Consider the following 56,587-nt stretch of genomic DNA (forward strand, 5'->3'; position numbering starts at 1 on the left):
GGTGGGGGCGGGGGGGCCTGGGCTGCCACCCGGGGTTTTGGACCCCCCGGGGGGGCCCCTCGTGGGGTGGCCCGCCGGGGGGGGCCCCGGGCCCCCCCCCCCCCCCGGGGGGGGGGGGGGGGGCGGCGCCGTCGTCGTGGGGACCGCGGAGGGTGCGGCGCCCGGGCCTCACAGGGAGCGCGGGTGGTGTGACGCCCGGGCCTCACACCACCGCGGGGGCGTCCTCCTCCGCACGGCCCCCGGCGGAATCCTCGGAACGGGCGGCGAACTGAGTGCGGTACAGCTCCGCGTACCGTCCGCCCGCCTCCAGCAGCTCGTCGTGCGTGCCGCGCTCCACGATCCGGCCGGCCTCCAGCACCAGGATCAGGTCGGCCGCCCGGACGGTGGACAGCCGGTGCGCGATCACGATCGCCGTCCGGTCGGCCAGGGCCTCGGTGAGCGCCTCCTGGACGGCCGCCTCGGAGGTGTTGTCCAGGTGGGCGGTGGCCTCGTCGAGCACGACGACGCGCTGGCGGGCCAGCAGCAGCCGGGCGATCGTCATGCGCTGGCGTTCCCCGCCGGACAGGCGGTAGCCGCGTTCCCCGACGACCGTGTCCAGGCCGTCGGGCAGGGACCGGACCAGGTCCTCCAGGCGGGCCCGGCGCAGGGCGTCGAAGAGGTCGGTCTCGGACGCGCCGGGCCGGGCGAGCAGCAGGTTGGCGCGCACCGTGTCGTGGAAGAGGTGGCCGTCCTGGGTGACCATGCCGACGGTGGCGCGCAGCGAGGCCGCGGTCAGGTCCCGGACGTCGACCCCGCCGACGCGGACGGCGCCCGCGTCGGCGTCGTACAGGCGGGGCAGCAGCTGCGCGACGGTGGACTTGCCCGCGCCGGAGGAGCCGACGAGGGCGACGGTCCGGCCGGGCTCCGCGCGGAAGGAGACGCCGTGCAGCACCTCGGCGCCCCCGCGCGTGTCCAGGGCGGCGACCTCTTCCAGGGAGGCCAGGGAGACCTTGTCGGCGGACGGGTAGCCGAACCGGACGTCGTCGAACTCGACGGACACCGGACCGTCGGGCACCTCACGCGCCGTGGGCTTCTCCTCGATGAGCGGGCTCAGGTCCAGCACCTCGAAGACGCGCTCGAAGCTGACCAGCGCGCTCATCACCTCGACCCGCGCCCCGGCCAGTGAGGTCAGCGGCGCGTACAGCCGGGTCAGCAGCAGTGCCAGGGCGACGACCGCCCCGGGCTCCAGGGCGCCGCGCAGCGCGAACCAGCCGCCGAGGCCGTAGACCAGGGCCAGGGCGAGGGCGGAGACGAGGGTGAGGGCGGTGATGAACACCGTCTGGGCGGTGGCGGTGCGCACGCCGATGTCCCGTACCCGGCGGGCCCGTTCGGCGAACTGGGCCGACTCCTCCTCCGGGCGTCCGAAGAGCTTGACCAGGGTGGCTCCGGGGGCGGAGAAGCGCTCCGTCATCCGGGTGCCCATGGCCGCGTTGAGCGCGGCGGCCTCGCGCTGCATCCGGGCCATCCGGCTGCCCATCCGGCGGGCCGGGACCACGAACACCGGCAGCAGCACCAGAGCGAGCAGCGTGATCTGCCAGGACAGGGTGAGCATCACCGCGAGCGCCAGCACCAGGGTGACGACGTTGCCGACCACGGTGGACAGGGTGTTGCTGAAGGCCCGTTGGGCGCCGATGACGTCGTTGTTGAGACGGGAGACGAGGGCACCCGTACGCGTGCGTGTGAAGAACGCCACCGGCATCCGCTGCACATGGTCGAAGACGGCGGTGCGCAGGTCGAGGATGAGGCCCTCGCCCAGCGTCGCCGACAGCCGCCGGCCGAGGATGCCGAGGGCCGCCTCGGCCAGCGCGATCAGCGCGATCAGCAGGGCCAGCCGGACGACGGTGCTCTCGTCGCCGCCGGACACGATGGTGTCCACGACCCGGCCCGCCAGGACCGGGGTCGCCACGGCCAGCAGCGCCGTGGCCGTGCCCAGCAGGACGAAGAGGGTCATGCGGCGGCGGTGCGGGCGGGCGAACGCGCCGATGCGCCGCAGCGTCACCCGGGCGAAGGGGCGCCGTTCCTCCTGGGCGGTCATGACGCTGTGCAACTGTGTCCAGGCCGTTGTCTCCATGCTCATGGAAGGCACCGTAGGACCTCAAGCATCATTGAGGTCAACGCCCGTCCGCCGCCGCCCCGTCCGCCGGTTCCCCCGCCGCGCACGAACCTCCCCGTCCCGCTCCCCCTCCCCCGCGGTCCCTCTCCCCCGCTCCGCCGCTCGTCGCTCCCGTCCCCCTCCCCCGCGATCCCCCCTTCTCCGCCGCTCGCCGCTCCCGTCCCCCTCCCCCGCGATCCCTCCTTCTCCGCCGACTCGCCGCTCCCGTCCCCCTCCCCCGCGTCGCCGTGCTCCGCCCGCTCCGGCCGGCGCCGCCTCCCCGCGTGAAGCGAAGGTCCGTATGACGCTCTCCCAGCAGCTCCCCGCCCGTCAGCCGCCGTCCGGCCCGCCGCAACCCCCCGTTGGTGTGCGGCGGTCAGGCTCCCGGGACGTGACACGGACGATCCGCCGGGTGCTGTGTGTGCTGCCGCTGCTGCTCGTGACCGTGGTCGCGGTGCGGCACCGGTCCGTCCTCGCCGAGGGGTTCGCCCATCTGGGCCAGGCCCGCTGGCCGTGGCTGCTGGCGGCCGTCGGGGCGACCTGTCTGACCTGGCCGGCCGCCGCCTGCACCCGGCAGGGCGCCGTGCTCGAACGGCTGCCCGGACGGCGGCTGGTGGCCACCCAGTTCGCGGCCGGCGCGGCGAACCACCTGCTGCCGACCGGGCTGGGGGCGAGCGCGGTCAACCTGCGGTTCATGACGGTGTGCGGGCTGTCCGCGGCCCGCTCCTCGGCCGCCCTCGCGCTGTACCTGCTGGCCGAGTCGGCCGGCCGGGTGGCCCTGCTCGGCGTCCTGCTGCTCGCCTGCCCCGGCGCACTGCGCCTCGGCGAGCTGCTGCCCGACGGGGCGTTCGGCCCGCTGCTGTGGGCGGGCGCCGGGGTGCTGGTGCTCGCGGCGGGCGCGCTGGTGTGCGTACGGCGGCTGCGGACGGCCGCGTCGTCGTTCCTGCGGACGGCGCTGGGCGAGGCCCGGTCGGTGCACACCCGGCCCGCCCGGGCGCTGGCGCTGTGGGGCGGGGCGCTGGCCTTCCCCGCACTGCAGACGGCGGCGCTGGTGCTGGTGGCGCGGGCGCTGGCGCTGGACGTGCCGGTCGCGCACCTGGCGCTGGCGTATCTGGCGGCGACGGTCGCGGTCGCGCTGGTCCCCACGCCGGGCGGACTGGGGTCGGTGGAGGCGGCGCTCGTGGTGGCCCTGGTGGCGGTGGGCGGGCCCGCCGCGGTGGCAACGGCGGTGGTGCTGACCTTCCGGGTGATCACCGTGTGGCTGCCGCTGCTGCCGGGCGCGTTGACGCTCGGCGTGCTGGTGCGGTCGAAGGTGATCTGAGCCGCACGGGGTGGTCCCGGCCGGGTGGCACCGGCTGGGGCGGTCCCGGGCGGGCGGTCCCGGGCGGGCGGGGCGGCTGGGCAGTCCGACCGGAGGGGCCGGCCGGGCGCTCCCGGCCGAGGCGGTCCCGACCGGGCGGTCCAGGGCGGGCGGTCCCGGGCGGGGCGGCTGGGCAGTCCGACCGGAGGGGCCGGCCGGGCGGTCCGACCGGAGGGGCCGGGCGGGCGGTCCGGCCGGACGGGCCGGGCGGGCGGTCCGGCCGGACGGGCCGACCGGGTGGTCCGGCCGGGGCGGCTCGATCGCGCCGGGTTCGGTGCGAACTCCCCTTGCGGATACGGCAGGATGAGCGATCGTGCCGGTCGCGGGCCAGCCGTCCCGCACACCGCCACTCCCCACCGGACTCTCCGGGACCTCCCGGAATCCCGAACAGGTGAACAACGTGACACATCTTCATATACCGCCGTCGGCCCACGCGTTCGCCGGAGCGGTGCGGTGACCCGCGCCCTCACCGTCGACGACCTGCTGTACGCGGGCATCGCCCTGGCGGGCGGTCTGCTGGCGGCCTTCCTGCTGCGGCTGCTGCTGCGCCGGCTGGCGCGGCTCGCGGAGCGCACCACCTGGCGCGGGGACGACGTCCTCGTGGACGCGCTGCACATGATCGCGCCGTGGGCGGCCATCGCGGGCGGCGCCGCCTCCGCGGCGGCGGCCCTGCCGCTGACCCGCACCGTGCAGCACAGCGTCAACCAGGTGCTGACCCTGCTGGTGATCTTCGCCGCGACGGTGTCGGCCGCCCGCGTGGTGGCCGGGCTGGTGCGGTCGGTCACCCAGTCCCGCTCCGGGGTCGCCGGGTCGGCCACGATCTTCATGAACATCACCCGGATCCTGGTCCTGGCGATCGGCTTCCTGGTGGCCCTGCAGACCCTGGGCATCTCGATCGCGCCCCTGCTCACCGCCCTCGGCGTCGGCGGTCTGGCGGTCGCCCTCGCCCTGCAGGACACGCTCGCCAACCTGTTCGCGGGCATCCACATCCTCGCCTCCAAAACCGTGCAGCCCGGCGACTACATCCGGCTGAGCAGCGGTGAGGAGGGCTACGTGGAGGACATCAACTGGCGGCAGACGACCGTGCGGGAGCTGTCCAACAACCTGGTGGTCATCCCGAACGGTCAGCTCGCGAAGACGAACATGACCAACTACATGCGGCCCGAGCAGAAGCTGACCATCCTGGTGCAGGCCGGGGTGTCCTACGACAGCGACCTCGAACACGTCGAGCGGGTGACCAAGGAGGTCGTCGCCGAGGTGATGACCGAGATCACCGGCGCGGTGCCCGAGCACGACCCGGCGGTGCGCTTCCACACCTTCGGCGACTCACGGATCGGCTTCACGATCATCCTGGGCGTCGGCGAGTTCAGCGACCAGTACCGGATCAAGCACGAGTTCATCAAGCGCCTGCACCGGCGCTACCGCGAGGAGGGCATCCGCATCCCGTCCCCGGCGCGGACCGTGGCGATCCAGCAGGGCACGGTCATGATCCCGCAGCAGCGCGAGCCGGAGCACGCCCCCGACGACATGACGCTGACCAGGCCGGTCTGAGGCCCCGCCCGGACGGTCCCCGCCACGTCGGCCACGCCGCGTGGCGGGCGGTCGCCCGGGACGCGGCGCGGACCCCTGTCGAGTCCTGGGCGCTCACAAGATATCTTGATGTCGAGCAATGTTGCAGACGTGGAGCGGAGCACCCGGTGACTGACTCGACCATCATCTATACGCACACTGACGAGGCCCCGGCCCTCGCGACGTATTCCTTCCTGCCGGTGGTCCGGGCGTACGCCTCTCAGGCGGGTGTCGCCGTGGAGACGCGCGACATCTCGTTGGCCGGCCGCATCATCGCCGTCTTCCCGGAGTACCTGACCGAGGACCAGCGCATCCCGGACGCCCTGGCCGAGCTCGGTGAGCTGGCCAGGACGCCCGCCGCCAACATCATCAAGCTGCCCAACATCTCGGCGTCGATCCCGCAGCTCAAGGCCGCGATCGCCGAGCTGCAGGGCCAGGGCTACGCGCTGCCGGACTACCCGGACGACCCGAAGACGGACGAGGAGCGCGAGATCCGCGCCCGTTACGACAAGATCAAGGGTTCGGCCGTGAACCCGGTGCTGCGCGAGGGCAACTCCGACCGTCGCGCCCCGGCCTCGGTGAAGAACTACGCCAAGTCGCACCCGCACCGCATGGGCGCCTGGAGCTCCGACTCCAAGACCAATGTGGCGACCATGGGTGAGAACGACTTCCGCTCCACCGAGAAGTCGGCCGTCATCGCCGAGGACGGCGCCCTGCGCATCGAACTGGTCGGTGACGACGGCACGACCACCGTGCTGCGCGAGTCCGTGCCCGTCCTGAAGGACGAGGTCGTGGACGCCTCCGTGATGCGCGTCGCCGCGCTGCGCGAGTTCCTGACCGCGCAGGTCGCCCGCGCCAAGCAGGAGGGTGTGCTGTTCTCCGTGCACCTGAAGGCCACGATGATGAAGGTCTCCGACCCGATCGTCTTCGGCCACGTGGTGCGCGCCTTCTTCCCGAAGACGTTCGCGCAGTACGGCGAGAAGCTGGCCGCCGCGGGCCTCAGCCCGAACGACGGCCTCGGCGGCATCTACAAGGGCCTGGACGCCCTGCCGGAGGGCGCCGAGATCAAGGCGTCCTTCGACGCCGAGCTCGCCGAGGGCCCGGACCTGGCCATGGTCGACTCCGACAAGGGCATCACCAACCTGCACGTCCCCTCCGACGTGATCGTGGACGCCTCCATGCCGGCCATGATCCGCACCTCCGGCCACATGTGGGGCCCCGACGGCCAGGAGGCCGACACGCTGGCGGTCCTGCCGGACTCCAGCTACTCGGGCGTCTACCAGGTCGTGATCGACGACTGCCGCGCCAACGGCGCCTTCGACCCGTCCACGATGGGTTCCGTGCCCAACGTGGGTCTGATGGCGCAGAAGGCCGAGGAGTACGGCAGCCACGACAAGACGTTCGAGATCCCCACCACGGGCACCGTCCGCCTCGTCGACCGGGCCGGCAACGTGGTCCTGGAGCAGGCCGTCTCCACCGGTGACATCTTCCGTGCCTGCCAGACCAAGGACGCCCCGATCCGCGACTGGGTGAAGCTGGCCGTGACCCGCGCCCGCGCCACCGGTGACCCGGCGGTGTTCTGGCTGGACGAGGACCGCGCGCACGACGCCAACCTGATCGCCAAGGTCGAGCAGTACCTGACCGAGCACGACACCGAGGGCCTGGACCTCCGCATCCTGCCCCCCGTCGAGGCGACGAAGCTGTCGGTGGAGCGCATCCGCCGCGGCGAGAACACCATCTCCGTCACCGGCAACGTGCTGCGCGACTACCTGACCGACCTGTTCCCGATCCTGGAGCTGGGCACCAGCGCCAAGATGCTGTCGATCGTCCCGCTGATGGCGGGCGGCGGCCTGTTCGAGACCGGCGCGGGCGGCTCCGCCCCGAAGCACGTGCAGCAGCTGGTCAAGGAGAACTACCTGCGCTGGGACTCCCTCGGTGAGTTCTTCGCGCTGGTGCCGTCGCTGGAGCAGTACGCCACGACCACCGGCAACACCCGGGCCAAGGTCCTCGCCGACACCCTCGACCGCGCCACGGCGACCTTCCTCAACGAGGACAAGTCCCCGACCCGTCGCGTCGGCGGCATCGACAACCGCGGCAGCCACTTCTACCTGTCCCTGTACTGGGCGCAGGAGCTGGCCGCGCAGACCGACGACGCCGACCTGGCGAAGGCGTTCGCGCCGGTCGCCGAGACGCTCGCGGCGAACGAGCAGAAGATCGTCGACGAGCTGATCGCCGTCCAGGGCAAGCCGGCCGACATCGGCGGCTACTACCAGCCCGACCCGGTCAAGGCCGCCGCGGTGATGCGGCCGTCCGCCACCTGGAACGAGGTGCTGGCCTCCCTGAGCAGCTGACGCGGCCGGCTCCCCGCGAGCCCCGCGCACTCCGCCCCGGCCGGGCTTCCGGCCGGGGCGGAGCCGTGTCCGGGCACGGGCCGAGGACCGCAAGCCGCGAGCCGCGAGCCGCGAGCCGCCGCGGACAGCGGGCACGGGCCCCGGGTCACCCCGCACACGGGCCGCCACGGACACCAGGCACGGGCCACCCGGGAGACCGGGCGCGAGCCACCCCGGACACCGGGCACCAGCCGCCCCGGACAGCGGGACGGGCCGTCCGGAGGCCGGGCGCGCCGGGTCCGTGAACAGCTCATGAAGAGACCGCTCACCTAGTGAGATGGCGTCTCATTTTCGCTGCGCTCCTGCCTATCATCGGGCTCGTGACCTGCTGGCAACCCAGCCAGACACGTGTCACTCCACCGGCATGTCGCACCGGAAGCCGACAGCCGCGTCGGCACGTCGTCCCCCGGCACCCGGCCCGGGGAACACCCGGTGCGCCTCCGCACCGTTGGAACGTCCGCGGACCCCCGAGGCCACGCGTGGCCACTTCGCAGGAGGAGCACCATGAGCCAGTCCACCGAACCCGTCGGCACCGGTCACACCCCCGAGGCGACCGCCCCCGCCACCCCGGCCTGGTCCTTCGAGACCAAGCAGGTCCACTCGGGTGCGGAACCCGATCCCACGACCGGCGCCCGGGCCACACCGATCTACCAGACGTCCTCGTTCGCCTTCCGGGACACCCAGCACGCGGCCGACCTGTTCTCGCTGGCCGAGCCGGGCAACATCTACACCCGCATCCACAACCCCACCCAGGACGTCTTCGAGCAGCGCGTCGCCGCCCTGGAGGGCGGGGTGGCGGCGGTGGCGCTGGCCTCCGGGCAGGCCGCCCAGACGCTGGCGCTCCTGACCCTCGCCGGCACCGGCGACCACATCGTCTCGTCCGCCTCCCTCTACGGCGGCACCTACAACCTGTTCCGGCACACCCTGCCGAAGTTCGGCATCGAGGTCTCCTTCGTGGAGAACCCCGAGGACACCGAGGCCTGGCGGGCCGCGATCCGGCCGAACACCAAGGCGCTGTTTGCCGAGACGCTGGGCAACCCCCGGGGCAACGTCCTCGACGTGCGCGCCGTCGCCGACGTGGCGCACGCCGCCGGTGTGCCGCTGATCGCGGACAACACGGTGCCCACCCCCTACCTGCTGCGGCCGCTGGAGCACGGCGCGGACGTCGTGGTGCACTCGGCGACCAAGTTCCTCGGCGGGCACGGCACCACCATCGGCGGCGTCGTCGTGGACGGCGGCACCTTCGACTTCGGCGCGCACGCCGAGCGCTTCCCGGACTTCACAGAGCCCGACCCCAGCTACCACGGCCTGCGGTACTGGCCCGCGCTCGGGCCGGGCGCGTTCGCCGTGAAGCTGCGGGTGCAGCTGCTGCGCGACCTCGGGCCCGCGATCGCCCCGCACTCGGCGTTCCTGCTGCTCCAGGGCGTGGAGACGCTGAGCCTGCGCCTGGAGCGGCACTCGTCCAACGCGCTGGCGCTCGCTCAGTGGCTTGAGCAGCGCGACGAGGTCTCCGTCGTCCACTATCCGGGCCTGCCGTCCAGCCCCTGGTACGAGGCGGCGCAGAAGTACCTTCCGAACGGTGCGGGCGCCATCGTCTCCTTCGAGCTGCGGGACGGCGTCGAGGCGGGCAAGCGGTTCGTCGACGGGGTGGAGCTGTTCAGCCACCTCGCCAACATCGGCGACGTGCGCAGCCTGATCATCCACCCGGCGTCCACCACCCACAGCCAGCTCGACGAGGAGCAGCTGGAGGCGACCGGGACGAAGCCCGGCCTGGTGCGGCTGTCGGTCGGCATCGAGAACCTCGCCGACCTCAAGGCCGACCTGGAGGCCGGGTTCCGCGCGGCCAAGGAGGCCTCCTGAACACCCTCCTCCCCTCCGGGACCCAGGTCCCCCTCCCGCCACCGGCCACCGGGGCCTGGCAGGAGGGGGACCCGCCCGGCCGGCGCCAGTGGCATGCGCAGGACGAGGCGCTGCCGCTGGAGGCCGGCGGTGAACTGCCCGGCGTGCGGCTGGCGTTCGAGACGTGGGGCCGGCCGGCCCCGGACGGCTCCAACGCCGTGCTGGTGCTGCACGCGCTCACCGGCGACAGCCACGCGGCGGGACCCGCCGAGCCCGGCCATCCCACGGCGGGCTGGTGGGACGGCCTGATCGGACCCGGGCGGGCCCTCGACACCGACCGCTGGTTCGTCGTCGTCCCGAACGTCCTCGGCGGCTGCCAGGGCAGCACCGGGCCGGCCTCGCTGCGTCCCGGCGGCCGCCGCCGCTGGGGCGGGGCGTTCCCGTACCTGACGGTCCGAGACCAGGTCGATGCCGAGGCCCGGCTCGCCGACGCCCTCGGCATCGACCGGTGGGCGTTGGTGGTCGGCGGTTCCATGGGCGGCATGCGGGCCGTGGAGTGGGCGGCCTCGTACCCGGAGCGGGTGGAGTCACTGCTGCTGCTCGCCACGTCGGCGGCGGCGAGTGCCGAGCAGATCGCCTGGGCCTCGCTCCAGTTGCACGCCATCCGCAACGACCCGCACTGGCGTGGCGGCGACTACCACGACGCCGGTCCCGGCCGCGGCCCGCACGCCGGGCTGGGGCTCGCCCGCCGCATCGCGCACGTCACCTACCGCAGCGAGCCCGAGCTGGCCGCCCGGTTCGGCCGGGAGCCGCAGGGCACGGAGGACCCCCGGAAGGGCGGCCGCTACCAGGTCGAGTCGTATCTCGACCACCACGCCGCCAAGCTGGTCCGCCGGTTCGACGCGGGGAGCTACGCGGTGCTGACGGAGGCGATGAACGGCCACGACGTGGGCCGCGGCCGGGGCGGCGTCCGCGCCGCCCTGGGCCGGGTGACCGCGCGCACGCTGGTCGCGGGCCTCGACTCCGACCGCCTCTACCCGCCGGCCCAGCAGGCCGAGCTGGCGGCGCACATACCCGGTGCCGACCGCCTGAGGCTGCTGGAGTCGCCGTACGGGCACGACGGTTTCCTGCTGGAGACCGAGCAGGTCGGCGCGCTGGTGCGGGAGTTGCTGCCGTAGGCACTGCGGCGGCGGTCCGCGACGGGGGCGTTGTCGGTGGCGTGTGGCACCGTGGTCGTGCCGTGCAGAGCCGACGACGCCCCCTGGAGCAGCCCCATGACCGCCGACGTCCCGCCGCCGTTCGCGTTCCTCCCCGGCGACGCGGACTCCCCCGTGATCCTCCATGTGCCGCACTCCTCGCGGGAGATACCGGCCGACGTGCGCGCCGGGATCGTGCTGGACGACGCCGGCCTGGAGCGGGAGCTGGACCACATCACCGACGCCCACACGGCCGCGCTGGCCGAGGCGGCGGCCGGCCTCGCCGGGCGGAGGCCGTGGCGGTTCGTGAACGGGCTGTCCCGGCTGGTGGTCGACCCCGAGCGGTTCCCGGACGACCGGGAGGAGATGCTCGCCGTCGGCATGGGCGCCGTGTACACCCGGACCACGCACCGCGAGGCCCTCCGCCCCGACGGCTTCGACCCGGCCCCGCTGATCGAGCGGTACTTCCACCCCTACGCGCGGGCTATGACGGACGCTGTCGCGGACCGCCTCGCCGCGACCGGCCGCGCCGTCGTCATCGACGTGCACTCCTACCCCAGCGCACCGCTCCCCTACGAACTGCACGGCGACGGCCCGCGGCCGCCGGTCTGCCTGGGCACCGACCCCTTCCACACCCCGCCCGCCCTGCTCGCCGCGGCCCGTGAGGCATTCGCCCCGTGCGGGGAGACGGGCCTGGACAGCCCGTTCGCCGGGACATACGTGCCGCTGGAGTTCTTCGGGAAGCGGCCGGAGGTGTCGGCCCTGATGGTCGAGATCCGCCGCGACACCTACATGACGGAACCGGGCGGCCCCGCGGGCCCGGGCCTGCCCACCCTGGCGTCGGCCCTGGCCGCGCTGGTCGACGCGGTGTCCGGCTGACGGGTGGGGCGGCCGGCGGCCTCACTCGGCCCCGCGGCGAACGGCGCGCCGCTCCGCCGGGGCAGGCCGACTGGTGCCCCGGCCGTGCCGCCACGCTCGCACGGCATGACCCACGAGCAGCACGACGGCCACGGCCGAGAGCGCGCGGACCGAGGCGCAGACCGTCCCGACGATCCCGTCCTGCGCGTCGTCCACCCCCGCTGCGGGCCGCAGGGAGGCCTCGGTGAAGGCGATCAACGGGACGGTCAGGCGGAGCCCGAGCCCGCCCAGGCCGGGCCTGCGCGCGAGACTCCCGAGGAGCCCGACGGGCCCACCGAGCACGAAGGCCGCCGTGCCCCAGAACAGGGCCCGGGAGAGGAGACCGTCACCCGCGCCGGAGACGACCTGTCCGCCGGCCGGGACGACGGGGTTCAGGAACTTGGCCGTGTAGTACACGGCCACGCCCACGGCCAGTGCCGAGGACGCCAGCAGCGACGCCTCGATGCGTGACCGGCGTGAGAAGCCGGCCAGGAAGGCGAAGCACGCCCACGACCAGCCGACCGAGAAGACGACGCCCACGGTCCGGCAGACCGCGCTGTCGAAGGTGCTCGCGACGGGGCCGACGGCGCCCATGAGTGCGCCCGCCAGGAGAATCGCCGCGACAGGGGCGACACGGGAGCGCGGTAAGGGTGCGATGTCCATGACCTGATCATCGGCCCCCGCCGGTCCCGGACATGCCGGAGGGCCGGTTTCGGGGGTTCGAAACCGGCCCTCGGCCACGACTCCGACGAGTCGGGACGACAGGATGAGAACCTGCGACCCCTGGACGCCCAGTGGACGAAACACGCTCCAGCGGGGTCCGTGAGATCCAGGGCGAGCGGAAACGGCCAGGTCAGCGCCACAAATTCCAGGTCAGTCCGTGCAGTTCGTGAGACCTGTGTGAGACGGCCGTGAGACTACGAAGCCCCGGCTCGGTGGAGTTCACCGGCCGGGGCTTCGCCCCGCCTTGGGGCGGTCAGTTCTGCTCGTCGTCCTCGGCCTCTCCACCGACGGCGGGCGGCCCCGGTTCAGCGGGGCCGTACTGATCCGCAGGCATCCGTCCATGCCGAACAGCTCGATCAACTGCGACAGTTGGGCGCGCGCCGCGCTGCGGCCGGGGGTCTCTCCCGGGGTCACCCGCGCCCCTCCAGATCCGCCCACACGATCTTGCCCCAGCGGCGCTCGTCCGTGCCCCAGTCGGCGGCCAGCGCCGGCACAAGGCGCAGACCGCGCCCGCCCTCTTCGTTGTCGTGCGCTTCGCGCTCCACCGGCCGCGCCCGAGCGAGCTCCGCAACGCCGACACGTACCCGCTCGGCGCCGGGGCGGTCAATGGCGACCCGGATGCACTCCCGCCGAGCGTGCCGCACAGCGTTGGCCACCAGCTCGGAAACGATCAGCGCCCCGTCCTCGGCCAATGCGTCCAGCCCCCAGACGGCACAGGCGGTACGAAGCAGGCGCCGCGCGGTGGCTGCGCTCTCGGGTTGCCTCGGCAGGGTCTCGCTGTACCCGGGGGGCCCGGTCCGGCGGGCCCGGGTTGCAGGTTGCGGCATGTCGGTCTGCTTCCTTCAGATCGGCCAAGCCCCGAGGCCGGTCGCACGGCCGCCGGGGCGCTGTCCGCTCAGTAAGCGACATGCCTGGAACGCTGACAGGGGCGCAACGTCCCACTTTCACCACGCTATTCGCAGACCCCCAGGAACTCCGCCAACGACCGCAGGCCCGGAGGGTGATTGGGGAGCGCCCACACGTCGCGCACGATCGCCACGGCCAAGGTGTGGTGCTGCATCCACGTCGGCGCCACACGGCGCAGGGACTCCAGGGTCTTCACCGCTCCGGCCGCATCCCCGGTGTCCGTGTGCGCTCGGGCCACATCCAGCAGCAGCCACGTACGCCACGACGGAGGCGTGTCCTTACTCAGCCGCATCCCCTTGGCGAGTGCCAAGGCGTCATCCGCACGGCTACGTGCCCGGCGAGTTGAAGTGCTTTCCCCAGAGCCGCGAAACCGGCCCTGCGCGTGTCGTCGCTGCCCGATACGGTGGCGGAGCGCGCATCCGAGATCAGGTCCGGCAGCGCCTTCATCACCGTGTCGAATTCGGCAGAGTGGTACTGCGTCCAGCTGTCCGCGATCCGCTCACGCAGCCTGTTCATAGAGAAGTCCGGCCTGGGCGGCTCGGGCGCCGGTCCCCAGAGCGCGGGCATGGTACGCCCGCCGTGCGCCTGCCTGTCGTGGATGGCGAACAACGGGGTGCCGGACACGGTGGTCTCCGCGTGGGCAGGGCACTCGGACCTCGGGTTCACGATGCGGACCTACGTGCACCCCGACCCGCACTCGTTGAAGGCGGGTTCGGAGAAGCTGGCCGGACTGCTCGGCTAACCTTGATCAACAGCGTTCGTGAGATTTTGTGAGACGGCGGCCCTGAAAATGATCAAGGGCCCTGTCGAACAGGGCCCTGATCTTGTACTTCACCGTCGGGACGACAGGATTTGAACCTGCGACCCCTTGACCCCCAGTCAAGTGCGCTACCAAGCTGCGCCACGTCCCGATGCGCTTCGCGCGGTGAACCGCGTGATCACGCAGGTCAACCCTACCCCATGCGCGGGGTGCGTCCGTCCCGCGACGGAGTGTCGGGGGACGGGCCGGAAGACGGACATACTGTCGCTCCTCCCGGCACCGGGGCCGCGACTACGGTCGGCGCATGAACGACAGCAGCTTCGCCCTCCGTGTCGCCGATGCCGATCTCGTGCCCGAGCCGCTCGACCCGGAGCAGATCGTGTCCGGGACGCCCGAGGTGACCGGCAAGGTGGTGTGGGAGTCGCCGGACGGGCGGCGGGTGCGCGGGATATGGCAGATCACCCCGGGCGTCGTCACCGACACGGAGGCGGACGAGATGTTCGTCGTCGTCAGCGGGTCGGCGACCGTGGAGGTGGAGGGCGGGCCGACGCTGCGTGTCGGGCCGGGTGACATGGCCGTCCTGCGCGAGGGCGACCGGACGACGTGGACGGTGCACGAGACGCTGCGCAAGGTGTACGCCCTCACGCTTCCGGAGTGATCCCGCCGGGTCCGCCGGGTCAGCCCGGTGGGCCGCTGGTTCCCCGGATCTCCAGGGCGGGTGCCGCGAGCCGCAGCTCACCGGGCCCGCCCGGGTGTTCCAGCCGGTCGAGGAGGCAGCGGGCGGCGCGGCGGCCCACCTCGTGGCTCGCGTTGTCGACGGTGGTCAGCCACAGGTGGCGCAGCCGGGAGATGCCGGTGTTGTCGTAGCCGGTCACGGACACGTCGTGGGGGACGCGCAGGCCCAGTTCCTCGGCCGCCGACAGGGCTCCCACGCCGGTGATGTCGTTGACGGCGAGGATCGCGGTGGGACGGTCGGGGCGGCTGAGCAGGCGGACGGTGGCGCGGTAGCCGCCCTCCTCGGTCATGTCGCCGGGTTCGACGCGGGCCTCGCCGGTGAGGCCGTGGTCGCGCATCGTCTCCTCGAAGCTGGACCGGCGCAGGGCGCCCACGGCGCCGTATCCCGCGAGGTGCGCGATGCGCCGGTGGCCGAGGCCGATGAGGTGCTCGGTGACCAGCCGGGTGCCGCGCTCGTCGTCGCCGGCCACGACGTCCACGCCGGGCGGCACCGCCTCCCGGGCGCCCGCCAGCACCACCGGGATCCGCTCGGCGACCGTCTCCAGCGCCGCCGGGTCCGGCAGGGTGCCCACCACGACGAGGCCGTCGACGCCCAGGTCCAGGAACGGGCCCGCCTGGTCCTGCCCGGTGCGGCGGTTGAGGCGGGCGTCGGCGAGCAGCATCCGCAGTCCGCTCGCGTGGAGGAGGGAGTCGAGCCCTTCCAGCAGGTCGACGAACCAGGGATTGCGCAGGTCGTTGAGGAGGACGCCGACCAGGGGGGCGCCGCTGTCCGCCGGGGCGGGCGCGGGGGGACGGGCCCGGCGCTCGCCGAGGTGGCGGGCAGCGGTGTTGGGCCGGTAGCCGAGTTCGCGGGCGGCCCGCAGGACGGCGTCCCGCTTCTCCGGCCGCACCGGTCCGGAACCGCGCAGCACCAGGGACACCAGGGACTTGGACACCCCGGCCCGTTCGGCCACGTCGCGGATCGTCGGTGGTCTCATGAAGGGGACCTCATGAATTGGACCGTTCCATACACAACCGGCGGCCGTCAATGCCTTGACACTGCCGTGACGTGGGATTCAGGGTGACCGGGACACGTTCTGGATCGGTCCAAAGAAGAGGCTCTCATGGTGGATGCGCTCGGCGTCGCCGTCGTCGGATTCGGCTGGATGGGACGGGTGCACACCCAGGCGTACGCGCGCGTGGCGCACCACTATCCGCAGCTCGGCCTGCGCCCGGAACTGGTGGCCGTCGCGGAAGAGGTGCCGGGCCGCGCCGAGGAGGCCGCCGAACGGTTCGGGTTCGCGTCGGCGACCCGCGACTGGCGTGAGGTGGCCGCCGACCCGCGGGTGCGGGCCGTCAGCATCACGGCGCCCAACTTCCTGCACCGGGAGATCGGCGTCGCGATGGCGGAGGCCGGCAAGCACCTCTGGATCGAGAAGCCCGTCGGCCTCAGCTCCGCGGACGCCCGGGCGGTGGCCGACGCGGTCGCGAAGGCGGGCGTGCAGGGCGCGGTCGGCTTCAACTACCGCAACGCGCCGGCCGTGGAGGCCGCCCGTGAGCTGATCGCCTCCGGCGGCATCGGCACGGTCACGCATGCCCGCATCCGGCTGTTCAGCGACTACGCCGCCCATCCCGAGGGCGCTCTGACCTGGCGTTACGAGCGGGAGCGGGGCGGCAGCGGGGTACTGGGTGACCTGGCCTCGCACGGTGCCGACCTGGCCCGCTTCCTGCTCGGGGACATCGCCTCCCTCACGGCGGACACGGCCGTCTTCGTGCCGGAGCGTGCCCGCCCGACGGGGGCGACGGCCGGTCACTCCCGGGCCGCGGGCGGTGAGCTGGGGCCGGTGGAGAACGAGGACTACGTCAGCTGCCTGCTGCGCTTCGCCTCCGGTGCCCGGGGCGTCCTGGAGGCCTGCCGGGTCTCCGTCGGCGAACAGAACAACTACGGCTTCGAGGTGCACGGCACCCGGGGCGCCGTGTTCTGGGACTTCCGCCGGATGAACGAGCTGGGCGTCAGCCGCGGCACCTCCTACCAGGACCAGCCGGTCAGCACCGTCCATGTGGGCCCAGGCGACGGCGAGTTCGCCGCGTTCCAGCCGGGCGCGGCGAACGCCATGGGCTACGACGATCTCAAGGTGATCGAGGCGTACCGCTTCCTGCGCTCCGTCGCCGAGGGCGTGCCGCACGGCGCCACCCTGGCGGACGCCGTGCACAGCGCGAGCGTCCTGGACGCGATGGCCCGCTCGGCCGAGCAGGGGGCGTGGGTACCGGTCACCGTGTAGGGCGGCCCCGCGCCGGGGGCGCCGCCCGCGGGCCGGACAGCGCTAGACGGCAGGCGCAGGCCGGACAGCGGGCGCGGGCCGGACAGCGGGCGCGGGCCGGACAGCGGGCGCAGGCCAGACAGCAGGCGCAGGCCAGACAGCAGGCGCGAGCCGGACGGTGTCCCCGGCCCCGGCGTCACCCGGTCGCGCCCTCCCTGCTGCCGGTCCAGACCTTGACCGGGACGAGCACCAGCCACCACCACATCGCGGCGGCCCCGATCAGCAGGGCCAGCGGGATGGTCACCAGGAACACCGTCACCGTGGCGCCCAGGTCGATGGCGGAGATCCGCTCGTCGCGCACCGGGCCCGCGTCGCCGCGCAGCCAGGGGCGCCGGGACAGGACGGTGGCGAGGGCCAGGTGGACGAGGCCGAGGGCGGCGACCACCGCGGAGTAGACGACGACCGAGACGGTCTCGTCGCCGTACTCCGAGATCAGCGCGGTGGGGAACGGCAGGAGGGCGGCGAGGCCCAGTCCGAGCACGGTCAGCGAGATCACCTGGGCGTCCACCTGCCGGACCGTGCGGAACATCGTCCGGTGGTCGCGCCAGAAGCCGGCCAGCACCAGCAGACTGATCGCGTAGGCGCCCAGGTTGGGCAGCTGGTCGCGCAGCGCCTGGTGGTAGTCGCCCTCGCTGAGGCCCTGCGGTACGGAGAGGTCCAGCACGAGCAGGGTGATGGCGATGGCGAACACGCCGTCGGCGAGGGTCAGCAGCCGCTCGGGGTCGCCCTCCGGGTTCGGATTCTTCATGCGCCCGACGGTAGGCAGCGCCGTCGCGCGGGCCCGGCGTACACGCCCGGGCCGCCGCGCGTTCACCCGGTCCGGTCCCCCTGGCCCGGTCCGGTCCCCCTGGCCCGACCCGGGGCGGCGGCGTCGCGCCGTCAGGTGAGGGCGCCGGGCGGCATGTTGTAGGGCGTGACCACCTGGATCGCGGACGGCAGGGTGGGGCCGGCGGGCGGCAGCGCGCCGTGCGCGCGCATCACGATGTGGCAGGCCTCGCGGAGGTCCTGGCGCAGGTCGTGGTGGAGGACGGCGGACAGCCGGTGCTCGCGCAGCAGCCGGGTGTTGTCCTGGTCGAGGTCGTGCGCGACGAACACCGCGCACTCCCGTCCTGCGTCCTCGAAGGCGCGCAGGGTGGCGATGTTGCCGCCGCCGATCGAGTAGACCGCACGGATCTCCGGGTCGCGGTCCAGGGCGGCGCGGACGAGGTCGTACTGGGTGGCGTCGAGGCCCTGGCCCTCGGCTATCTCGACGAGGGTGCGTCCGGGCCACCGAGCGCGCATGGCGCTGCGGAAGCCCATCTCGCGCTCCTCCTCGTTGCGGAAGAAACCGCTGCTGAGGCTGGTGAGGACGTTGCCGGGGCGGTCGCCGAGCCACTGTCCCATCAGGTAGGCGGCGGTGGCGCCGGCGGCGCGGTTGTCGCTGCCGACGTACCCGACCCGGGCGCTCGCCGGGAGGTCGGTCACCAGGGTCACCACCGGGACGCCGGCCGCCGCCAGCCGGCCCACGGCGGCGGTGATCTCGGGGACGTCGGGGGCCTTGAGGATCACGCCCTGCGAGCCGCGCCGGCCGATCCGGTCGAGCACGGCGACCAGTTCCGTGACCGGGCCGGTCTCCCGGAAGTGGAACCGGGAGCGGACCACGGCCGGGTGCAGGGAGGGCAGTTCGGCCTCCAGGGCGGCGCGCACGGCGGTGGAGAACCGCTCCGGCGACTGCATGACGATGTCCAGCATGAAGGTCCGTCCGACGAGCCGGACCTGGGTGCGCTGGCGGTCCAGGTCGGCTATCGCCCGGTGCACCTCCTGCGCGGTGCTCTCCCGCACGCCGCCGCGGCCGTTGAGGACCCGGTCGACGGTGGCCTCGCTCAAACCTGCCTGACGTGCGATTTCCCGGATCGGGAAGGGGTGGCCCATGCGTCCGCTCCTCCAGGCCGCTGAGGGGTTTTTGATGGCTCGCTGCTGGTTGTTCGAAGGCTTTGTACTGACAAGAATGGCAGAACCGAGTCGCCCCGTGACCCGAAGGGACGAAGATGTCCGTCTCCACCGCTTCCACCCCGGCCCCGGACACCCCCGCACCCGCCTCGTGGCTCTCCGAGCGGGACTGCGAGCTGGACGCCTTCCGCGCGCTGGTCGAGCAGACCACCGACGCCGCCGCCTATCCGCACGCCTCGGGCACCGAGCGGAACGTGCTGCTCTACGACGCCGCCCGGCTGGCCCTCGCGGACCGCCGCACGGTGCAGGCCGAGCTGGTCCGCGCGCTCGCCGACGGCCCCGGCATCGTGGTGATCCGCGGCGCCTTCACCGACCCCGGGGTCGTCGACCGGGCCACCGCGGTCTTCGACGCGCTGATCGCGGCGCAGCGCGCCACGGGCGCCGCCGCCGGTGACCACTTCGCCAAGCCGGGCGCCAACGACCGGGTCTGGAACGCCCTGGAGAAGGCGGCCCTGCACGACCCGGAGGTGTTCGCCGACTACTACGCCAACGATGTGATCGCGCTGGTCTCCGGCGCCTGGCTGGGACCGGGCTACCAGGTCACCTCGCAGGTCAACGTGGTCAACCCGGGCGGCGCCGCGCAGACCGTGCACCGCGACTACCACCTCGGGTTCCTGTCGAACGAGGCCGCCGCCGGCTACCCGGCGCACGTGCACCGCCTGTCCCCCGTGCTCACCCTCCAGGGCGCGGTCGCGCACTGCGACATGCCCGTGGAGTCCGGGCCCACCCTCTACCTGCCGCACTCGCAGAAGTTCGAGCCCGGCTACCTCGCCTGGCGGCTGCCCGCGTTCCAGGCGTACTTCGACGAGCACCACGTGCAGCTGCCGCTCGCCAAGGGCGACGCGGTGTTCTTCAACCCGGCACTGTTCCACGCCGCCGGCGCCAACCACTCGGCGGACATCCGCCGCATGGCGAACCTGCTCCAGGTGTCGTCCGCGTTCGGCCGGGCGATGGAGTCCGTCGACCGCGAGGCGGTGACCGGCGCGGTCTACCCGGTGCTGCTGCGGCGCCGCGAGGAGGGCGCCGGGGAACAGTGGCTGGAGAACGTGATCGCCGCGAGCGCCGAGGGCTACCCCTTCCCCACCAACCTCGACAACGACCCGCCGGTCGAGGGTCTGGCCCCGCCCTCGCAGGCGGACGTCGTACGGCGGGCGCTGCGCGAAGGCTGGACCCCGCGCACCCTGCGGGACGAGCTGCGGGCCGGTGCCCGGCGGCGCGCGAGCTGAAAGGAACCGGAACATCCATGGGACTTCTCGACGACAAGGTCGTCCTCGTCAACGGCGGCAGCCAGGGCGTCGGCGCCGCCATCGCACGGGCCGCCGTCCGCGAGGGGGCGGTCGTGGCCGTCACCGGGCGGCGCCCCGGGCCCGGTGAGGCCCTGGTGGCCGAGCTCGCCGCGGCGGGCGGCAAGGCACTGTTCGTGCGCGCCGACCTGGCCGACGCCGAACAGGCCAAGGACGCCGTCGCGCAGGTGGTGGCGGCCTTCGGCCGGGTCGACTGCCTGGTGAACTCGGCCGGGCTGACCTCGCGCGGCACCCTGCTGGACACCACGCCCGAGCTGTTCGACCAGCACATCGCGATCAACCTGAAGGCACCGTTCTTCGCCATGCAGGCCGCGGTCGCGGACATGGTGCGGCGCGAGGCACCGGGCACGATCGTCAACATCATCACCTCGTCCGCGCACGGCGGGCAGCCCTTCCTCGCCCCGTACGTCGCGGCGAAGGCGGGGCTGGCCGGGCTGACCCGGAACGCGGCGCACGCCCACCGGTGGGACCGGATCCGGATCAACGGCCTGAACATCGGCTGGACCGCCACCGAGGGCGAGGACGCCACCCAGCGTGCCTTCCACGGGGCCGGGGACGACTGGCGGGGCCGGGCCGCGGAGCGGCTGCCGATGGGCAAGCTGGGCCAGCCGGACGAGATCGCCGACTTCGTGGTCCTGTTGCTGTCCGACCGCTCCGGGGTCGTCACCGGTTCCGTCATCGACTGGGACCAGAACGTCCTCGGCGGCCTCGACTGACCGCGCCCCGCCCCGCTCGCCCTCCCCGCCCCCTCTCCCCCGCCTTCCCTGCCTTCCCTGCCTTCCCCGCACCAAGGAGCACCGTCCCCATGCGTATCGGAATCCTCGGCCTCGGCCGGATCGGCGCCTTCCACGCCGAGACCCTCTCCGCACTCGACACGGTCGACTCGCTCGTCGTCTCCGACCCCTACGCGGACGCGGCGAAGGCCGCCGCCGAGCGCTTCGGCGCCCAGGTCGCCGACTCCCCGGAGGCCGTGCTCGCGGCCGGGGTGGACGGCGTGGTGGTGGCCGCCGCGACCGACGCCCACCCGGGGCTGATCCTCGCCTGTGTGGAGGCCGGCGTCCCGGTCTTCTGCGAGAAGCCGGTGGCCCGCACCATGGCCGAGGGCGTGAAGGTCCTCGAACAGGCCGCGGGCAGCGACGTGCCGGTGCAGATCGGCTACAACCGCCGCTTCGACGCCGGGTTCGTCGCCGCCCGGGAGGCCGTGCGCGGCGGGGAGCTGGGCCGGCTGCACACGGTGCGGTCGACGACGCTGGACCCGGCGCCGCCGCCGGCCGCGTACATCGCCGCCTCCGGCGGCATCTTCCGCGACTGCTCCGTGCACGACTTCGACATCATCCGCTGGGTGACCGGCCGGGAGGTGACCGAGGTCTACGCGGCCGGTGCCAACCGGGGCGCCGACTACATCCAGGAGGCGGGCGACGCCGACACCACCGGCGCGATCCTCACCCTGGACGACGGCACCCTCGCGGTCGTCTCCAACAGCCGCCACAACGCCCGGGGTTACGACGTGCGCATGGAGATCCACGGCTTCGAGGACTCCATCGCGGTCGGCCTGGAGGACAAGCTGCCGCTGCGGTCGGTGGAGCCGGGCGTCACCTTCCCTTCCGGCACCCCGCACGACTTCTTCATGGACCGCTTCACCGCCGCCTACCGGGCCGAACTGACCGCGTTCACCGAGGTGGTGGCCGGCTCCCGGACCTCGCCGTGCACCATCGAGGACGCGCTGGAGGCCGGCTGGATCGCCGAGGCGTGCACGCTGTCGCTGCACGAGCACCGGCCCGTCACCCTGGAGGAGGTGCGCCGGGCATGAGCGCACCGGGGCCCGCCGGCGAGCAGGCGTCGCAGCCCCTGCGCGTCGGCGTGCTGGGAGCGGCGCGGATCACCGAGCGCGCCCTGGCCGGCCCGGCCCGGGCGGGCGGCCACCGTCTCGTGGCGGTGGCCGCCCGCGACCGCGGCCGCGCGGAGGCGTTCGCCGCCGCGCACGGCGTGGAACGGGTGCTCGGCTCCTACGCGGAGCTGCTGGCCGACCCGGAGGTCGAGGTGGTCTACAACCCCCTCGCCAACGGCCTGCACGGCCCGTACAACCTGGCCGCGCTCGCCGCCGGCAAGCACGTGCTGACGGAGAAGCCGTCGGCGAGCAACGCCGCGGAGGCGCGGGAGGTGCGGGAGGCGGCCGCGCGGGCGGGGACGGTGTTCATGGAGGGGTTCCACTACCTCTTCCACCCGGTCACCCGGCGCCTGCACGAGCTGCTGGCATCCGGCGCCCTCGGCACGCTGCGCCACGCGGAGGCCCTGGTGGCGATCCCCGCGCCGGACGCCGGTGACCCGCGCTGGTCGCTGTCGCTGGCCGGGGGCGCCCTGATGGACCTGGGCTGCTACGGCCTGCACGCGCTGCGCGGGCTCGCCCCGTGGGCGGGCGGCGCTCCCCTCCTGGTGTCGGCCCGGGCCGGTGAACGGGCGGGCGCGCCGGGCGTGGACGAGTGGCTGGACGCCGATCTGGAGTACCCCGGCGGCGCCACCGGCACGGTCCGCTGTCACATGGCGTACGGCGGGCTGGAGATGAGCCTGCGGGTCGTCGGCACCCGGGGCGAGGCGCGGGCGGCGAACTTCGTCCTGCCGCACCTGGACGACCGGGTCGTGGTCCGCACCGGCGGGGAGTCCCGGACGGAGCACCTGGGAACGCGTTCGTCGTACGCGTACCAACTGGCGGCGTTCGCCGGGGCGGTGCGCCGGGGCGACCGGCTGCCGCTGGACGCGGACGACGCGGTGGCGACGATGACGCTTGTCGACGCCTGCTACCGCGCCGCCGGTCTGCCCGTCCGGCCGCGCACCGCGACCGGGCACTGAACAGCCGGACGGCGACGACGTGTGGGACGGCTTCCCCGGAGGGAGCCGTCCCACACGTCGTGAGTCACCGGTACAGGGCCGGCCGGTCCACCAGGTCGACCTCGACCCGGCCGCCGCCCTCCAGGGCGCGCACCCCGGCCTCGCACACGGCTGCCGCCGCGTAGCCGTCCCAGGCGCTGGGGCCGGTGACCTCGCCGCTCCACACGCTGTCGACCCAGGCCCGGACCTCGTCGTCGTAGGCCTGGGCGAAGCGTTCGCTCCAGTCCTGGGTGATGGTGCCGCCCCAGCGGCCGGCCATGTTGGTCACCAGTGAGTGGCCGTCGCCGATGCGGGCGGTGCCGCGTTCGCAGACCGCCTCGGCCTGGACCTGGTAGCCGAAGCCGCAGTTGACGAAGATCTCCACGTCGGAGAGGGCGCCGCCGTCGGTCTCCAGGACGACGAACTGCGGGTCGCGCAGTCCCTGAGGGGCGCCGGCCGACGCGGCGGGCCGCAGCACGGTCACGGCCCGGATCTCGTGGCCGAGGAGCCAGCGGGTGGCGTCGACCTCGTGGGCCACGGAGTCGGTGATGAGCAGGGAACTTGTGAAGTAGGGCGGACTGGCCACGTTGCGGTGCCGGTTGTGCAGCATCAGGGGGCGGCCGAGCTGTCCGCTGTCCAGGAGGGCCTTCAGGCGGACGTACTCCGCGTCGTAGCGGCGCATGAAGCCGACCTGGACCCGGCGGTGGCCGAGGGCCTGTTCAGCCTTCATGACGCGCAGGGCGGAGGCCGCGTCGGGGGTGAGGGGCTTCTCGCACAGGACGGGCAGGTCGTGCGCGAACGCGGCGAGGAGGGCGTCCTCGTGGGCGGGGCCGGGTGAGGCGATGAGCACGGCGTCGACGCCGGGGGCGGCCATCGCGGCGGCCGGTTCGGTGTGGACGGTGCAGCCCTCGATGTCCGCGGCGACGGCCTCGGCCCGCGCCGCGTCCACGTCGGCCACGGCGGCGACCCGGGCACCGCCGACGGTCCGGTCGATGCGGCGCACGTGGTCGGCGCCCATCCGGCCGGCCCCGATGACGGCGATGCCCAGGGGTTCGCGCCGGTTCATGGCGTACCGCCTTCCTGTCGGTTCGTCAGGCACCGCAGGAGCGGAGGAACTTGCGGGTGCGGACCGCGATCGGCAGCGGCTTGTCGGGTTCGCAGGGGTACATGTCCTGCTCGACGATGGCGAACAGGTCCACGCCCAGCTTCTGCGCGGCCACCAGGACGGGCTCCAGCTCGGGCACGCCGCCGGGCGGTTCGCACATGACGCCGCGCTGCACCGCCGGCCCGAAGGGGATCTCGTTCTTGACGACGTCGGCGAGGATGTCCGGGTCGACCTGCTTGAGGTGCAGGTAGCCGATGCGTTCGCCGTAGGTCTCGATCAGCTTGACGCTGTCGCCGCCGCAGTAGGCGTAGTGCCCGGTGTCGAGGCAGAGGTTGACCACGTCGGAGTCGGTCGAGTCGAGGAACCGCTCGACGTGCTCCTCGGTGTCGATGTGGGTGTCGGCGTGCGGGTGGACCACGATGTCGAGGCCGTAGGTGTCGCGGACCTCGCGGCCCAGGCGTTCCATGCCGGTGCTCAGGTGGCGCCACTGCTCGGTGGTGAGTTCGGGGGCCTCCAGGATCTCGGCGGTCTTGTCGTCACGCCAGAAGGAGGGGATGACGACGAGGTGCTCGGCGCCCATGTCGCGGGTGAGGGCGGCCACCCGGCTGACCTGCTCCCAGGTGGCGTCCCACTCGGACGGCCCGCGGTGCAGTCCGCAGAAGATGGTGCCGGCGGAGACCTTCAGGCCGCGGCGCTGCACCTCGTCGTTGAGGCGGGCGGGGTCGGTGGGGAGGTAGCCGTAGGGGCCGAGTTCGATCCAGGAGTAGCCGGCCTCGGCGACCTCGTCGAGGAAGCGCTGCCAGGGCACCTGCTGCGGGTCGTCGGGGAACCAGACGCCCCAGGAGTCGGGGGCGGAGCCCACCCTGATGCGGTCGAGCGCGACTGCCATGTCAGGACTTTCCTTCCGGTGTGGCGGCGGCGGGGGCCGGGGCGTCGCCGTCCCCGGGCAGTTCCTCGGTGTCGACGCCGCGGACCTGCGCCAGCTCGTGCTTGAGGGCGGCCAGTTCGGCGCCGCCCGCCATGTGGTTGGTGAGTTCCTCCAGGCCGACCTCGCCGCGGGACGCGGAGAGTTCCAGGGTGCCCAGGCGCAGCACGTTGAAGTGGTCGCCCACCATGTAGGCGTGGTGCGGGTTGTGGGTGATGAAGATGACGCCGAGGCCGCGGTCGCGGGCCATGGCGATGTACTTCAGGACGACGCCGGACTGCTTGACGCCGAGGGCGGCGGTGGGCTCGTCCAGGATGAGGACGCGGGCGCCGAAGTAGACGGCGCGGGCGATGGCGACGCACTGCCGCTGTCCGCCGGAGAGCGTGCCGATGGGCTGCTCCAGGTCGTCCAGGACGATGCCCATGTTGCGCAGTTCCTCGTCGGCGGTCTTCTTCATCCGCTCGATGTCGAGGCGGCGCACGGGCCAGGGGCCCTTGGTCATCTCGGAGCCGAGGAAGAAGTTCCGCCAGACCGGCATCAGCGGGACGACCGCGAGGTCCTGGTAGACGGTGGCGATGCCGCGGTCGAGGGCCTCGCGGGGGGTGGAGAAGCGCACCGGCTCGCCGTCGACGAGGAACTCGCCCTCGGTGTGCTGGTGCAGGCCGGAGATGATCTTGATGAGGGTGGACTTGCCGGCGCCGTTGTCGCCGAGGACGCAGGTCACCTTGCCGGGGTGGACGCTGAGGTCGACGCCGTGCAGGGCGCGGATGTTGCCGTAGGACTTGCCGGCGCCGCGAAGCTCCACCAGGGGGTGGTCGCCGGCGGGCGGGGTGTCCTTCAGGGCGGCACCGTGGGTGCCGGTGGTCTTGTCGGTCATTGCGGTCACCTCCGGGTCGCCGTGCGCTGGACGTACAGGTTGATGAGGACGGCGCCGAGGAGCATCACGCCGAGGAAGGCCTTGAACCAGTCGGGGTTCCACCCGGCGAAGACGATGCCCTGCTGCACCATGCCGAACATGAAGGCGCCGAACACCGGGCCGATCGCGGAGCCGTAGCCGCCCGTCATCAGACAGCCGCCGATGACCGCCGCGGCGATGTAGATGAGCTCCTGGCCCACGCCCTCGCCGGACTGCACGGTGTTGAAGGAGAACAGGTTGTGCATGCCGACGAACCAGGCGCCGAAGCCGACCAGCATGAACAGCGAGATCTTGGTGAAGGTGACGGGGACGCCCACCGCGCGGGCGCTCTCCTTGTTGCCGCCGACGGCGAAGATCCAGTTGCCGTACTTGGTGCGCAGCAGGACCCAGGTGGCGAGCGCGGCGAAGACCAGCCACCACACCACCGTGATCTTGACCTGGACGCCGCCGACGTCGAAGGAGGACGCGAACAGGGCCTTGGCCTGGTCGAAGCCGTCCATGTCACTGATGTCGTCGGTGGCGACGTTGGTGGTGACGAGTTTGGTCACCGCGAGGTTGAGTCCCTGGAGCATCAGGAAGGTGCCCAGGGTGATCAGGAAGCTGGGCAGACCGGTCTTGACCAGCATCCAGCCGTTGAACATGCCGACCGCCAGGGACACCACGAGGGCGACGATCACACCGACCCACACGTTCATGGTCAGCTGGTAGCTGAGCATGCTCGCGGTGAGCGCCGAGGTGACGACGGCGACGCCGGCGGAGAGGTCGAACTCGCCGCCGATCATCAGCAGCGCCACGGGCAGCGCCATGATCCCGATGGTGGACGACTGGTAGAGGACCGTCGACATCGAACTGCCCTGACGCAGGGTCGGCGCCATGATCAGGAAGAAGACCAGGATGGCCAGGGCCCCGAGGAAGACGCCCACCTCGGGACGGGCGAGGAGGCGCAGCGCCAGCGGGCGCCGCACGGTACGTCCGTCGCTCTCCTTGGGGCCGGGGGCCGGCGGTGGGGTCACCGCCGGCTCAGCCTGCTGCGCCATGGTCATCACCGAGTGCCCTTCGCGGCGAAGCCGTCGATGACGTCGACGTTGGACTCGTCGACGAAGGCCGGGCCGGTGAGGACCGGCTGCTCGCCGCCGCCGCTGTAGTTGCCGTTGTTCTTGTACAGCCACAGGCCGTCCACCGCGAGGTAGCCCTGGAGGTAGGGCTGCTGGTCGACGGCGAACTGGATGTCGCCGGCCTTGATGGCCTTGGTCAGGTCCTTGTTGAGGTCGAAGGTGGCGACCTTCGCCTTGCTGCCGGCGTCGGCGACCGACTGCACCGCGGTCGCGGCGAAGGGGGCGCCGAGGGTGGCGACGTAGTCGATCGAGGAGTCCTGCTTCAGCTTGGCGGTGATCGTCGACTTCACCGACGGCATGTCGGTGCCGTTGACGTTCAGGACCTGGGTCTTGCCCTCGAAGGTCTTCTCCAGGCCGGCGCACCGCTGGGTGAGTCCGACGTTGCCCTGTTCCTGGATGACGCAGACGGCGTTCTTGGCGCCGACCTCGTTGAGCTTCTTGCCGAAGGCCTCACCGGCGACGGACTCGTCCTGGCCGAAGAACTCCAGCAGGCCGAGCTCCTTCCAGTCGCTGAGACCCGAGTTCAGGCCGACGACCGGGATGCCGGCCGCCTCCGCCTTGGCGATGACGCCCTTGAGCGCGTCGGGCTTGGCGAGGGTGACGGCGATGCCGTCGACCTTCTGGTCGATCGCGTTCTGCACCAGGTTGGCCTGGTTGCCCGCGTTCGGGTCGGCGGAGTAGACCAGCTTGATGTTGTCCTTGGCCGCCGCGGCCTCGGCACCCTTGCGGACGATGTCCCAGAAGGTGTCGCCGGGCGCCTGGTGGGTGACCAGGGCGACGGTCATGCGGGGCGTGGAGGCCTTGCCCGCCGACGCCTCGGCCCCGCCCTCCTCCGACTTCTTGCCGCCGGAGCCGCTGGAGCAGCCGGCGAGGGTCAGGGCGGCTGCCGCGGCCACCGCGACGAACGGGGCGATTCTGCGGGAGCGGGTGTGCGAAGAGCGGTCCATCGTTGCCTGCACCTCACTGTGCTACACGGGGGAAAGGGCTGGAGTCCGAGGATCCGGCCCGGAGCCTCGGGAGTCCGGGGTCTGTGCCGTGGAAACGGCTGGTGTGCTGGGACCGGATCAAATCCCGAGTCGCGCCCGCTGTCAATACTTTGTTAAGACATCATTTCACGAGCTAGTCCGAATGTAAGTACAAACTCTTGACACCGCCGCCCTCCGCGACCTACACCTGAGAGGCGGCAGGCCCCCGGAACGACGCCCCCCACCGTTTCAGGGCGCCTCGGGACCCGCATCCCCAGCAGCTCGAGGAGCGTCGCTCAATGACCGTCTCACCACAGTATTTCGACCTGATCACGATGGGCCGCATCGGGGTCGACCTCTACCCCCTGCAGACCGGAGTGCCGCTGCCGAAGGTGGAGACGTTCGGGAAGTTCCTGGGCGGCTCGGCCGCCAACGTCGCGGTCGCCGCGGCCCGGCTGGGCCGCTCCACCGCCCTGGTCTCCCGCACCGGGGACGACCCCTTCGGCACCTACCTGCACGAGGCGCTCAAGGACTTCGGCGTCGACGACCGCTGGGTCACCCCGGTCGCCGCGTACCCGACGCCCGTGACGTTCTGCGAGATCTTCCCGCCGGACGACTTCCCGCTGTACTTCTACCGCCGCCCCAAGGCCCCCGACCTGGAGATCCACGCCGAGGACCTGGACCTCGGGGCGGTGCGCGCCGCCGGGATCTTCTGGGTCACCGGCACCGGGCTCAGCGAGGAGCCCAGCCGCTCGGCCACGCTCGCCGCCCTGGAGGCCCGGGCCAAGTCCGGCCCCACCGTCTTCGACCTGGACTGGCGCCCGATGTTCTGGCGCGACCCCGACGAGGCCCGCCCGTACTACCGCGAGGCACTGCGGCACACGACCGTCGCGGTCGGCAACCTCGACGAGTGCGAGGTCGCCACCGGCGTACGCGAACCCGCGGCCTGCGCCGAGGCGTTGCTGGCGGCGGGCGTGGAGCTGGCCGTGGTCAAGCAGGGCCCGAAGGGCGTGCTCGCGGTGCACCGCGACGGTACCCGGGCCGAGGTGCCGCCGGTACCGGTCGAGGTGGTCAACGGTCTCGGCGCGGGCGACGCCTTCGGCGGCTCCCTCTGCCACGGGCTGCTGGCCGGCTGGGACCTGGAGAAGACCATGCGGCACGCCAACGCCGCCGGCGCGCTGGTCGCCTCGCGCCTCGCCTGTTCGTCCGCCATGCCGACCGCACCGGAGGTCGCGGACCTCCTCGCCCGGACCGGGTCGCCGACCGCGGCCGGCCGGCCGAGCCAGCCCTGAAACGGAGCCCCTGTCTTGAATCTCAGCATCCCCGACCTCACCACGGTCCGGGCCCGTCATCCCGAGGCCGTCGCGGAGGCGGCCGCGCGCCGGGCCCGCCGCCCGCTCGTCGGCGACAGCGGGCGGCTCATGATCGTGGCCGCCGACCACCCGGCCCGCGGCGCGCTCGGCGTCGGCGGCCGGCCCCTGGCCATGGCCAACCGGGCCGACCTGCTGGAACGTCTGTGCGTGGCCCTGTCCCGGCCCGGCGTCGACGGGGTGCTGGCCACCGCCGACATCCTGGAGGACCTGCTCCTGCTCGGGGCGCTGGAGAACAAGGTGGTCATGGGGTCCATGAACCGCGGCGGCCTGGCCGGCGCCGCGTTCGAGATGGACGACCGCTTCACCGGCCACCGGCCCGAGGACATCGAGCGCCTGGGCTTCGACGCGGGCAAGCTGCTGGTCCGCGTCGACTACGACGACCCGGGCTCGCTGACCACCCTGGAGTCCACCGCCCGCGCGATCGACGCGATGGCCGAGCGCCGCCTGCCGGTGTTCGTGGAGCCGTTCATATCCCGCCGCGTCGACGGCCGGGTGCGCAACGACCTCTCCGCCGAGGCGGTCACCCGGTCCGTCGCCATCGCCTCCGGCCTCGGCGGCACCTCCGCCTACACCTGGCTGAAGCTGCCGGTCACCGACGACGCCGACGACATGGCCGAGGTCCTGCAGACCTCCACGCTGCCCGTGGTCCTGCTCGGCGGCGAGGTCGGCGACCAGGACGCGGCCTACGAGCGGTGGGGCAAGGCCCTGCGGCTGCCCCAGGTGCAGGGGATGGTCGTCGGCCGCTCGCTGCTCTACCCGGCTTCCGGCACCGTGGAGGCGGCGGTGGACACCGCCGTCGGCCTGTTGTGAGACGAAAGGCTGCCATGACGCATCACCTCCCCGCGGGCCGCGCCTCGGCCGGCCCCCACCTCGTCGACATCAGCCCGGAGAGCGCCGGCTGGGGCTACTCCAGTCTGCGTGTGCTCGAACTGCCGCCCGGCGGCAGCCACGCCTTCGACACCGGCGACAGCGAGTGGATCGTCCTGCCGCTGAGCGGCGGCTGCGCGGTCACCGCCGACGACGACTTCGGTCAGGACACCTTCGAACTCACCGGCCGCACCAGTGTGTTCGACGGCGTCACCGACTTCGCCTACCTCCCGCGCGACGCCCGGGCGGGGATCACCAGCGCCGCCGGCGGACGGTTCGCGCTCACCGGCGCCCGCTGCACCCGCCGGCTGCCCGCCCGCTACGGGCCCGCCTCCGACGTGCCCGTGGAGCTGCGCGGCACCGGCAACTGCTCCCGCCAGGTCAACAACTTCGGCGCGGCCGGGGTCTTCGAGTGCGACAAGCTGATCGCCGTCGAGGTGCTCACCCCGGGCGGCAACTGGTCGTCCTTCCCGCCGCACAAGCACGACGAGCACCGGCCGGGCGAGGAGTCCGTGCTGGAGGAGATCTACTACTTCGAGTTCGCCGCCCACGACGGCACCCCGGGCCTCGGCTACCAGCGGGTCTCGCCCTCCGGGCCGGGCCGGGACACGGACGTGCTGGCCGAGGTGCGCGACGGCGACGTCGTGCTCATCCCGGACGGCTGGCACGGGCCCTCCATGGCGGTGCCCGGCCACCACATGTACTACCTCAACGTGATGGCCGGGCCCGAGGACGAGCGCGCCTGGCTGATCTGCGACCACCCCGACCACGCCTGGATCCGCGACACCTGGCCGGACCAGCCCGTCGACCCCCGTCTGCCCCTCTACACCGCCCCGGAGAGGTCCGCATGAGCGCCGCCACCCGCCGACTGACGACCGCGCAGGCCCTGGTGCGGTTCCTGTCCGCCCAGTACACCGAGCGGGACGGCGTGCGCCGCCGGCTCGTCGCCGGGACCTGGGGCATCTTCGGCCACGGCAACGTGGCGGGCATCGGGCAGGCCCTCGTCGAGTACGCCGACGTCATGCCCTACCACCAGGGCCGCAACGAGCAGTCCATGGTGCACGCGGCCGTCGGCCACGCCCGGCAGCTCAACCGGCTCTCCGCGCAGGCGGTGACCACGTCCATCGGCCCCGGCGCGACCAACCTGGTGACCGGCGCCGCGCTGGCCACCATCAACCGCCTGCCGGTGCTGCTGCTGCCCGGCGACTACTTCGCCGGCCGGGTCGCCGACCCGCTGCTGCAGCAGCTGGAGCACCCGGGCGGACCCGACGTGTCCGTCAACGACACGCTGCGCCCGGTGTCCCGCTTCTTCGACCGGATCACCCGCCCCGAGGCGCTGATCCCGTCCGCGCTCCAGGCGATGCGGGTGCTCGCCGACCCCGCCGAGACCGGGGCGGTCACCCTGGCCCTGCCCCAGGACGTGCAGGCGGAGGCGTACGACTGGCCGGAGGAGTTCTTCGCCGACCGCGTCTGGTACGTACGGCGCCCCGCGCCGGACCCGGTCGAACTGGCCGCGGCGGCCGAGGCGGTCCGCACCGCGCGCCGCCCGCTGGTCGTCGCGGGCGGCGGCGTCCACCACAGCGAGGCCGAAGAGGCCCTCAAGGCGTTCGTGGACGCGACCGGCATCCCCGTCGCCTCCACCCAGGCCGGCAAGGGCTCCCTGCGCCACGACGACCCCGCCGACCTCGGCGGCATCGGCCACACCGGCACCGCGGTCAGCAACGACCTGGCCCGCACCGCCGACCTGGTGATCGGCGTGGGCACCCGCTACACCGACTTCACCACCGCCTCCGGCACCCTCTTCCAGAACCCGGACGTGCGCTTCCTCAACCTCAACGTCACCGCCTTCGACGCCCACAAGATGGCCGCCCGCACCCTGGTCTGCGACGCCCGCACCGGCCTGGAGCTGCTCACCGCGGCGCTGGCCGGGTACCGGGTGGACGAGGGGTACGTTGCCGAGTACCGGGCCGGCAAGGAGCGCTGGGACGGGATCGTCGCGGGCGCCTACCGGGCGGACGACGACAGTGCCGTGCCCACCCAGACGCAGGTGCTGGGCGCGCTGGACGCGGTGGTGGGCGACGAGGACGTGGTGATCAACGCGGCCGGGTCGCTCCCCGGCGACCTGCACAAACTGTGGCGCGCGCGCAGCCCGCGCCAGTACCACCTGGAGTACGGCTACTCCTGCATGGGCTACGAGATCCCGGCCGCCCTGGGCGTGCAGCAGGCGGCGCCCGGCACGCCGGTGTGGGCGCTGGTCGGCGACGGCACCTATCTGATGATGCCCACGGAGATCGTCACCGCCGTGCAGGAACGCCTGCCGGTCAACGTCGTGCTGATCCAGAACCACGGCTATGCCTCCATCGGCGGCCTGTCGGAATCGGTCGGCGGCGAGCGCTACGGCACCGCCTACCGCCACCGGGCCGCCGACGGCACCTTCACCGGTCCCCCGCTGCCCGTCGACCTGGCGGCCAACGCGGCCAGCCTCGGCATGGACGTGCTGCGCGCGAAGACGGTGGGCGAGCTGCGGGCCGCGCTCGCCGAGGCCCGCGCCTCCGACCGCCCGACGTGCGTGTACGTCGAGACCGACCCGTCGCCCACCGCTCCCCCCGCCGAGGCGTGGTGGGACGTGCCGGTGGCCGAGGTGGCGGGTCGCGAGGCGGCCGTCCGGGCCCGCGAGCAGTACGAGCGCGAGGTCGCCGTCCGCCGCCGCCACCTGTAGAACTCCCCGTCTCCCGAAAGGTCCGTCGCAGCACATGAAGACCATCAGCCATTTCATCGGCGGCAAGCCCGTCGAGGGCACCTCCGGCCGTTTCGGCCCCGTCTGGAACCCGGCCACGGGCGTCCAGGAGAAGCAGGTCGCGTTCGCGACCGCCGACGAGGTCGACGCCGCCGTCGCCGCCGCCAAGGACGCCTTCACCACCTGGGGCGCCTCCTCGCTGGCCCGGCGCACGGCGATCCTGTTCAAGTACCGCGAGCTGCTCGACGCGCACCGCGACGAGATCGCCGCGCTGATCACCGCCGAGCACGGCAAGGTGCACTCCGACGCCCTCGGCGAGGTCGCCCGGGGCATGGAGATCGTCGAGCTGGCCTGCGGCATCAGCGTGCAGCTCAAGGGCGAGCTGTCCACCCAGGTCTCCACCCGGGTCGACGTCGCCTCGATCCGCCAGCCGCTGGGCGTGGTGGCCGGCATCACCCCGTTCAACTTCCCGGCCATGGTGCCGATGTGGATGTTCCCGCTGGCCATCGCCTGCGGCAACACCTTCGTGCTGAAGCCGTCCGAGAAGGACCCGTCGGCGTCGCTGCGGCTGGCCGAACTGGCCGCCGAGGCGGGCCTGCCCGACGGCGTGCTGAACGTGGTGCAGGGCGACCGCGAGGCCGTCGACCGGCTCCTGGAGCACCCCGACGTCGAGGCGGTGTCCTTCGTCGGCTCCACGCCCATCGCCCGGCACATCCAGCTCAGGGCGGTCGAGCACGGCAAGCGCGTGCAGGCCCTCGGCGGCGCCAAGAACCACATGCTGGTGCTGCCCGACGCCGACCTGGACCTGGCCGCCGACCAGGCGATCAACGCCGCCTACGGCTCGGCGGGCGAACGCTGCATGGCGGTGTCGGTGGTCGTCGCGGTGGGCGGCATCGGTGACGACCTGGTCGGCCGGATCGCCGAGCGGGCCAGGAAGCTGCGCGTGGGCCCCGGCGACGACCCGGCGTCCGAGATGGGCCCGCTGATCACCCGCGAGCACCGCGACAAGGTGGCCTCCTACGTGGCGGGCGCGGCCGCGCAGGGCGCCGAGGTCGTGGTCGACGGCACGGACCTCGCGGTCGAGGGCCACGAGGACGGCTTCTTCCTCGGCGTCTCCCTGCTGGACCGGGTGCCGGTGACGGCGGACGCCTACCGGGACGAGATCTTCGGCCCGGTGCTGTGCGTGGTCCGGGCGGAGACCTACGAGGAGGCCGTCGAGCTGATCAACTCCTCCCGCTGGGGCAACGGCACCGCGATCTTCACCCGGGACGGCGGCGCCGCCCGCCGCTTCCAGCTGGAGGTCAAGGCCGGCATGGTCGGCGTGAACGTGCCGATCCCGGTCCCCGTCGGCTACCACTCCTTCGGCGGCTGGAAGGACTCCCTCTTCGGCGACCTGCACATCTACGGCAACGACGGCATCGCCTTCTACACCCGCGGCAAGGTCGTCACCACCCGCTGGCCCGACCCGTCGGACTCCGGCATCAACCTCGGTTTCCCCAGCAACTCCTGACCACCCGTCCGCGCCCCACCAGGAAGGCTCGTCCCATGGCGAAGACCGGCGACCCCACACGCGCCGAGAGCGGCTCCGCGCTCAGCTCAGTCGACTTCGCCCTGGACCGGGGCAGTCCGGTGCCGCTGTACCACCAGCTCGCCCAGCAGCTGGAGGCGGCCATCGAGCGGGGTGTGCTCGCCCCGGGCAACCTGCTGGGCAACGAGGTCGACCTCTCGGTCCGCCTCGGCCTGTCCCGCCCCACCGTCCGCCAGGCCATCCAGTCCCTCGTCGACAAGGGACTGCTGGTCCGGCGGCGCGGCGTGGGCACCCAGGTGGTGCACAGCCAGGTCAAGCGCCCCCTGGAACTGAGCAGTCTCTACGACGACCTGGAGGCGGCCGGGCAGAGTCCGGCCACCCGGGTCGTCAGCAACGAGACGGTTCCCGCGTCCGCGGACGTGGCCGCCGCGCTGGGCCTGGCGGAGGGCGCCGAGGTGGTCCACCTGGAGCGCCTGCGCAGCACCCACGGCCAGCCGGTCGCACTGCTGAGCAACTTCCTGCCGTCCGGCCTGCTCGACCTGGACACCGGCCGGCTGGAGCAGACCGGCCTGTACCGCATGATGCGGGCGGCCGGTATCACCCTGCACAGCGCCCGGCAGACCGTGGGCGCGCGCTCGGCCACCGCGCAGGAGGCCGGCCGCCTGGACGAGCAGCCCGGCGCCGCCCTGCTCACCATGCAGCGCACGGCCTACGACGACACCGGCCGCGCGGTCGAGTTCGGCACCCACATCTACCGCGCCTCGCGGTACGCCTTCGACTTCCAGCTGCTGGTGCGGTCCTGAGGCTTCAGGGCCTGCCCTTCTCGTACCGCGGCACCGGATCCGACGCCGCTCCCCCACGGACGCGACGGCGAGGGGCGGCAGGGTCTTGACGCGAGGAAACCTGTGGCACAAAATCGTAGATATACACCGTAAACATACGGTGCCACCCTCTCGTAGGAACTCCCTGCCATGGCGCGCAATTTCCCGGTCACGCCACCCACCAACGGTTCGGGACCCCGTCCCGAACCGGGTGCGCGTGCGGGAATCGGCGGCGCCTGGGCGCCCTCGACCGTCCTCGTCACCGGCGGGGCGGGCTTCGTCGGGAGCCTCACCTGCACCGAACTCCTGGACCACGGCTACGAGGTGATCGTGGTCGACGACTACTCCAACAGCACCCCCCAGGTCTTCGCCCGGGTCGAACGGATCGCCGGCCGATTCGTCGGCGCCGTGTACGAGCTGGACATCCGTGATCGGCGCGCCCTGTCGGCCGTCTTCGACCGACACTCCGTGGACGCCGTCGTGCACTTTGCCGCGCACAAGGCCGAGGGCAGGTCGACACGGATGCCCGTCCAGTACCACGACACCAACGTCGGCGGCACGACCGCCCTGCTGAGCACCATGCACGAGCACGGCGTGCACCGCCTCGTGTACCACTCCTCCTACGCCCTGTACGGGAACGCCGGGCCCGGCCCGCTCGACGAGCGGACACCCGTCTCCCCTCTCACTCCCTACGCGCTGTCCAAGTGGCTGAGCGAGCAGATCCTCACCGACGTCTGCCGGCACTGTCCCCAGTGCACCGTGGTGTGCCTTCGCTGCGCCACCCCGGCCGGCGCCCATCCCAGTGGTCTGCTGGGCGAGGACCCGCACCACGCCCCCGACTCCCTCCTGCCGCACATCGCGCAGGTCGCCGCCGGGCGGCGGGAGCAGGTTCCCGTCTGCGGCGGGGACCTGCCCACCCGCGACGGCACGACGGTCCGTGACTACCTGCACGTCATGGACGCCGTGGAAGCCCACCGGCTGGCGCTCGACCACCTCGCCGACGGCCCCGGTATGACCGTCTACAACCTCGGACGCGGCGAGGGCAGTTCGACCCTCGACGTCGTGGCCGCCTTCGGCGCCGCGAGCGGCCGCCCCGTGCCGTACGGCGTCGTGTCCGGCAGGTCCGGCGCCGTACCCGAGCTGATCACGGACTCGACCGCGCTGACCCGTGCCTGGGGCTGGCGTCCCACCCGGACCCTCACCGACGTGTGCCGGGACGCCTGGCACTTCCAGCGGCACAACCCGGACGGCTACGCCGATTCCGCACGCCGACCGGGGCCGAAAGGGTAGCGCGCAGTGCGCACGCGGGAGGGGCGCCCGCGGCCGGTCTGCCGCTTCCCGGCACGGCGGACGGTCTGCGGCCTCGCCGTCCCGGCGGCGCCGGTGCCCTGGGGGATCGCCGAGGGCGCGCGCGACGCAGTCGTCCCGGCCGTCGTGGCCGGGCTGCTCCTCCTGCTGGCGGCGATCGGGATCGCGGTGGCGGTCGCGTCCCGTCGGCGCGCCGCGGCACGGGAGCAGGTGCTGCGCCTCGCGGCCGCGTCCCTGACCGCCGCCTCCCGGCCGGAGGAGATCGAGCAGATCTGCGCCACCGCGGCAGCGGGGCTGGTCGGGCCCGGGGCCGGCCCCCGGACGGTGCTGCTGCCGACCGCGGAGGCACGGGAGCTGTCCGCGCGCCTGGCCGGCTCACCCGACGGGCCGGACCGGCCGGGCGACGGAGACCGGCCCGAGAACCTCACCGCCCGCCGCGCGATGCTGGTCCCCCTCAGCGCCCTCGGGCCGGAACTCGCCGCCCGCTTCAGCGACCTCCCGGCCGCCCTGGTGTGCCTCTTCGGCTCTCCCGGCCGTCCGTCCGCCGAACCGACGGGCGCCCTGCTCGCGGTCGGTGACGAGCGGCGGCTCGGCAGGGCACGCGGCGCCCTGGAGCTCCTCACGGCGCAGGCGGGCCTGGCCGCCGGCCGGGTCGCGCTGCGACGGGAGATCGTCCACGCGGAGAGCGACGCATACTTCCGCACGCTGGTGCACAACGCCTCCGACGTCATCCTCGTCGTCGACGACGACGAGGCGCGCGTCCGGTATGCCAGTCCGTCCGCACGGGCCGTGTTCGGCAGCGAGGAGCCGGTCGGGCGGCGGCTGGCCGACCTGGTCGACCCGGCCCAGCGCGGCCGGGTGCTGCGGACGCTCGAAGGGCTGCGGGCCCCGGACCGGGAAGAGACCCACGACCACTGGTGGGTGGTACGGGATGCGGGCCGGATCGAGGTGGAGGTGCGCTGCCGCGACCTGCGGCGGGACCCCGCCGTGCACGGCATGGTGGTGACCCTGCGGGACGTCACCGAGCAGCGGCAGCTGGAGCAGGAACTCACCCAGCGGGCCTTCCACGACTCCCTGACCGGTCTGCCGAACCGGACCCTGCTGCTGGAGCGCACCGGACGCGCCCTGCTGCGGGGGCGCCGCGGCACCGCGACCACCTGTCTGCTCTTCATCGACCTCGACGACTTCAAGATCGTGAACGACACCCTGGGGCATGCCTGCGGCGACCGGCTGCTGCGCGCCGTCGCGGGACGCCTCTCGGCGGTCCTGCACCGCACCGACACGGCGGCACGGCTCGGCGGGGACGAGTTCGCGGTACTCATGGAGGACGCGCGGCAGCCGCTCGACGCCGAACTCCTCGCCGCCCAGGTCGTCCAGACGCTCAGCAGACCGTTCCCGCTGGCCGAAGGGACGGTCGAGGTCTCGGCGAGCGTGGGCGTGGCCACCGCCCAGGACACCACGGACGCCGAGGAACTGCTGGCGCTCGCCGATCTCGCGCTGTACACCGCCAAGGCCGCCGGAAAGCACCAGTGGCGCCGCTTCCTGTCGCAGCGCCGCCCCCGTCCGCCGGAACGGCCCGGTCTGCGGGCCCGGCTGGGCGATGCCCTGTCCTCCGGCCAGTTCACCCTGCTCTACCAGCCGGTGGTGGAGATCGTCTCGGGCGAGATCGCCGGATTCGAGGCGCTGGCCCGCTGGCCGGGGCTGCGCGGGGATGCGGTGCCGCCGGGACGCTTCATCCCACTGGCGGAGGAAACGGGCGACATCTCGGCGCTGGGCGCCTGGGTGCTGCGCAGGGCCGCCTCCGACATGGCCCGGCTCCAGCGGTCCACCGAGCGGCGGACACCGACGTACCTGAGTGTCAACGTGTCCGCCCAGCAGTGGTGGGACACCGATTTCCTCAGCCAGGTGTGCGGTGCGCTGGACACCGCCGGGCTGGCCCCCGGCACCCTGCAACTGGAGCTCACCGAATCGGTGCTCATGCGGCGCACCGACCGGATCGACGCGCTCATCGGCACGCTCAAGGAACTCGGCGTGCGCCTCGCCGTCGACGACTTCGGCACGGGGTACGCCTCGCTGAGCTATCTGCGGGACTTCCCGGTCGACGTGCTCAAGATCGACAAGTCGTTCGTCGACGACGTCCCCCGCGAACCGCGCCGGGTCGCCCTGCTTCAGGGCATTCTCCGACTGGCCCACACACTGGACCTCCAGGTCGTCGCCGAGGGCGTCGAGGAGCCGGGGCAGCGGGATCTGCTGGCCCGTCTGGGGTGCGGGTACGGGCAGGGCTACCTCTTCGCCCGCCCGATGACCCTGGAACAGGCGGAGGCCGTCCTGCGGCAGGCCGACGGCCGACGGCCGCGCTGAGGGCGGACGCGCCCGAAGCCGAAGTCCTGCGGTGCCGAAGTCCTGCAGTCCGGGTGGGGAGCACCGTGAGCACGGCGCACGCACGCCCCGCGCCATCCGTGCCACGTGGGCCGGCGCACCGGGGCGTCCGGCGCCCATGGCCCGATCAGCGCGGGCCGCCGGCCCTCGGTGGCGCGCGATGGACGGCCGGGCGGGGCGGCCGCGCCAGGGCGAAGGCCGTTTCGACGAGCGCGATGTGGCTGAACGCCTGGGGAAAGTTGCCCAGTTGCCGCCCGGCGACGGGATCCCACTGTTCCGCGAGCAGCCCCACGTCGTTGCGGACCGCCAGCACCCGCTCGAAGACCTCCCGGGCGCGTGCCCGGTCCCCGGTCGCGGCGAGGGCGTCGGCGTACCACAGGGAACAGGCGACGAACGTGCCCTCACGGCCGGGCAGGCCGTCCACGTCGTGGACGTCGCCGCCGGCCGGGTCGTAGCGCCGCAGGAAGCCCTCGCAGTCCAGTTGCCGCATCGCGCGTACGGTGCCGCGCACCCGCGCGTCCCGGGCGGGCAGGAAGCCGAGCCGGGGGATCAGCAGCGCGGAGGCGTCGAGGGCTGGTGAGCCGTAGGACTGCACGAAGCTGCCCTGCCGCGCGTCCCACCCCTGGGCACAGACCTCGCGGTGCACTTCCTCGCGCATGGCGTGCCACTCGCCCGAGAACTCGTTGCGGCCGAGCAGCCGGCCCATGCGCAGGGCACGGTCGGCGGCCACCCAGGCCATGACCTTGGAGTGCACGAACTGCCGACGGGGGCCGCGCACCTGCCACAGCCCCTGGTCAGGCCGGCGCCAACTGAGGCGCAGGTGGCCCATGAGTGTCTCGACCAGGCCCCACACCCGGGCCGGCATCGGGATGCCTGCCCGCAGCGACAGGCACAGGGTGTCCAGCACCTCTCCGTACACGTCCAGCTGGAACTGGTTCACGGCGGAGTTCCCGAAGCGGACGGGCTGCGAGCTCTCGAAGCCGGGCAGCCACGGCGCCTCGACCTCACGCAGCAGCCGCTGGCCGCCTACGCCGTACACGGTCTGCAGGTCGGTCGGATCGCCCGCGATGGCGCGCACCAGCCAGTCCAGCCAGGCCGTGGCCTCCTCGCGGTAGCCGCTGTGCAGCAGACAGGACAGGGTCAGTGTGGAGTCGCGCAGCCAGCAGAACCGGTGGTCCCAGTTGCGTTCGCCGCCGATGCAGCCGGGCAGGGAGGTGGTCGGTGCCGCGACGATGCCGCCCGTGGGCGCGTAGGTGAGCGCCTTGAGGGTGATGAGGGAGCGCACCACGGCTTCGCGCCAGGGTCCCTCGTACCGGCACTGCGCGGTCCACCGGCGCCAGAAGTCGCGCGTCTCCTTCCCGGCCGTCTCCGCGGGCACGAACAGTGCCGCGGGCGGCTCCGTGAGGTGCGACGGGGACCAGGCCAGGGTGAGGGCGAGCCGCCGGCCGGCCTGGACGGTGAAGTCGACGACCGTGGAGTCCGTGGAGCCCGTGCGGTCCGCGGTGTCCACGGTGCCCTCGACGCCCAGCCAGACGGCGTCCGGTCCGGCGACCGCCACGGTCCCGGCGTCGGCGGTCCGGACCCACGGGACGACGCGCCCCTGGTGGAAGCGCAGCCGCAGGTCGCTGCGCATGTGCACGGTGCCGCTGAGCCCTTCCACGAGACGAACCAGACACGGGGCCTCAGTGCGCGGCGGCATGAAGTCGGTGACCCGGACGGTGCCTCCGGCTCCCTCCCAGACCGTTTCCAGGACCAGGGTGTCCGGGCGGTAGGCCCGGCGGGTGCAGGGGCCGCGCGCTACGGGGGCGACGCGCCAGAACCCGTTGTCCCCCGTGCCCAGGAGCGCGGCCAGACAGGCGGGCGAGTCGAAGCGGGGCAAGCACAGCCAGTCGATGGACCCGTCCCTGCCCACCATGGCGGCGGTCTCCAGGTCACTGACGAGGGCGTAATCCTCAATGCGTGGCTTCATGATCGGAACCACGCCGTCGTGCACTTTGCCGTTCGACCACCATACCGCCGCTCGAGCGCGAGCACTTGACCATATGCCCGATCTGCACCAAAGATGTACGTATACAACATAAACGTAGGGTGTCTCCTCCGAGGCTCAGGACACGGCGGACGCACCCCATGGCCGGCCGGCGGTCCGCGTCCCGCAGGCGACGACCGGGCCCTCGGCCCTCCCGCACCACACCGGCGCGGTGTCCGGCCGTTCCCCGACGGCACACCGGACACCGGCCGGGACCGAATTTCCGGAGGCACCGCCCCATGAGCAACGCCGCGCATCCCCTTTCGCCCCCGACACACGTCCGCGTGCCCGACGGGTACGCGCAGGGGTCCCCGGCCCGCAGGGCCACGGACCACCCCACCCACCCGCAGCGCCGGGCGGGAGACCGTCCGGCACCGCGGGCCACCGTGAGCCTCGTGGTGCCCGCGCGCAATGAGGCCCGCAACATTCCCTGGGTCTTCGAGCAGATTCCCGACTGCGTGGACGAAGTGATCCTGGTCGACGGCGCCTCCAGCGACGCCACCGTGCAGGTGGCCAGGCAGTGCCTGCCCGAGGTGCGCAGCGTGCCGCAGAGCGGCCCGGGCAAGGGAAACGCCCTGCGCACCGGCTTCGACGCCGCGGAGGGCGACTACATCGTGATGCTGGACGCGGACGGCAGCATGGCGCCCGCCGAGATCCCGCACTACCTGCACTTCCTGGACTGCGGCTACGACTTCGTCAAAGGCTCCCGGTTCATGGCGGGGGGCGGCTCGCTCGACATCACGCGCATCCGCCAGTTCGGCAACCACGTCCTGCTGGCCGCCGTCAACCATCTCTACGACGCGTCGCTGACGGACCTCTGCTACGGCTACTGCGCCTTCCGGCGCAGCTTCCTGCAGGAACTCGACCTGCACGCGTCCGGCTTCGAGATCGAGACGGAAATGATCACCCACGCCCTGCGTTCCGGGCTGCGCGTCGCCGAGGTGCCGAGCCTCGAACTGCCGCGCCGCAGCGGGCGGTCCAACCTGCACGCCGTCTCCGACGGCCGCCGGGTGCTGCGCACGCTGCTCTCCGAGCGGCCGGGCGCCCGGGTGCGGTACCTGCCACGGAACCCGGCATGAAGACCGCCGCACGCCCCGTGCGCGCGCCCCTCCCGCGGCGTCGGAGGCGACCATGAGCCGCCTCTACGCCGTGGTACGGGGCGCCCTTCCCGAGGCACCGGAGAACGGCGGGCGCAGGCCCCCGCCCCCGCCCCCGGTGCCGGTCCCGGCGGGGCAGGGCAGCCTGCCCCCGAGCGCCGTCAATCCGGAAGGCGCGGCGGGTGTCCGCGGCCGGGTCCCCACGGACGGCCGGTCCCGGTGGTCCCGGCCGGGTCCCGCGGCCCTCACCGCTCTGGTGCTGCTGCCGGTGTCCGTGGCGCTGTGGCTGTGGTCGCTGCAGGGGGTGCGGCTGGACGGCATGGGCGACCTGGGGCTGCTGCAGGTGCTGCCCGTGCTGTTCTGGGCCGCCCTCGCTCTGCTCGTCCTCGGCTTCTGCCTGGCGGCGGCCGGGAGGCGGACACCGCACGGCTGCTACGCGGCCTATTCCCTCACGCTGATCGCGTTCCTGCACGCCACACCTCCTGTGCTCTACCAGGAGCTGCGCTACTCATGGGCGTGGAAGCACGTGGCCGTCATCGACGCGATGATGCGCCACAACGGCGCGGTCCCGGAGGCCGGCGGCTTCGACATCTACAACCAGTGGCCCGGCTTCTTCGAGCTGAACGCCTCGCTCCTGAAGGCCACCGGCCTGGAGTCCTCGCTGGCGTACGCCCTGTGGGCGCAGGTGCTCGCGAACGTGCTGCTGCTCGTCCCGCTGCTGCTGATCTACCGGTCGGTCACGGCCGACCGCAGGCTCATCTGGACGGGCGTGTGGATCTACTACTCGTGCTCCTGGGTGGGCCAGGACTACTTCGCCCCCCAGGCGTTCACCTTCCTGCTGTTCGCGTGCGTGATCGCCCTGGTCGTACGGCAGTTGCCCGGCTCACGGGCGCCCGGCGCGCCACCGCGAGGCCGCCTGTCCCGCGGCCGGCTGGCGCTGGTGCTGGTGATCGAAGCCGCAATCGTGTCGTCCCACCAGCTCACCCCGCTGATGCTGATCAGTGCCCTCGCGCTGCTGTCCGTGCCCCGGCGCAACCGGCCGGTGACCCTGCCCGCACTGGGCGGGGCGGCCGCCCTCACCGTCATCTGGGATGCCACCGTGGCGCGGCCGTACGTGGCGGAGAACCTCGACAGCTTCCTGCACGCGCTCACCCGGCCCGAGGCCAACGTGTGGTCCGGACTGAGCCGGCTCGCCGACGCCGCTCCGAGCCAGGTCATGGTGTCGTGGATCGACCGCGGGCTGTCGGGAGGAATCCTTCTGCTGGCAGCGGTCGCCCTCAAGGCACGGCCCTGGACCCGGCGCACCGCGCTGCCCTGGCTGGCCCTGTTCCCGCTTCCGCTGATGCTGGTCAACGCCTACGGCGGCGAAATGGTCTTCCGGGCCTACATGTTCGCGCTGCCCTCCGCCGCCCTCCTGGTGGCCGCGCTGCTGCTGCCGTCCCCGGGGCGACGCCGCGTACTGCGGACGGCCGGACTGTACGTCCTGCTGGTGGCCATGGTCGTGAGTCTGACGTTCGGCTACTACACCAAGGAGGCCATGAACCGGTTCTCCTCGGACGAGGTGGCGGCGACCCGGTTCGTGACGACCAGGACACCGACGGGCACCATGGTCATCTCGGTCACCTTCGCCGCGCCCGGACTCGAGACGGACTACGACCGGCACGAGCGCACCGAGATCACCGAAGAGAGCATGGGCATCAAGCGCCTCATGCTGCAGAACCCGCTGACGGGCCTGGAACCGCTCCTCGGCCGGGCCGAGAACAAGCCCGCGTACGTCCTGATCAACCGTGCCCAGACCGCAGACCTGCGCCTGAACGGGGAGCTGCCCGCCGGCTTCGTGCGGCGGCTGGAGACGGCGATGGCCACGGCCCCCGACTTCACCCTGGTCTTCCGCAACGACGACGCGGTGGTGTACCGGTTCGACGCACCGCGGGAAACGAGGCAGCCATGACCCTGCCACGACGATGGGGACTCGCGATGTCCGGGTGGCTCGCGCTCGCGGCGCTCGCGCTGCCGGACGCCACACCACTGCGGGTGGCGGTCGTCGCCGCCTTCCTCCTCACCTGCCCGGGGCTCGCGCTCACGCTCCTGTGCGCCGGACGCCTCCGGCCCCCCGGCTCCGGCCGATCGGGCCCGCTGGAGGCGGCCCTGCTCACGGGGGCGGTCAGCCTGTCGCTCTCGGTGCTGGTGGCGGAGGCGCTCTTCCTGGGCCACGCGTTCACCCCGGGCCGGGCGGTGCTGATCCTCGCGGCGATCACCTCGGCCGCGGTCCTGGCCGCCGGCCGCCGGGCGAGGGACACCGTCCGCCGCACGGCCGATGACGCCGCCGAGAGCTGAGGAGCGGTCGTGCGCGCACCCCATGCCTCCAGCGCATCCGCCCGGACCGGCAAGGCTGCCCCGGCCGACGTGACGGCCGCACCCGGCTCCGGGGCCGGCGGCCGTCCCGCCCCGGCGCCATGGCGGACCAGGTGGACGGCCGTGCTGCCCCGGGAGCCGCTGCTGCGCAATGGTCATCTGCTCGCCATGAGTTCGATCGTCAACGCCGCCCTGGGCGCCGTCTTCTGGGTCCTGGCCACCCGGTGGTACGACGACCGGACCGTCGGACTCAACTATGCCGCCGTCTCCGCCGCGACCCTGCTGTCCACCGTCGGCCAGCTCAACCTCTCCGACTTCCTGGTCCGCTTCGTTCCGGCGGCCGGACGGCACACCCGCAGGCTGGTGCTCGTCTCCTACGCCGCGGGCATCGCCTGCAGCGTGCTGATCGCCGTGGCGTTCCTCCTGCTGGTGCCCACGATCAGTCCCGGCCTCGGGTTCCTGCTCACCCCGGTGACCGGCCTCTTCTTCGTCGCCTACACGGCGGGATACACCATCTTCGCCCTGCAGGACGGTGCCCTGACCGGAGTGCGGCAGCCCGGCTGGGTGGTCGCCGAGAACGTGATCTTCGCCGTGGTGAAGATCCTGCTGCTCGCCGTCGGTGCCACCCTGGCGTTCTTCACCGGGATCCTGATCTCGTGGGCCGGTGCCCTCGTGGTCGCGCTGCTCGTGGCGAACGCCTACCTGCTGCGGCGCGCCGTGCCCCGCCACGAGCGCGAGGCTCCCGCGGCGGCCCGCCCGCCCCGCCTGCTCGGATACGCCTCCGCCGACTACGCCGGTTCCCTGTTCCGGATGGCGGCGTACAGCCTGGTTCCCCTGATCGTGCTCAACACCCTCGGCCCGGCCCAGAGCGCCTACTACTCGCTCGCGTGGATCGTCGGCTACGTGCCCTACCTGCTGGCGACCAACATGGGCAGTTCGCTGATCGTCGAGGCGGCGCACACCCCCGGAGACCTGGCCCGGCACGCCTCCCGGGTGCTGCGGCACTCGGCGCTCCTGCTGGGCGCGGGCACCGTCGTGATCATCGTCGTCGCACCGCGGTTCCTGGCCTTCTTCGGGCCGGAGTACGCGGAGCACGGGACCACCCTGTTGCGCCTGCTGGCCCTGTCGGCGCTGCCCAACCTCCTGGTGAGCGTGGCCGTCGACGTCGCGCGCATGCAGCGGAACCTGCGCCGCGTCGTGGGACTCCAATGCGTCCTGTGCGTCCTGGTACTGGGGCTGGCCACGGTCCTGCTCCCGGTCCTGGGCCTGGCCGGAGGCGGCCTCGCCTGGCTCCTCGCGCAAAGCCTGCTCGCCCTCTGGCTGGTGGTCCGGCGGTCGCGTTGGCTGTCCCGGACCTCCGACGACGAACCTTCCGAGAAGGAGAAGTGACGTGCCCCCCACCGACATCTCCGTGATCATCTGCGTCTACACCGAGGACCGCTGGGACGACATCCTCGCCGCCGTACGGTCGGTACAGCGGCAGAGCCTGCCTGCCCTCGAAACGCTGCTGGTGGTCGACCACAACCCGGCCCTGCTCGACCGGATCGGCAGAAGGTTCGCGGGCCACGACGGCACCGGGCGTGGCGGCATGGCGGTCCGGACCATGGCCAACGAGGGTCCCCGAGGACTTTCCGCCGGCCGCAACACGGGCATCGCGGTCGCCCGCGGCACCGTGGTGGCCTTCCTCGACGACGACGCGGTGGCCGAACCGGACTGGCTGCGGCACATGGTGTCGGCGTACACCGATCCCCGGGTCCTGGCCGTGGGCGGCCGCACGGTCCCGGTGTGGGCCTCCGGGCACCGGCCGGTGTGGTTCCCGCCCGAGTTCGACTGGGTGGTGGGCTGCGCGTACCGGGGGATGCCTCCGGGGCGGGCGCCGGTGCGCAACGTCCTGGGCGGGAACGCCTCCTTCCGCCGGACGGCGTTCGATGCCGCGGGCGGTTTCGCCGTCGGCATCGGACGCGACGGCGACGCCCGCCCGCTGGGCTGCGAGGAGACCGAGTTCTGCATCCGGCTGGCCCGCGTGCGGCCGGAGGCCGTCCTGCTGGTCGACGACCGTGCCGTCATCCACCACAAGGTCCCCGCCGCCCGGGAACACTTCGCCTACTTCCGGCGCCGCGTCTATGCCGAGGGCTTGTCCAAGGCCCGGGTCACCCGCCATGCCGGGGTCCGCAAGGGCCTTGAGTCGGAACGCCGCTACGCCACGCGGGTGCTGCCCGCCGGGGTGCTGCGCGGCCTGGCCGACGCCCTGCGGGGACGTCCCGGCGGTGTGCGCCGCGCCGGGGCGATCGTGACGGGGGTCGTGACCGCGGCCGTGGGCTACGCCGTCGGCACGGTCCAGACCCGCCGCAGGGCCTCGGGGGCCTGGAGCGTGCGGACGGCGGCTGCCACGGCCGACACGACCGTGGCACGACCCTCACCAGCGGAAGGAAACGGATCATGGACATCGACATACGCCGGCCAAATGCGCTGACCGCGGCCGAGCTGACATCCTGGAAGACCCTCCAGGAGAAGGCCTACCTGCACGGCTCGCCGCAGATGGCGAACCCGTTCCTCTCCCCCGAGTTCACGCTGGCCGTGGGCGCCGCCCGGCGCGGGGTGCGCGTGGCCGTCGTGCGGGACGACGGTGTGCACGGCGAGCCCGTGGCCTTCTTCCCCTACCAGCGCGGCCCGGCCGGGGTGGGCCGGGCGGTCGGCCTGGGTCTGTCCGACTGCCAGGGCCTGGTGCACGCGCCCGGGTTCCGCTGGGAGGCCCGGGAGCTGCTCACCGCGTGCGACCTGGCCATCTGGGAGTTCGACCACCTCGCGCAGCAGCAGGACTCCTTCGAGCAGTCGGTCACCGGCACCTTCCCGTCGCCGGTGATGGACGTCGCGGACGGCTGGGACGCCTACGTCGCCCGGCTGCGGGCCCGCTCCGGACGCGGCACCAAGGTCCGGCTGGCGCTGGAACGGAAAATGGCCCGGGCCACCGGGGAGGTGCGCTACGTGCACGACGAGCGCGACCCCGCCGCGTTGCGCACGCTGCTGGCATGGAAGTCCGCCCAGTACCGCAGGACCGGCCGCAGCGACCGGTTCGCGCACCCGTCGAACGTCCGGCTGGCGGAGGACCTGTTCACTCGCCGGACGGACTCCTTCGCCGGTCTCCTGTCCGTGCTGTACGTGGCCGACCGCCCGGTCGCCGCACACTTCGGACTGCGCTCCGGGCACGTGCTGGCCTGCTGGTTCCCGGCGTACGACCCGGACTTCGCCAAGTACTCACCCGGCATCGTGCTGCACCTGCGCATGGCCCGGGGCGCGGCCGAGGACGGTCTGTCGTATCTCGACCTGGGACGCGGGCAGCGTCTGCACAAGGACATGCTCAAGACCGGGGAACTGTCCGTCTCCGAGGGCTGGGTGTCCCGGCAGCACCACCCGGTCGCACTGGCCCACCGGGCCCGGCGGGCTCCGGCCCGCATGCTGCGCAACACCGTTGTGGCGCGGCCGGAGCTGCGCAAGCCGGCCGACCGGCTGCTCAAGAGCGTGGGCAGGGTCCGCGCTCACGTGAGGACGTCGTAGGACCGGCCGGTACCGCCCCGGGCGCCGACGCCCCTCTTCAGCAAGGAGACCGTGGTGACTCAGCCCGTACCCGTTCTCATGTACCACGCGGTCACCGACGTGCCGACGGCCGCGGTCCGCGCCCTGTCCGTCACACCGCGGGCCTTCACCGAGCAGATGCAGCTGCTCGCGGAGCGCGGGTTCAGCCCCGTGACCACCTCCCGGCTGGCTGCCGCCTGGCGCGGCGGGCTGCCTCTGCCGGGCCGTCCCGTCCTGATCACCTTCGACGACGGCTACCGGGGCGTCCACCGTCACGCCCTGCCCGTGCTGCGCGAACTGCGTTTCGTGGTCACGGTGTTCATCACCTCCGGCTGGCTCCGCGGCCCCTACGAGCTGCGCGGCGCGGCCCTGGACACCATGCTCGACTGGGACGAGGTGAACGAACTCGCCGTGGGAGGAGCGGAGATCGGCGGCCACAGTCACAGCCATCCGCAGCTCGACCAACTGCCGGGCAGGGCCCTGCGGTACGAGGTGGAGCGCTGCCGGGAGATCATCGCCGAGCGGACGGGACGCGTGCCCGCATCCTTCGCCTATCCGTACGGCTACAGCGACCGGCGGGTCCGCCAGGTGGTGCGCGGCGCGGGCTTCACCCAGTCGGTGGCGGTGGGCAACGCGCTGGCGCACCCGAGGCAGGGCCCGTTCGCCCTGCGGCGGATGACCGTCCGGCGCACCACCGGTCCGCGGGAGTTCGCGCGGCTGGTGGAGGGCCGCGCCGTCGGCCGGACGTTCGCCGTGGACCGGTCGCTGACCAAGGGGTACGCGCTGGTCCGCGCGACCCGTCGGCTGACCCGACGAGCCGGAGGGGCGCATGGCTGAGGTGGCGGGTCGCCCGCGCGTCCGCCCCGGCCGGTGTCCCGCCGCACCGGAGCGGGGCGCCGGGTCCCCGGCGTCGCGGGAAAGTCCCGCAGCGCCGCTGCCCCCGGCCGGCCGCGCACGGCCCGGAACGCGCCTGCGGTGGCGCTCACCGTGGGTCGGCATGATCGCCGCCGTGCTGCTGATCGCCCTGTCCGCCTGCTCCGGCACCGGCACGGAGGCGTCCGGCGTGCCGGCCGGCGACGACCCGGTGACCGCACCGTCGGCCCGCGCCGACCGGTCACCGCGACCGGAGCTCGGCTGGGGCCTCACCCACACGCAGTGGAGCGCGGACGTCGGCGACCGCGCCGCCATGGAGCGGGTGCGGCGCGCCGTCTCCGCCGTGCCGCTGCCCCAGGTCCAGCACATCATGGGCTGGGGCGCCGCCAACCCGGAGCCGTCGCCGGGCCGCTACGACTTCGCGGCGCTGGACAACCGGATGGAGTTCATCCGGAAGACCGGCGGCACACCCGTGATCACTCTGTGCTGCGCACCGGACTGGATGAAGGGCGGCCGGCCGGGCCACACGGACTGGTCCGAGCCGTCCTTGGAGACGGCGCCGGACCGCGAACACTACGACGACTTCGCCGCCCTCGCCGCGGCCGTCGCCGAACGCTATCCGGACGTGCGGCACTTCATCGTCTGGAACGAATTCAAGGGCTTCTTCGACGAGACGAAGCAGCGCTGGGACTACGAGGGGTACACCCTGCTCTACAACAAGGTCCGGCACGCGCTGAAGCAGGTGAACGGGGCCAACCTGGTCGGGGGGCCCTACCTGAACATGGACAGCCTCCGGCCCGGACGGACGACGCACACCTCCCACCTGTCGGGGCCCTGGGGCAGTGTCGACCAGCGCGTCCTCGACGCCTTCGACTACTGGAACGCGCACAAGGCGGGGGCCGACTTCGTGGTCGTCGACGGCTCCAGCTACACCCACGACGACGAGAGGCTGGCGGACCCTTTCGGTGCCACCGAGAAGTTCACCGCCGTGGGCCGGTGGCTGCGCACGCGGACCGCGCTGCCCCTGTGGTGGTCCGAGTATTACGTCGAACCGAACTCCGGCGGCGACCGGTGGAGCGAGCGGCTGCGCGAGGCGGTGCAGGCCACCGCCATGATCGCCATGGTGCGGGGCGGGGCCACGACGGGCTTCTACTGGAACCCGCAGGAACGGCGCGGACCCTGCCCCGGCTGTCTGTGGCGCAGCACCGAACTCACCGACGGAACGGGCGGGGAACCGCTGCCCATGCTGGACCTGGTCCGCCGCTTCCAGGCGGAGTTCCCGCCCGGCACGACGTTCGTCCCGGTCGGCGTGCGCCCCGCGGACGGGCGTCGCGTCCGGGTGCTCGCCGACCGCGAGGCGGCTCTGGTGGTGAACACCGGCGACCGGGCCGTCCGGGTGCGTGTCGACGGCCGGACCCTTGACCTGGAGAGCCACGAGGTGCGCTGGCTCGCGCGCGAATGACCATGGGGGCCGTATCGTACGAAGCGACCGGCAGCAGAGCTCGGCGGGAGGCTGGAAGTGGCGAAGGAGCAACGGTCCGCCCCGGCTCGACGGGCCAGCGACCAAGGGCGTCTCGGCCGGCTGAACCGTCAGCGCGTCCTGGCCATGGCCCTGGCCCTGGTGGACCGCGAGGGTCTGTCGGCCCTGAGCATGCGCCGGCTGGGCGCGGAACTGGGTGTGGAGGCCATGGCCCTGTACCGGTACGCGGCCGGCAAGGACGCCCTGCTGGACGGCCTGGTCGAGGCCCTGTACCTGGAGATCGAGGAGCGGCTGGAAGCCGGCCGGGAGGGCGGGGCGGACCCGGACGTCCCGGACTGGCGGGCCGGACTGCACCGCATCGCCCGGGCGACCTACGACGTGTGCATGGACCACCCGCAGGCGGTCCCGCTGCTCGCGACACGCATGCTCGCGGTCCCGATGGCTCAGCGGCCGATGGCGGTCCTGCGGGACCACGAGCGGATGCTGGTGCTCCTCGGCGAGGCAGGGCTCGACGAGGTCCGCGCCTCGGCCGCCTTCCGCGCCTGCACGGCCTGGATCCTGGGCTATGTGGCGGTGGAGCTCCGGCCGATGGTCGACAACCCCGACGAGCCCGACCCGGCGTTCCGGCTGGGCCTGCACCGCATGCCGGCGCAGGAGCTGCCGCGGCTGCGGGAGACCGCCACCGCGCTCGCGGAGCGCGGCGGGCCGGAAGGGCTCACGTCGGGACTCGACGCGCTGCTGGACCGCTTCGCCTGACGGCCGTCAGCGCGCGAACGGCCCGTCGAGGGCGGCCCATTGCAGCAGCATGATGGTCTTCGCGTCGTTGATCTCCCCGCTGCGGATCATCTCCAGGGCCCGCCGGAAGGGCAGTTCGAGGATCTCGATGTCCTCGCCCTCCTCACCGAGGCCGCCGCCGGCGTGGGTCCGGGTGGACGGGCCGTAGGCGGCGGCGTAGAAGCTGACGCGTTCGGTGACCGAGCCGGGGCTCATGTAGACGTCGAAGACGTGCCGGACGGTGCCGATGGTGTGCCCGGTCTCTTCCGTCACCTCGCGCCGCACGGCGGTCTCCGGGTGCTCGTCCTCGTCGTCGAGCAGACCGCCCGGGGTCTCGATCAGCATGCCGTCGGGATGGCCGTTGACGTACACCGGGAAGCGGAACTGGCGGGTGAGCAGGACGGTTTCGCGTTCCGGGTCGTAGAGCAGCATCGTGGCGCCGTTGCCCCGGTCGTGCGTCTCGCGTTCCTGGGTGCTCCACGTCCCGTCGGCACGCAGGAGGTCGAACGTCGTGGTCCGCTCCACGTACCAGTGACTGGACAGCAGCCGCACGTCCCGCACCCTCACCCGCGGGTTGCGGGTCAGGTCCCGTCCGGTGCGGTCGAGCCCGGTGCGCCCCCGGCGGTCGGGCGTGTCGATCCCGGCGGTCATCGCGGACCGCCCGCGCGGGCGAGGTGGACGGGGGCGGGAGGACACAGCGGCACGATGGTCATGCTCGCTTCTATCAGAAGCGTCTGCTTGTCCGTCGCCCGGCGGTCCGGGAACGGCGACCCGACGGGACGAACTGCGGGGCGCCACCGGGACTATCGGCGCAGCAGGGCGTGAAGACCCGCGTCGAGGACGGCTTCGGGATCGGCCCTGTGCGCCGAGTGGAGTGACGCGTAGAACGGGGCGACCTCCTGATCGACCGGCGCGTCCGGTTCGTGATGCGCGGCCGGGGCGGTCGTTGCACTTCCGATGACGAAGTTCGACAGGGCGTATGCGTCACCGAGAGGATCGGCCGACCCCCGTCGGGCGAGCAGGGCGCACAGTCGCTCGGAGAGGCGGAGGTAGTTCGGACCTCGTGGTGCGCGCATGGCGATGACCTGGCACGCCCAGGGGTGGCGGACGAGGTGCCGGTAGTAAGCCAGCATCAGCGGGTGAAGCTCCGCTTCCAGGAGGGCTCGCTGTGCCTCGGTGTCCTGCCCGAGGGCGTCGTCGAGCGCGAGGTCGTGGAGGTCATCCACTGCTGCGATGCGTGAGTACAGGCTGGCGGGGGCGACGTCCAGACGAAGGGCGACCGCGCGCACCGTCAGGGCGCGCAGTCCGCCCTCGTCGAGCAGTTCGACCGCGACGCGGGCCATGTCGCGCACATCCACGGCGCGGGCTCTTCGGACGGGCTTGCGGTGCTCCCAATAACTCACAGCCCCACCCTATCCGAACTATGTTAGTTTTGCCGCATGCTGGATTCCAGATCCCTCCCGCTTCGCGGCAGCCGGGCAGTCCTGCGCGCGATGCGTCCGGATGACGCGAGCGCCTACGTCTCCGGCACCACCGACCCGACGGTTCGCCGGTACGCGCACCTGCCCGAGCCGGAGTACACCGAGGCGTCCGTCAACGATCTGGTCCAAGGGGTGATCCGCGACGGCCTGGAACGCGGTGACCTCGCGGTTCTGACCGTCGCCGACCCCGCCACGGACGCCTTCGCCGGGAGCCTCGTGCTCTTCGGTGTGGAACAGGACTCTGTCGAGGTCGGCTTCTGGGTGCACCCGGATCACCGTGGCGAGGGCGTGGCCCGGGCCGCCGTCGGTCTCGGCATCGAGTTCGCCAGGCGCAGCGGCCTCGTCCGGCTCACGGCTCGCACTCTGCCTGAGAACCAGGCGTCTCAGCGTGTCCTCGAACAGGCGGGCTTCATCAGAGGCGAAACGACCCGCGGCCTTGCTCCGTCCGGGCAGGAGGTCGCCCTCGTCCACTATCTCTGCGACATCGACGCGTGAACCGGCCCAGGACGTCGAGGCGCTTTCGCCGATCGCGACACGCGCCCGAGACCCTGCACCGCCCCACCGGCGACGTGACGACCACGGGAACAGACCCTCGGACACGACGAAGCCCCGGTGAGAAACCTCGTCTCACCAGGGCTTTTGCGTCGGGACGACAGGATTTGAACCTGCGACCCCTTGACCCCCAGTCAAGTGCGCTACCAAGCTGCGCCACGTCCCGGTGCGCGCCACCCGGTGTCACCACCACGTGATCGCGCGGACAGCACCTTACCGCACAACGGGGCCCCGGCCGAAGCGGGGACCGGCGGGGGACAATCGGTGCATGGGCATGATGGGCAGCATGGACGGACCGGACGGGACGAACGGCGCGGGCGGCCCGGTGGCGGGCCGGGCGGACGCCGCGCGGGACCGCGACAGCGAGGGCAGGGCACGCAACGCCCGGCCCCGGGACGGGCTCGGACGGCCCCTGCCGTACGGCGCGGAGGGCGTGCCGCGGCAGCCCGAGGGCGTCGTGCGGCCCCCCGCACGGAGCGTCGCCGAGGCCCAGCGTCTGCTCGACGAGGGCAAGCCCTTCCACGCGCACGAGGTGTTCGAGGACGCCTGGAAGTCGGGCCCGGACGAGGAGCGGGAGTTGTGGCGGGGGCTCGCCCAGCTCGCCGTGGGCCTGACCCACGCGGCCCGGGGCAACCTCACGGGCGGTGCCCGTCTGCTGCGGCGCGGGGCCGGCGCCGTGGAGGAATGGGCGGCGGGGCCCGGCGGAGACCCCCGGCCGCACGGGATGGACCTGGCCGACGTGATCGCCTGGGCCCGCGGGCTGGCGACGGGCGTGGAGAGCGGGTCCGCTCTGCCCGTCGACCCGGGGGCCGCGGCCCCCCGCCTGCGCGGCGGCGCCTGACCGGCCACGTACCCGCTACGGGCGCGGGGCGCACGACGGGGCCCGGTGCCAGCGGTCGCGAATCCGCCGGTCGCGGCGTCACCGACGACCGTGATCAAGCCGCCCCGCTGCCGTGCCCCGGCGTGCGACGCTGGACGTGCGGCCGGTCTGCGCGTGTCGGTGGTGCGGTGCGGTCGCCGACGCGTACCGCCGCCCGCCCGCGTGACCGGCAACCGGGATGACGCCCCGTCCTCGCCCGCGCAGACCCTACGATGACGCGGTCGAGTGGAGGAATGATGGCAGTGGACCTGAGCAGGCGGGCCTTCCGCGCCCAGCGGTGGGCCGCACGGGCCGCGCTGGCCGCGGCCACCTCCGCCGTGCTGGTCCCGCTGATCGACGGGGGCCTGACCGGTCTGCTGCTGCTGGTGTGCGGGGCCGCGGCGCTGGCGCTGAGCGCGGCGGCCGTCTGGTGGACGCTGACCCTGCGCGGCCCGCTGCGCTGGCTGGCCGCGCTGGTGGCGGTCTGCGTCCCGGCCGCCGTGATCGCCCTGTTCGCCGTCACCCTGTTCTGGTCGCTGCTGGTGTCGCTGGCCCTGTGGGGCCTGGCCGTGTGGAGCGGCCGGTACGCGCTGCGGGGCACCGGGAGCGGCCGGCAGCCCCGGCGCGAGCGGGAGCGGAGGGTACCGCCGCCCCGGCGGCCGGTGCTGATCATGAACCCGCGCTCCGGCGGCGGGAAGGTGGACCGCTTCGGGCTGCGGGAGAAGGCCGAGCGCCTGGGCGCACGGGTCGTCCTGCTCGACCCGGACCGGTACAACGACGTCACCGCACTGGCCCGGGAAGCCGTCGCCGACGGCGCGGACCTGCTGGGGGCCGCCGGGGGCGACGGCACCCAGGCGCTGGTGGCGGCCGTCGCCGCGGAGCACGGCCTGCCGTTCCTGGTGATCAGCGCGGGCACCCGGAACCACTTCGCGCTGGACCTCGGGCTGGACCGCGACGACCCGGCCACCTGCCTGGACGCGCTGACGGACGGCGTGGAACTCCGGGTGGACCTCGGCTTCGCCGGGGACCGGCCCTTCGTCAACAACGCCTCGTTCGGCGCGTACGCGGCGATCGTGCAGAGCCCCGCCTACCGCGACGACAAGATCGGCACCAGCCTGGAGCTGCTGCCCGACCTGCTCACCGGCCAGCAGGGGCCCCGGCTGGTGGCCCGGGCCGGCGACACGACGATCACCGCGCCGCAGGCGGTGCTGATCAGCAACAACCCGTACCGCACCGACGACCCCTTCGGCCTCGGCCGCCGCGACCGGATCGACACCGGGGTGCTCGGTGTGCTCGGCGTGAAGGTGGAGGGCGCGGTCGACGCCGCGGCGCTGCTGCTCGGCCCGGAACCGAGCGGCCTCACCATCCTGACCGCCCGGGAGGCGGTCGTCGAGGCCGACCGCGACGAGATCGAGGCGGGGGTCGACGGGGAGGCGCTGGTGCTGCCCACCCCGGTGCACTGCCGGATCGCCCCCGGCGCGCTGCGTGTCCGGGTCCCGCGCAACCGGCCCGGGGTGGCGCAGGCGCCGCCGCGGCTGGACTGGCGCAGGCTGCGCAAGCTGGCGGCGACGGTGGGCCGTACGGCGGCGCCGCGGCGGTTCCGGCCTAGCGCAGAAGCAGCTGCAGGGCTCCCACCACAGTTGCCCCGATGACGATCTGCTCGAACAGGCGCTGGTTGATCCGGGTCACGGCCCATCTGCCGAGCAGCGCGCCGGGCACCACGAACAGCACGAGGGCCGCGTCGAGCAGCAGTGAGTCGGCGTCGATCAGGCCCAGACCGGCGCTGAAGGGCACCTTGGCGACGTTGACGATGAGGAAGAAGAACGCCGAGGTGCCGAGGAAGCCCAGTTTGCGGAAGCCGGCGGAGAGCAGGTACAGCGACATCACCGGACCGCCGGCGTTGGCGACCATGGTGGTGAAACCGCCGAGCACGCCGTAGGAGCGGGCCTTGGCGCGCCCGGCCCGGCTGGTGAGCGCGTCGGGTTCGTCGTCCTCGGCCGCCTGCCGCCGCCGCCAGACGGTGATCGCGGACATCAGCAGCAGGATCGCCCCGATCGACGTCCGGACGATGCCGTCGTCCGCCCACAGCAGGAACACGGTGCCGACGACGACGCCCACCGCGACGGCCGGGAACAGCCGCCACAGCGTGGGCCAGTGGGCGTGCCGGCGGTAGGTGAGCACGGCGAGCACGTCCCCGGCGATCAGGATCGGCAACAGGACGCCGGTGGAGGCGCGGGCGGGCAGGACGGCGGCGAAGATCGCCAGACTGACCGTGTTGGCCCCGCTCACGGCGGTCTTGGAGAAGCCGACGAGCAGCGCGGCGAAGGCGAGTGCGGCGAACTCCCAGCCGGCGAGCTGCCAGAGCGTCATCGTGTTCATGAGAGAACCGATGCTATGTCCGGACAAGCCTCGGCCGGACACGGGGGCACCCCGGGGCAGACCGGGAGGGCCCGGCGCCCGGGAGCTGCCCGGGGTCAGCGTCCGCGCCGGGCCCGCGAGCCCGGCACACGGCCT

The 56,587-nt window shown here is 73.1% G+C and carries 48 protein-coding genes, 2 tRNA genes and 1 pseudogene; 33 read left to right on the plus strand and 18 right to left on the minus strand.

Annotation, left to right across the window (positions count from 1 at the left end; translation table 11 throughout):
• Positions 1-202: 202 nt before the first annotated feature.
• Positions 203-2,110: an ABC transporter ATP-binding protein gene (locus tag ACIRPP_RS10595; RefSeq protein WP_403640107.1), complete on the minus strand. Its 1,908-nt coding sequence runs from the start codon at positions 2,108-2,110 to the stop codon at positions 203-205.
• Between the two features lie 442 nt (positions 2,111-2,552).
• Between ACIRPP_RS10595 and ACIRPP_RS10600 the strand changes: the two genes are divergently transcribed.
• The 6 genes from ACIRPP_RS10600 to ACIRPP_RS10625 all read left to right on the plus strand — a co-directional run bounded on the left by ACIRPP_RS10600 (position 2,553) and on the right by ACIRPP_RS10625 (position 11,364).
• A complete protein-coding gene (locus ACIRPP_RS10600; RefSeq protein WP_403640110.1) occupies positions 2,553-3,452 on the plus strand; it encodes a YbhN family protein in 900 nt (299 codons plus the stop codon).
• A 492-nt stretch (positions 3,453-3,944) separates the two neighbouring features.
• Entirely contained in the window at positions 3,945-5,042 is a 1,098-nt protein-coding gene (locus ACIRPP_RS10605) for a mechanosensitive ion channel family protein (RefSeq protein WP_403639909.1), read from the plus strand.
• A 146-nt stretch (positions 5,043-5,188) separates the two neighbouring features.
• Entirely contained in the window at positions 5,189-7,411 is a 2,223-nt protein-coding gene (locus ACIRPP_RS10610; protein ID WP_403639911.1) for an NADP-dependent isocitrate dehydrogenase, read from the plus strand.
• A 543-nt stretch (positions 7,412-7,954) separates the two neighbouring features.
• Positions 7,955-9,310, plus strand: a complete 1,356-nt coding sequence (locus ACIRPP_RS10615) for a bifunctional o-acetylhomoserine/o-acetylserine sulfhydrylase (protein ID WP_403639913.1) — start codon at positions 7,955-7,957, stop codon at positions 9,308-9,310.
• Positions 9,307-10,467: a homoserine O-acetyltransferase gene (locus ACIRPP_RS10620; RefSeq protein WP_403640113.1), complete on the plus strand. Its 1,161-nt coding sequence runs from the start codon at positions 9,307-9,309 to the stop codon at positions 10,465-10,467. Before ACIRPP_RS10615 ends, ACIRPP_RS10620 begins: the two co-directional genes overlap by 4 nt.
• Positions 10,468-10,563: 96 nt before the next feature.
• Positions 10,564-11,364 (plus strand): N-formylglutamate amidohydrolase, encoded by an 801-nt coding sequence (locus ACIRPP_RS10625; protein ID WP_403639916.1) that lies wholly within the window; start codon positions 10,564-10,566, stop codon positions 11,362-11,364.
• A gap of 21 nt (positions 11,365-11,385) precedes the next feature.
• Here the strand turns inward: ACIRPP_RS10625 and ACIRPP_RS10630 are convergent, their stop codons facing one another.
• The 3 genes and pseudogenes from ACIRPP_RS10630 to ACIRPP_RS10640 all read right to left on the minus strand — a co-directional run.
• A complete protein-coding gene (locus tag ACIRPP_RS10630; protein ID WP_403639919.1) occupies positions 11,386-12,045 on the minus strand; it encodes a hypothetical protein in 660 nt (219 codons plus the stop codon).
• Positions 12,046-12,515: 470 nt separating this feature from the next.
• The gene (locus ACIRPP_RS10635; RefSeq protein ID WP_403639921.1) at positions 12,516-12,932 is read right to left on the minus strand and encodes an ATP-binding protein; all 417 of its coding nucleotides are present in this window, start codon (positions 12,930-12,932) and stop codon (positions 12,516-12,518) included.
• Positions 12,933-13,057: 125 nt separating this feature from the next.
• Positions 13,058-13,578, minus strand: a pseudogene (locus ACIRPP_RS10640) (transcriptional regulator); the annotation flags it as partial.
• On the opposite strand from ACIRPP_RS10640, the gene ACIRPP_RS10645 reads away from it, so the two are divergent.
• Positions 13,463-13,753 carry a hypothetical protein gene (locus tag ACIRPP_RS10645; RefSeq protein WP_403640131.1) on the plus strand — a complete coding sequence of 97 codons (291 nt, stop codon included), beginning with the start codon at positions 13,463-13,465 and terminating at the stop codon, positions 13,751-13,753. The pseudogene ACIRPP_RS10640 and the gene ACIRPP_RS10645 sit on opposite strands and share 116 nt — an antisense overlap.
• A gap of 95 nt (positions 13,754-13,848) precedes the next feature.
• Here the strand turns inward: ACIRPP_RS10645 and ACIRPP_RS10650 are convergent.
• Positions 13,849-13,922, minus strand: a tRNA-Pro gene (locus ACIRPP_RS10650).
• A 153-nt stretch (positions 13,923-14,075) separates the two neighbouring features.
• Between ACIRPP_RS10650 and ACIRPP_RS10655 the strand changes: the two genes are divergently transcribed.
• Positions 14,076-14,429 carry a cupin domain-containing protein gene (locus tag ACIRPP_RS10655; RefSeq protein WP_164334280.1) on the plus strand — a complete coding sequence of 118 codons (354 nt, stop codon included), beginning with the start codon at positions 14,076-14,078 and terminating at the stop codon, positions 14,427-14,429.
• 19 nt (positions 14,430-14,448) lie between these two features.
• Here ACIRPP_RS10655 and ACIRPP_RS10660 read toward each other — a convergent pair whose 3' ends face one another.
• Positions 14,449-15,483 (minus strand): LacI family DNA-binding transcriptional regulator, encoded by a 1,035-nt coding sequence (locus tag ACIRPP_RS10660; RefSeq protein ID WP_403639924.1) that lies wholly within the window; start codon positions 15,481-15,483, stop codon positions 14,449-14,451.
• 126 nt (positions 15,484-15,609) lie between these two features.
• On the opposite strand from ACIRPP_RS10660, the gene ACIRPP_RS10665 reads away from it, so the two are divergent.
• The gene (locus ACIRPP_RS10665) at positions 15,610-16,767 is read left to right on the plus strand and encodes a Gfo/Idh/MocA family protein (protein WP_403639927.1); all 1,158 of its coding nucleotides are present in this window, start codon (positions 15,610-15,612) and stop codon (positions 16,765-16,767) included.
• 175 nt (positions 16,768-16,942) lie between these two features.
• On the opposite strand, the gene ACIRPP_RS10670 is transcribed toward ACIRPP_RS10665, so the two are convergent.
• Positions 16,943-17,554, minus strand: a complete 612-nt coding sequence (locus ACIRPP_RS10670; protein ID WP_239150822.1) for a TMEM175 family protein — start codon at positions 17,552-17,554, stop codon at positions 16,943-16,945.
• A gap of 131 nt (positions 17,555-17,685) precedes the next feature.
• The gene (locus tag ACIRPP_RS10675; protein ID WP_403639930.1) at positions 17,686-18,717 is read right to left on the minus strand and encodes a LacI family DNA-binding transcriptional regulator; all 1,032 of its coding nucleotides are present in this window, start codon (positions 18,715-18,717) and stop codon (positions 17,686-17,688) included.
• A 116-nt stretch (positions 18,718-18,833) separates the two neighbouring features.
• Between ACIRPP_RS10675 and ACIRPP_RS10680 the strand changes: the two genes are divergently transcribed.
• The 4 genes from ACIRPP_RS10680 to ACIRPP_RS10695 all read left to right on the plus strand — a co-directional run bounded on the left by ACIRPP_RS10680 (position 18,834) and on the right by ACIRPP_RS10695 (position 22,946).
• Positions 18,834-20,021, plus strand: coding sequence for a phytanoyl-CoA dioxygenase family protein (locus ACIRPP_RS10680; RefSeq protein ID WP_403639933.1), 1,188 nt, complete (start codon positions 18,834-18,836; stop codon positions 20,019-20,021).
• Positions 20,022-20,038: 17 nt separating this feature from the next.
• Positions 20,039-20,815 carry an SDR family oxidoreductase gene (locus ACIRPP_RS10685; protein WP_403639936.1) on the plus strand — a complete coding sequence of 259 codons (777 nt, stop codon included), beginning with the start codon at positions 20,039-20,041 and terminating at the stop codon, positions 20,813-20,815.
• A gap of 89 nt (positions 20,816-20,904) precedes the next feature.
• Entirely contained in the window at positions 20,905-21,909 is a 1,005-nt protein-coding gene (locus ACIRPP_RS10690) for a Gfo/Idh/MocA family oxidoreductase (protein ID WP_403639937.1), read from the plus strand.
• A complete protein-coding gene (locus ACIRPP_RS10695) occupies positions 21,906-22,946 on the plus strand; it encodes a Gfo/Idh/MocA family protein (protein ID WP_403639940.1) in 1,041 nt (346 codons plus the stop codon). Before ACIRPP_RS10690 ends, ACIRPP_RS10695 begins: the two co-directional genes overlap by 4 nt.
• A gap of 64 nt (positions 22,947-23,010) precedes the next feature.
• On the opposite strand, the gene ACIRPP_RS10700 is transcribed toward ACIRPP_RS10695, so the two are convergent.
• Genes ACIRPP_RS10700 through ACIRPP_RS10720 form a run of 5 tightly spaced genes read right to left on the minus strand, consistent with a single transcriptional unit; the run spans position 23,011 to position 27,972 of the window.
• Complete coding sequence (locus ACIRPP_RS10700) at positions 23,011-24,030, minus strand: Gfo/Idh/MocA family protein (RefSeq protein WP_403639943.1); 1,020 nt, start codon at positions 24,028-24,030, stop codon at positions 23,011-23,013.
• A gap of 25 nt (positions 24,031-24,055) precedes the next feature.
• On the minus strand, positions 24,056-24,958 hold the full coding sequence (locus tag ACIRPP_RS10705; protein WP_164337364.1) for a sugar phosphate isomerase/epimerase: 903 nt from the start codon (positions 24,956-24,958) through the stop codon (positions 24,056-24,058).
• 1 nt (position 24,959) lies between these two features.
• Entirely contained in the window at positions 24,960-25,871 is a 912-nt protein-coding gene (locus ACIRPP_RS10710; RefSeq protein ID WP_403639946.1) for an ATP-binding cassette domain-containing protein, read from the minus strand.
• A gap of 5 nt (positions 25,872-25,876) precedes the next feature.
• On the minus strand, positions 25,877-26,953 hold the full coding sequence (locus ACIRPP_RS10715; RefSeq protein ID WP_362095601.1) for an ABC transporter permease: 1,077 nt from the start codon (positions 26,951-26,953) through the stop codon (positions 25,877-25,879).
• Entirely contained in the window at positions 26,953-27,972 is a 1,020-nt protein-coding gene (locus ACIRPP_RS10720; RefSeq protein WP_403639949.1) for a sugar ABC transporter substrate-binding protein, read from the minus strand. The genes ACIRPP_RS10715 and ACIRPP_RS10720 overlap by 1 nt, the downstream gene beginning before the upstream one ends.
• A gap of 317 nt (positions 27,973-28,289) precedes the next feature.
• On the opposite strand from ACIRPP_RS10720, the gene iolC reads away from it, so the two are divergent.
• The 8 genes from iolC to ACIRPP_RS10760 all read left to right on the plus strand — a co-directional run bounded on the left by iolC (position 28,290) and on the right by ACIRPP_RS10760 (position 38,985).
• The gene (iolC, locus tag ACIRPP_RS10725; RefSeq protein WP_362095604.1) at positions 28,290-29,282 is read left to right on the plus strand and encodes a 5-dehydro-2-deoxygluconokinase; all 993 of its coding nucleotides are present in this window, start codon (positions 28,290-28,292) and stop codon (positions 29,280-29,282) included.
• A 15-nt stretch (positions 29,283-29,297) separates the two neighbouring features.
• Positions 29,298-30,173: a deoxyribose-phosphate aldolase gene (locus ACIRPP_RS10730; protein ID WP_362095605.1), complete on the plus strand. Its 876-nt coding sequence runs from the start codon at positions 29,298-29,300 to the stop codon at positions 30,171-30,173.
• 14 nt (positions 30,174-30,187) lie between these two features.
• On the plus strand, positions 30,188-31,081 hold the full coding sequence (iolB, locus tag ACIRPP_RS10735; protein WP_403639953.1) for a 5-deoxy-glucuronate isomerase: 894 nt from the start codon (positions 30,188-30,190) through the stop codon (positions 31,079-31,081).
• Positions 31,078-32,949, plus strand: a complete 1,872-nt coding sequence (iolD, locus tag ACIRPP_RS10740; RefSeq protein WP_403639956.1) for a 3D-(3,5/4)-trihydroxycyclohexane-1,2-dione acylhydrolase (decyclizing) — start codon at positions 31,078-31,080, stop codon at positions 32,947-32,949. The genes iolB and iolD overlap by 4 nt, the downstream gene beginning before the upstream one ends.
• 34 nt (positions 32,950-32,983) lie before the next feature.
• A complete protein-coding gene (locus tag ACIRPP_RS10745) occupies positions 32,984-34,477 on the plus strand; it encodes a CoA-acylating methylmalonate-semialdehyde dehydrogenase (protein ID WP_403639959.1) in 1,494 nt (497 codons plus the stop codon).
• Between the two features lie 35 nt (positions 34,478-34,512).
• On the plus strand, positions 34,513-35,298 hold the full coding sequence (locus ACIRPP_RS10750; RefSeq protein ID WP_403639962.1) for a GntR family transcriptional regulator: 786 nt from the start codon (positions 34,513-34,515) through the stop codon (positions 35,296-35,298).
• A 168-nt stretch (positions 35,299-35,466) separates the two neighbouring features.
• A complete protein-coding gene (galE, locus tag ACIRPP_RS10755; protein ID WP_403639965.1) occupies positions 35,467-36,606 on the plus strand; it encodes a UDP-glucose 4-epimerase GalE in 1,140 nt (379 codons plus the stop codon).
• 6 nt (positions 36,607-36,612) lie between these two features.
• Positions 36,613-38,985 carry a putative bifunctional diguanylate cyclase/phosphodiesterase gene (locus ACIRPP_RS10760; protein WP_403639968.1) on the plus strand — a complete coding sequence of 791 codons (2,373 nt, stop codon included), beginning with the start codon at positions 36,613-36,615 and terminating at the stop codon, positions 38,983-38,985.
• Between the two features lie 145 nt (positions 38,986-39,130).
• Here ACIRPP_RS10760 and ACIRPP_RS10765 read toward each other — a convergent pair whose 3' ends face one another.
• Positions 39,131-40,972 (minus strand): glycoside hydrolase family 15 protein, encoded by a 1,842-nt coding sequence (locus tag ACIRPP_RS10765; protein ID WP_403639971.1) that lies wholly within the window; start codon positions 40,970-40,972, stop codon positions 39,131-39,133.
• A 341-nt stretch (positions 40,973-41,313) separates the two neighbouring features.
• Between ACIRPP_RS10765 and ACIRPP_RS10770 the strand changes: the two genes are divergently transcribed.
• From ACIRPP_RS10770 to ACIRPP_RS10810, 9 genes are all read left to right on the plus strand, one after another.
• Positions 41,314-42,108 (plus strand): glycosyltransferase family 2 protein, encoded by a 795-nt coding sequence (locus ACIRPP_RS10770; protein ID WP_403639973.1) that lies wholly within the window; start codon positions 41,314-41,316, stop codon positions 42,106-42,108.
• Positions 42,109-42,160: 52 nt separating this feature from the next.
• On the plus strand, positions 42,161-44,077 hold the full coding sequence (locus ACIRPP_RS10775) for a glycosyltransferase (RefSeq protein ID WP_403639976.1): 1,917 nt from the start codon (positions 42,161-42,163) through the stop codon (positions 44,075-44,077).
• Positions 44,074-44,463: a hypothetical protein gene (locus tag ACIRPP_RS10780; protein ID WP_403639979.1), complete on the plus strand. Its 390-nt coding sequence runs from the start codon at positions 44,074-44,076 to the stop codon at positions 44,461-44,463. The genes ACIRPP_RS10775 and ACIRPP_RS10780 overlap by 4 nt, the downstream gene beginning before the upstream one ends.
• Before the next feature lie 9 nt (positions 44,464-44,472).
• The gene (locus ACIRPP_RS10785) at positions 44,473-45,870 is read left to right on the plus strand and encodes a lipopolysaccharide biosynthesis protein (RefSeq protein WP_403639981.1); all 1,398 of its coding nucleotides are present in this window, start codon (positions 44,473-44,475) and stop codon (positions 45,868-45,870) included.
• Position 45,871: 1 nt separating this feature from the next.
• Complete coding sequence (locus ACIRPP_RS10790) at positions 45,872-46,954, plus strand: glycosyltransferase family 2 protein (RefSeq protein ID WP_403639984.1); 1,083 nt, start codon at positions 45,872-45,874, stop codon at positions 46,952-46,954.
• Complete coding sequence (locus ACIRPP_RS10795) at positions 46,921-48,036, plus strand: GNAT family N-acetyltransferase (RefSeq protein WP_403639987.1); 1,116 nt, start codon at positions 46,921-46,923, stop codon at positions 48,034-48,036. The genes ACIRPP_RS10790 and ACIRPP_RS10795 overlap by 34 nt, the downstream gene beginning before the upstream one ends.
• A gap of 51 nt (positions 48,037-48,087) precedes the next feature.
• The gene (locus ACIRPP_RS10800; protein WP_403639990.1) at positions 48,088-48,891 is read left to right on the plus strand and encodes a polysaccharide deacetylase family protein; all 804 of its coding nucleotides are present in this window, start codon (positions 48,088-48,090) and stop codon (positions 48,889-48,891) included.
• A gap of 160 nt (positions 48,892-49,051) precedes the next feature.
• Positions 49,052-50,389, plus strand: coding sequence for a xylan 1,4-beta-xylosidase (locus ACIRPP_RS10805; protein WP_403639992.1), 1,338 nt, complete (start codon positions 49,052-49,054; stop codon positions 50,387-50,389).
• 57 nt (positions 50,390-50,446) lie between these two features.
• The gene (locus ACIRPP_RS10810) at positions 50,447-51,163 is read left to right on the plus strand and encodes a TetR/AcrR family transcriptional regulator (protein ID WP_403639995.1); all 717 of its coding nucleotides are present in this window, start codon (positions 50,447-50,449) and stop codon (positions 51,161-51,163) included.
• Positions 51,164-51,169: 6 nt separating this feature from the next.
• Here the strand turns inward: ACIRPP_RS10810 and ACIRPP_RS10815 are convergent, their stop codons facing one another.
• Together ACIRPP_RS10815 and ACIRPP_RS10820 are read right to left on the minus strand one after the other, a co-directional pair.
• Complete coding sequence (locus ACIRPP_RS10815; protein WP_403639998.1) at positions 51,170-51,832, minus strand: NUDIX domain-containing protein; 663 nt, start codon at positions 51,830-51,832, stop codon at positions 51,170-51,172.
• A 152-nt stretch (positions 51,833-51,984) separates the two neighbouring features.
• Positions 51,985-52,584, minus strand: a complete 600-nt coding sequence (locus tag ACIRPP_RS10820; RefSeq protein ID WP_403640001.1) for a TetR/AcrR family transcriptional regulator C-terminal domain-containing protein — start codon at positions 52,582-52,584, stop codon at positions 51,985-51,987.
• Positions 52,585-52,620: 36 nt separating this feature from the next.
• Here ACIRPP_RS10820 and ACIRPP_RS10825 point away from each other — a divergent pair, with 36 nt between their 5' ends.
• Positions 52,621-53,157: a GNAT family N-acetyltransferase gene (locus ACIRPP_RS10825; protein WP_403640004.1), complete on the plus strand. Its 537-nt coding sequence runs from the start codon at positions 52,621-52,623 to the stop codon at positions 53,155-53,157.
• 149 nt (positions 53,158-53,306) lie between these two features.
• Here ACIRPP_RS10825 and ACIRPP_RS10830 read toward each other — a convergent pair.
• Positions 53,307-53,380, minus strand: a tRNA-Pro gene (locus ACIRPP_RS10830).
• Positions 53,381-53,488: 108 nt separating this feature from the next.
• Between ACIRPP_RS10830 and ACIRPP_RS10835 the strand changes: the two genes are divergently transcribed.
• Both ACIRPP_RS10835 and ACIRPP_RS10840 read left to right on the plus strand, forming a co-directional pair.
• Positions 53,489-54,055 (plus strand): DUF309 domain-containing protein, encoded by a 567-nt coding sequence (locus tag ACIRPP_RS10835; RefSeq protein ID WP_403640116.1) that lies wholly within the window; start codon positions 53,489-53,491, stop codon positions 54,053-54,055.
• A gap of 275 nt (positions 54,056-54,330) precedes the next feature.
• The gene (locus ACIRPP_RS10840) at positions 54,331-55,725 is read left to right on the plus strand and encodes a diacylglycerol/lipid kinase family protein (RefSeq protein WP_403640119.1); all 1,395 of its coding nucleotides are present in this window, start codon (positions 54,331-54,333) and stop codon (positions 55,723-55,725) included.
• Here ACIRPP_RS10840 and ACIRPP_RS10845 read toward each other — a convergent pair.
• A complete protein-coding gene (locus tag ACIRPP_RS10845; RefSeq protein ID WP_403640008.1) occupies positions 55,679-56,452 on the minus strand; it encodes a sulfite exporter TauE/SafE family protein in 774 nt (257 codons plus the stop codon). The genes ACIRPP_RS10840 and ACIRPP_RS10845 overlap by 47 nt on opposite strands.
• Between the last annotated feature and the right edge of the window lie 135 nt (positions 56,453-56,587).

The sequence above is a fragment of the Streptomyces sp. NPDC101219 genome (genome assembly GCF_044767675.1).
Classification (GTDB): Bacteria; Actinomycetota; Actinomycetes; order Streptomycetales; family Streptomycetaceae; genus Streptomyces.

Excerpts from the sequence above, each read along its gene's own strand:
- ACIRPP_RS10595 (WP_403640107.1), bottom strand. The coding sequence starts at position 2,110 with ATGGAGACAACGGCCTGGACACAGTTGCACAGCGTCATGACCGCCCAG.
- ACIRPP_RS10615 (WP_403639913.1), top strand. The coding sequence starts at position 7,955 with ATGAGCCAGTCCACCGAACCCGTCGGCACCGGTCACACCCCCGAGGCG.
- ACIRPP_RS10625 (WP_403639916.1), top strand. The coding sequence starts at position 10,564 with ATGACCGCCGACGTCCCGCCGCCGTTCGCGTTCCTCCCCGGCGACGCG.
- ACIRPP_RS10630 (WP_403639919.1), bottom strand. The coding sequence starts at position 12,045 with ATGGACATCGCACCCTTACCGCGCTCCCGTGTCGCCCCTGTCGCGGCG.
- ACIRPP_RS10635 (WP_403639921.1), bottom strand. The coding sequence starts at position 12,932 with ATGCCGCAACCTGCAACCCGGGCCCGCCGGACCGGGCCCCCCGGGTAC.
- ACIRPP_RS10655 (WP_164334280.1), top strand. The coding sequence starts at position 14,076 with ATGAACGACAGCAGCTTCGCCCTCCGTGTCGCCGATGCCGATCTCGTG.
- ACIRPP_RS10660 (WP_403639924.1), bottom strand. The coding sequence starts at position 15,483 with ATGAGACCACCGACGATCCGCGACGTGGCCGAACGGGCCGGGGTGTCC.
- ACIRPP_RS10665 (WP_403639927.1), top strand. The coding sequence starts at position 15,610 with ATGGTGGATGCGCTCGGCGTCGCCGTCGTCGGATTCGGCTGGATGGGA.
- ACIRPP_RS10670 (WP_239150822.1), bottom strand. The coding sequence starts at position 17,554 with ATGAAGAATCCGAACCCGGAGGGCGACCCCGAGCGGCTGCTGACCCTC.
- ACIRPP_RS10675 (WP_403639930.1), bottom strand. The coding sequence starts at position 18,717 with ATGGGCCACCCCTTCCCGATCCGGGAAATCGCACGTCAGGCAGGTTTG.
- ACIRPP_RS10680 (WP_403639933.1), top strand. The coding sequence starts at position 18,834 with ATGTCCGTCTCCACCGCTTCCACCCCGGCCCCGGACACCCCCGCACCC.
- ACIRPP_RS10685 (WP_403639936.1), top strand. The coding sequence starts at position 20,039 with ATGGGACTTCTCGACGACAAGGTCGTCCTCGTCAACGGCGGCAGCCAG.
- ACIRPP_RS10690 (WP_403639937.1), top strand. The coding sequence starts at position 20,905 with ATGCGTATCGGAATCCTCGGCCTCGGCCGGATCGGCGCCTTCCACGCC.
- ACIRPP_RS10695 (WP_403639940.1), top strand. The coding sequence starts at position 21,906 with ATGAGCGCACCGGGGCCCGCCGGCGAGCAGGCGTCGCAGCCCCTGCGC.
- ACIRPP_RS10700 (WP_403639943.1), bottom strand. The coding sequence starts at position 24,030 with ATGAACCGGCGCGAACCCCTGGGCATCGCCGTCATCGGGGCCGGCCGG.
- ACIRPP_RS10705 (WP_164337364.1), bottom strand. The coding sequence starts at position 24,958 with ATGGCAGTCGCGCTCGACCGCATCAGGGTGGGCTCCGCCCCCGACTCC.
- ACIRPP_RS10710 (WP_403639946.1), bottom strand. The coding sequence starts at position 25,871 with ATGACCGACAAGACCACCGGCACCCACGGTGCCGCCCTGAAGGACACC.
- ACIRPP_RS10715 (WP_362095601.1), bottom strand. The coding sequence starts at position 26,953 with ATGACCATGGCGCAGCAGGCTGAGCCGGCGGTGACCCCACCGCCGGCC.
- ACIRPP_RS10720 (WP_403639949.1), bottom strand. The coding sequence starts at position 27,972 with ATGGACCGCTCTTCGCACACCCGCTCCCGCAGAATCGCCCCGTTCGTC.
- iolC (WP_362095604.1), top strand. The coding sequence starts at position 28,290 with ATGACCGTCTCACCACAGTATTTCGACCTGATCACGATGGGCCGCATC.
- iolB (WP_403639953.1), top strand. The coding sequence starts at position 30,188 with ATGACGCATCACCTCCCCGCGGGCCGCGCCTCGGCCGGCCCCCACCTC.
- iolD (WP_403639956.1), top strand. The coding sequence starts at position 31,078 with ATGAGCGCCGCCACCCGCCGACTGACGACCGCGCAGGCCCTGGTGCGG.
- ACIRPP_RS10745 (WP_403639959.1), top strand. The coding sequence starts at position 32,984 with ATGAAGACCATCAGCCATTTCATCGGCGGCAAGCCCGTCGAGGGCACC.
- ACIRPP_RS10750 (WP_403639962.1), top strand. The coding sequence starts at position 34,513 with ATGGCGAAGACCGGCGACCCCACACGCGCCGAGAGCGGCTCCGCGCTC.
- galE (WP_403639965.1), top strand. The coding sequence starts at position 35,467 with ATGGCGCGCAATTTCCCGGTCACGCCACCCACCAACGGTTCGGGACCC.
- ACIRPP_RS10765 (WP_403639971.1), bottom strand. The coding sequence starts at position 40,972 with ATGAAGCCACGCATTGAGGATTACGCCCTCGTCAGTGACCTGGAGACC.
- ACIRPP_RS10775 (WP_403639976.1), top strand. The coding sequence starts at position 42,161 with ATGAGCCGCCTCTACGCCGTGGTACGGGGCGCCCTTCCCGAGGCACCG.
- ACIRPP_RS10780 (WP_403639979.1), top strand. The coding sequence starts at position 44,074 with ATGACCCTGCCACGACGATGGGGACTCGCGATGTCCGGGTGGCTCGCG.
- ACIRPP_RS10795 (WP_403639987.1), top strand. The coding sequence starts at position 46,921 with ATGGACATCGACATACGCCGGCCAAATGCGCTGACCGCGGCCGAGCTG.
- ACIRPP_RS10805 (WP_403639992.1), top strand. The coding sequence starts at position 49,052 with ATGATCGCCGCCGTGCTGCTGATCGCCCTGTCCGCCTGCTCCGGCACC.
- ACIRPP_RS10815 (WP_403639998.1), bottom strand. The coding sequence starts at position 51,832 with ATGACCGCCGGGATCGACACGCCCGACCGCCGGGGGCGCACCGGGCTC.
- ACIRPP_RS10825 (WP_403640004.1), top strand. The coding sequence starts at position 52,621 with ATGCTGGATTCCAGATCCCTCCCGCTTCGCGGCAGCCGGGCAGTCCTG.
- ACIRPP_RS10835 (WP_403640116.1), top strand. The coding sequence starts at position 53,489 with ATGATGGGCAGCATGGACGGACCGGACGGGACGAACGGCGCGGGCGGC.
- ACIRPP_RS10840 (WP_403640119.1), top strand. The coding sequence starts at position 54,331 with ATGGCAGTGGACCTGAGCAGGCGGGCCTTCCGCGCCCAGCGGTGGGCC.
- ACIRPP_RS10845 (WP_403640008.1), bottom strand. The coding sequence starts at position 56,452 with ATGAACACGATGACGCTCTGGCAGCTCGCCGGCTGGGAGTTCGCCGCA.